The sequence below is a fragment of the Micromonospora reichwaldensis genome (assembly GCF_031845925.1).
GTDB lineage: Bacteria > Actinomycetota > Actinomycetes > Mycobacteriales > Micromonosporaceae > Micromonospora > Micromonospora reichwaldensis.
Map to the genome: position 1 here is coordinate 115,344 of NZ_JAVRFL010000001.1, position 55,580 is coordinate 170,923.

Sequence of the window (55,580 nt, forward strand, 5' to 3'; positions counted from 1 at the left end):
ATCGGGCATGGTGCGTGGTGGTCCCCCACCACGCCGCGGGGGCGCGGGTGGCGCGGCGACGCCTCGCCGAGGAGCTGGCCGACGTCGTACCTCCGCCGCTCCTGGCCGACCTCGTCGCGGTCCTCGCCGAGCTGGTCGGCAACGCGGTCCGGCACGCCGACCCGCTGCCCGGCGGAGTGGTGCGGGTGGCCTGGCGGCTGCGCGACTCGTCCGGCGGCCAGCAGGTGCAGCTCCGGGTGACCGACGGCGGCGCCGCCGCGGGCCCCACGATGCGGATCGCCGACATCGACGCCGTCGACGGCCGAGGGCTGCACATCATCTCGGGGCTGGCCGACCGCTGGGGCGTCGAGCGCGACGGCCTGGGCCAGAGCGTGTGGGCCGAGTTCGACCCTGCCGACGTCACCCGGTCGGACCTTGCGGTGGCCGGCTGACCGACCGCGAGGGCGGGTCCCGCCCCGCCGGGCCGCCGGGGCCTCTAGGCTGTGTCGCCGTGAGCAAGCGTCGAAAGAGCCAGCGGGCCGCCGAAGCCACCCCCAAGCGGGAGAAGGTACGGGACATCTTCGTGCCCCGACCGTTCGAGGGGCTGACCGACGAGCCGGAGTGGATCGCCCTGCGGGAACTGGTGCCCGCCGCCTCCGCGCCGCTGCGGCTGGCCCCCGCCCTGGTCGAGGAGTTCGGCGACCGGGAGGTCACCCTGGCCACCGTGCTGCCGATGGCCACCCCTGCCATGACGAAGCCGGACGGGCGGGTCCTCATCGGGCTCCAGCGTCACCTCCAGTCGGGCGACGTCTCCCGGGACCTGGCCGAGGCGCTGCTCTGCGCGCTGCGGGCCGAGCCGGGCCGTTCGGTGCCCGTGCCGCCGCTGCCCGGCCCCGGCCCCCGGTTGCAGGACGTCCTCGCCGACGGCCCGCTGGAGGTCAGCATGCACGACGGGTTCGAGTTCTGGCTCGACCCGGGGGCCGGCGACGACCCGAACGTGCAGGCGTCCCTGGAGCGGGCGAACGCCGCGATCTACCCCACCGTACGGCTCGCCGCCGCCCGGGCCGCGTACTGGTGCCAGGTGCCCGAGAAGGCGCACGTGCGCTGGGTGCTGCCCGACGACGAGGACGCCGCGCTGGACGCGCTGTCCCGGCTGAGCGTCGCCGGCACGCTGGTGCTCGGCGGGAACACCCGCTTCGCGGGCATGTTCCGGGCCCACGGCCGGCTGGTGCCCGTCTGGGACCTGCCGGAGGACGTCCCGGCCGCCGACTGGGAGCAGCCGGTCGCCGACTTCGCCAAGCGGTACGCGGAGGCGCTCGCCGAGCCCGCACCGCTGGACGCCGCCGGCCGCCGGGCCCGCCACGGCCTGCTCGGCCGCCAACTCACCCTGCGCTGAGCCGGGAGCCCCGCTCACCCTCCGCCCGCAGCCGCCGCGCCCGCCTCGCGCGGCGGCTGCGGTGTAAGGAAGGGACCCTTCCTATACCGAATACGTTAGGAAGGGGCCCTTCCTCACACCGGTGCGCCGAGCGGCTCGCGGACCAGCGGGCAGGACATGCAGCGTGGTCCGCCCCGGCCCGAGCCCAGCTCCGAGCCGGCGATCGGGATCACCTCGATGCCGGCCCGCTCCAGCTGCGCGTTGGTCTCCGTGTTGCGCTCGTAGCCCACGCAGAGCCGGGGCGCGATGGCCAGGGTGTTGTTGCCGTCGTCCCACTGCTCGCGTTCCGCGGTCACCGGGTCCAGGCCGGTGTCGATGACCCGGAGCTGGGGCAGGTCCATCGCGTCGGCGGCGGCCCGCAGGAACGGCGCCGGGCCGTCCACCCGCGGGTCCTCACCGTCCGCCCCGGCGATCACCGTGTACGCCGACAGCGTGTGGGCGATGTTCGGGTACATCAGCACGGCGTCGACGTCCACCATCGTGCAGACGGTGTCGAGGTGCATGGTCGCCCGTTCCTGGGCGATCGGGACGACGAGGATGGTGTGCGCGAGCCCGGCGGCGAAGACCTGCCGGGCGAGGCGTTCCGCGCCGGCGGGCGTGGTCCGCTCGCCCACCCCGACGGCCAGCACCCCCGGCGCGAGCAGCAGCACGTCGCCGCCCTCCAGGTGCTCCAGGCCGGGCTGGTAGACGAGCTCGGTGCCGGCGAAGCGCGGGTGGTGCCGGTAGATGGCGTCGGTGAGCGTGGTCTCCCGTCGCCGCGCCGGCATCGCCAGGCTGGTCACCCCGACCCGGTCGCCGACCCAGAACGAGGAGTCCCGGGTGAACAGCAGGTTGGGCAGCGGGTCGATGACGAAGTCGTGCCGGTCCATCAGGGTGTAGACGAGGCCGCCCGGCCGCTCCCGGCTGACCCGGAGCTCCTCGTGGGCCAGCCCGGCGATGAGCACGTCGGCGAGCGCGACGGGATCGAGGTACGCGAGGTGGTCGGCGACCCGGGCGCGCAGCGAGTCGCCGAGCCTGGGCGAACGGAGCACCTCCCCGGTGAGTTCGGCCCGCGCGTCGGCGACGGCGAGCGTCTCGGCGAGGAGGGTGGCAAGGTAGAGCACCTCGACGCCGCGCTCGCGCAGGGCGGCGGCGAAGGCGTCGTGCTCCTCCTGGGCCCGTCCGACCCATGGGATGGCGTCGAAGAGGAGCGAGTCGTTGTTCCGGGGGGTGAGCCGGGCCAACTCAGGACCGGGGCGGTGCAGCAGCACCGTCCCGAGCCGACCGACTTCGCTGTCCACGTAGTGGGTCACCCTCGCAGCGTAGGGCAGGGTTTGGCGGCATCCGATAAAACAGGGGTGGATGAATATGGCATTCATCCACACTCACTCCGGCGTTCCAACTTGCCGACACAGGGGACTGGCAACGTAGGGTAGTGAGGACATAACTTCGAGGGACCTTTTGCCGGAGGTCGCGATGACTGTCTTTCCCGCTCGTCAAGCCGTACCGTCCGCCCGGGCACTGCCGCCCGCGGCGGTGCCACACCCCCGCGTGGAGTCGCCGGGGGTGCTCGCACCCGTCCGTCCGTCCCCGTTGGAGTGGGCCCGCCGCCGCAGGGCGGAGCGGGGCGCCCGGCGGCTGGAGGCGGCCGGGGCCCGGGCGCTCGGCCGGCTCGACCATCTCGGGCCCGCGTGGCACGTCATCGAGTGGCCCCGCACGGACGCCACCGATCTCCTGCTCGACCACGAGCGCGACGAACGCGCCGGCTTCCTCGCCATCGGGCCGAGCGGGCTCTTCGCGGTCACCATCGCCGACCACGGCCGGGCCCGGGTGCTGGTGGCCGGCGACGTGGTCCAGATCAACGGCAAGCGCCCGCCCTACGTGGCCGAGGCCCGCCGCGACGCCAAGCGGGCCAGCAAGGCCCTCTCCGACGCCGTGGGGCTGCCGATCCCGGTGACGCCGGTGCTGACCTTCGTCGGCTCCGGCGTCATCAGCGTCTACGGCCTGCCGAAGGACTGCCTCATGGCCACCCACCGCGAGCTGGACCGCCTGCTCGTCGCCGGGGGCAGCCGGATCAGTCCGGCCACGGCCGAGAAGCTCTCGCGGGTCGCGCAGCACCCGGAGACCTGGGTGAACGGCTCGTACCGGCCGGCCGCGGACTACCGGTGGTACGAGGGCGGCCGAACGGCCGCTGACAAGCCGGCCAACCGACGGTAACGTCACCGGCGACGCCACGCACCCGGGTGCCGGTCGGCACCCGTCGGTCGCGCCGTCGCCGGCCGCCTGGTCAGGGCACTCCCTCACCCACCGGCGGCCCGGTGACCACGGCGCGGTCGGCGTCACCCGCGACGACCGGCTAGCGTGGACGGACCGTCGGTGTACATAGGAGGCGCGGTGGCCCACGTCGAACTCTCGCTCTCTGACGTGTTCGTGCCGGCGGCGGGAACACCGACAGGGCAGGAGTTCGACAACCTCGGTCGGTGGTCGTCGACCGTCTCCCACGCCGACGAGCCGTGCCTGCTCATCGACGCCGGGACGAGGGTCGTCGCCGTCTCCGTCACCGGCTGCGAACTGCTCTTCCTGGGCGACCCGGAGGACGTGACCGGGCTGCCGCTGCTCGACGGCGGGCTGCGGCTGCTCGACTTCACCGCCAACCGCTGCGAGCTGACCGAGCCCGAGATCGACAAGATCCCGCCGCTGCTCGCGCTCTCCTCCGGGCGCCTGGCCCGAGGGCTGCTCCGGGTCCAGGCCGCGTCGACCGACGCGCCGGACTCGACCGTCGACGCTATCTCCACCCCGGTGTTCACCAGCGGGACGGTCGCCGGTTCGCTCACGTTCTTCTCCCCGGTCTGACCAGCGGCGGGATGTGGCGTTCGCCGCACGCGGCGAATCTGGGGCGGGCCCGCACCGAGGCCGTAAGGTGCCCTCATGCTCGATATCGCTCTGCTGCCGGGGAAGTACGCCGTGTGCCGCCTGGCCGCCGGCTCCGCCCTGCCGCCCGAGTTGTCGGGCGGGCTGAGCAACGGCGACGTCGTCACGGTGAGCTGGACGGCCGACGGGATCTCGCTGATCTGCCCCGCCGACCGGGCGCCCGAGCAGGCCGTCGGCGAGACCGACTGGCGCTGCCTGCGGGTCGCCGAACCGCTCGCCCTTGCGGTCAGCGGCACCCTCGCCGCGCTGGTGGACCCCCTCGCCGCGGCCCGGGTCAGCGTGGTCGCCTTCTCCACCTACGACACCGACTACCTGCTGGTTCCCGCCGTGCGGCTCCGCGAGGCGACCGCCGCGCTGGAGCGTGCCGGCCATCGCGTCCTCGGCTGATCTTCACCCGCCCGCCGGTTCCTCCTAGGATGGGCTCGGCCTCCCGGCCGCAGTGACGCTCCCCGATGTCCCGAGGATCGGCCGTGCCGCCCACCCCCTCGCGCCCCGCCACGCCCGCCCGACGGCCCGGCCCCCCGGCCCGGCCCGGGGCGGATCGCCCGTGCGCCCCGCCGGCTCCGCCCCTGCCGCCCGTACGGGCCTCGTCCCGCCCGGCCCCGCCGGCGTACGCCCGCCACCTCGCAGCCGTCGTGCTGCTGGCCGCGCTGCCCCTCGCCGGCTGCGGCACCCCACCGGAGCTGCGCCGCCCCGCCCCGACCACCGCCCCGACCCGCACCGCGCTCCCCGCCACGCCCAGCGCCGCGCCGACGCCCCCGCCCACCAGCGGCCTGCCCGGCGGCGGAGGGATCACCCCCACGGTCGACCCCGGTCTGGTCGCGGTCCCGTGCCCGGACGGCCCCTCGGGAGCGCGGATCGTCGACCTGGTGCGGGGCCGGGGTGGCGTGCTGCCGAACGGCGTGCGGGTCCGGGTGCGGACCGGGCCGCTCTGCGCCGGCGAGTGGCACTACACGGTGCTCGACGTGACCGGGCACGAGACGCTCCAGGTGATCACCCAGGGCCGGCCGGGTGCCCCGCGACTGGTCACCGCCGGCACCGACGTCTGCACCGCCGAGGTCCGCGCCGCCGGGCCGCCCGGCATCCGGACGCGCGTCTGCGAGGGCGGGTCGCTCGGCGTACCGGGTGCGTAGGCTGTCGCCATGCCGGGAACACCGCCGACGCGCTTCGTCTATCTCGGGCCGGAGGGCACCTTCGCCGAGCAGGCGTTGAAGAGCATCCCCGCCGCCGAGCGGGGCAGCCGCACGCCGGCCCGCAGCGTCCCCGAGGCGCTGGAGGGCGTACGGACCGGGGAGGCGGACTCGGCCCTGGTGCCGCTGGAGAACTCGATCGGCGGCGCCGTCGGGGTGACCCTGGACGAACTCGCCGAGGGCGAACCCCTGGTGATCACCCGCGAGGTGGTCCTGCCGGTCGAGTTCGTGCTCGCCGCGCGGCCCGGCACGACGCTCCCGCACGTGCGCAGCGTCGCCGCCCACCCGCAGGCGTCCACCCAGTGCCGGGGCTGGCTGCGCGCGCACCTGCCCGACGCCGTCGTCGTCGATGTGCTCTCCAACGGCGCGGCCGCCGCCGGAGCAGCCGCCGGCGAGTACGACGCGGCGATCTGCGCCCCGATCGGGGCCGGCCGGCACCGGCTCGACGTGCTCGCCGACAAGATCGCCGACCACCCGGACGCGGTGACCCGCTTCGCGCTGGTGTCCCGCCCCGGGCCGCCCCCGCCGCCGACGGGCGACGACGTGACGTCCCTGGCGGTCTACATCGCGCACGACCGGGTGGGCGCGCTGCTGTCGGTGCTGATGGAGCTGGCTGTCCGCGGGGTCAACATGAGCCGGATCGAGTCCCGCCCGACCGGGGAGGCGCTCGGCCGGTACGTCTTCTTCCTCGACTGCGCCGGGCACGTGGCGGACGTACGCCTGGGCGAGGCGTTGCAGGGGCTGCGCCGGGTCTGCGCCGACGTGCGCTTCCTGGGCTCGTACCCCCGGCACCGGTTCCCCGGGACGGGCGACCGCCCGATCCCGGCCCCCGCCGGCCTCTCGGACGCCGACTACGCCGATGCCGCCGCCTGGCTGGCCCGCCTGCGCGCCGGCGACCTCAGCTGACGGCTGGCCCGGGACCGCCCCGGGGCCGACCGCGGGCCCCGCAACGGCACCGCCCCCGACCGACGTCGGGATCCGGCGGGCCGGTCGACGCGGGCGGGGGCGGTGCGAGGTGGTGCGGGGCGTGCCTCAGCTGAGCAGGCCGCCGAGGAGACCGCCCTGCTGCTCCTGGGAGCCGCTGCCCATGACGGGCGGCTCCTCGGAGGGCTGGACGACGACGAAGCCCTGGCCGGCGAAGCTCATCGTGAACGCCTCGCCGGTGCTCCGGCCCAGCAGCGTGCCGAGGCCGAGCTGCTCGGCGCGGTGGTAGCCGGTCTGGAGGTTGGCCGACCAGCAGACCGCCGCCTGCGGGTCGACGTAGGTGGGGGCGTCGACGCTGAGCACCACCGGGGTGCCCTTGGTGGTGATGGCGATCCGGCCGTAACCGCTGAAGACGCAGTTGAACAGGCCCGACGAGGACGCCATGCCGGCCCCGCCGACCATCCGGATGTCGTACTGGAGGGTGGAGTCGAAGGCCAGCACGCTGGAGCCGTTGATGGAGAGCGCGTCGCCGGGCTCCAGGTCGATGACGTGCACGTCCTTGGCGAAATCGGCGAGGAAGACGTCACCCCGGCCCGAGACCTTCATCAGCGGGACGCCCTCGCCGGTCAGCTTCTGCTTGAGGAACTTGCCGAGCCCGCCGGAGCCGAGCGCCTGGAACTGCACCTGCCCCTGGTAGGCGACCATCGACCCGACCCGGGCCATCACCTCGCCGTTGAGTTCGACCTTCAACATCTTGGAGTTCTGCAGCCGCATGCCGGGCTGCGCGGACTCCTTCTCAAGGTTCTCCGCCGAGAACAGCTCGCTGCGCATTGGAAGTGCCTCCTGAGTTCGCGGTACCTGCACCGACGGTAGGCGACCGGGGCAACCGCCGCCCGCTAGCCCCAGCCCAGCTCGTGCAGGCGGGCGTCGTCGATGCCGAAGTGGTGGGCGATCTCGTGCACCACCGTCACCGCGACCTCGTCGACGACGTCCTCGTCGTCGTCGCAGATGCGCAGGATGGGGTTGCGGTAGATCAGGATGCGGTCCGGCAGCACGCCGGCGTAGTCCCAGCCGCGGTCGGTGAGGGCGTGCCCCTCGTAGAGGCCGAGCAGGTCCTCGCCGGGGGGCGGGTCGTCCTCCACGAGGATCACGACGTTGCTCATCAGGGCGAGGAGTTCCTCGGGCACCTCGTCGAGCGCGTCGCCGACCAGCTCCTCGAAGCGCTCGCGACTCATCTCCACCGGCACCCCGCCCATTCTGCCCGACGACACGGCCCACCCGCGCCGGTCGGGCCCGCCGGCCCGAGCGCCGGCCCGAGCGCCGGCCCGGCTCGGTGCGGCTCAGCCGCCGGGATCGGTCGGAGCCGGCAGCCGGCAGCCCGTCGCGGGCCCGGAGCCCGCCAACCACGCGCGCCGGTCCGGCTCGGCGGGCCGCCACGGGGAGCGTGGTCCCCGTGGCGGTCGACGCCGACGAACGGGGACGGTCAGGAGGCGAGGCGGGCGGTCAGGCTGATCTGGGCGCCCGGGGCGAGCAGGCGGGAGATCGGGCAGTTCTCCTTGGCGGTCTCCGCGAGCTTGGTGAACTGCGCCTCGTCGATGCCCGGTACCTGGCCGACGGTGTCCAGCTCGATCCGGGTCACCGTCATCCCGGCGTCGGTCTTGTCGAGGTGGACCTTGGCGGTGGTCTCCACGGAGGTGGGCGGCGAGCCGGCCTCGGCGAGCGCCTTGGAGAACGCCATCGAGAAGCAGCCGGCGTGGGCCGCCCCGATCAGCTCCTCGGGGTTGGTGCCCTCACCCTCCTCGAAACGGGACTTGAAGGAGTAGTTCCCCTCCAGCCCGCCCTTGCCGGTGCGGATCGTGCCGGACCCCTCGGTGAGGTTGCCCTGCCATTGTGCGGAAGCGGTACGGATAGGCATGCACCCGACGCTAGCCCAACGGGCACCCTCCGGCGACCGTTCACGCTCCGCGTCACCGGGTGCGTACTGTGTCATGATTCGGGGCAGGCCCGCGAACGCGGAAGGGTGGCCGATGTCCCAGAGTTCCCCCATTCCCCGGCAGGAACACCGGTCCGACGGTGCCGCCGTCCTGGAGTGGGGCACCGCCCAGCCGGACGGGCCGGGGCGGTTCGGGCGTGCCTTCTCCGGCCTGGGCCGGGACCCCCGGCTCCCCGTGCTGCTCGCGGCGCTCGGCGCGGTGGCCGCCCTCGCCTCGATGCTCGGCGAGTGGCAGGTGATGACCATCCCCAACGGCGGCCCGCAGGGCAACACGCCGCTGCGGGTGCCGGGCGGGGTGTCCGACGTCGGCGGGTTCGGGGTGGGCTACCTGGTCGGGCTGTTCGCCCTGGTCTGCGCGGTGGTGCTCGCGCTGCGCGGCACTCCCGCGGTGCGTCCGAACGCCCGGCTCGCCGGGCTGGCCGTGGCCGGGGCGCTGCTGGGGCTGCTGGTCGCGGCCACCGCCTCGCTCGACGAGGCCGCCCAACGCGTCTTCTTCTACTCCACGGACGACGGGTTCCAGGTCGAGTACGGCCGGGGCCTGGTGACGGCGTTCCTGGCCTGTGCGCTCTTCGCGGCGGCGCTGAAGCTGGCCCCGGCCGGCGCGGCCCGGATCGCCGGGAAGTCCGACGGCGGGACCGAGGCGGAAGACGGGACCGGGGCAGGGGCCGGGGCGGACGGCGGAGCGGGGGCGGAGCCGGTGGGCTGGCGCCGCCGCAGGTCGCGGGACCTGGCGGACGACGGGCCGCCCGCGCCGGCCGACCTCACCGTCGGGCCGGCCGCTCCCTTCGCCCGCCCCGAACTCGCGGACTGACCGGGGCCGGTTCGCCGCCGACCGGGGTGACGAACGTCAGCCCGCCGGCTCGACGAGGACGACCTCGCCCGTACCCGATCGCCGGGGCTCCCGGCGTCCCTCAGGGGGCCACCCAGCGGAGCTCGCCGTCCACTCGCTCGTCGGTGGCCCGCAGGCCGAGCCGCTCGGCCACCCGGGCGGAGGCCCGGTGGTCGGGGTGCACGTGCGCGACCAGCGCCCGGATGTCGCGCTCCGCCAGCCAGCCGACCAGGCCGGCGGCGGCCTCGCCGGCGTAGCCGCGGCCCTGGTGCGGCGTCAGGACGACCCAGGCCAGCTCGGCGACCGGCCGGTCACCGTCGAGCCGCACGGTGGCCTGCACGGTGCCGACCGCGTCGCCGCTGTCCCGGTGCCGGACGACCCAGTTGAGCCAGCCCTCCCGGCCGTCCGGCGACCGCCCGACCGTCTGCCGGCGGTACCGCTCCCGGAGCTGCTCGGGGGTGGCCGGGCTGCCCCCGATGTACTCGTGCAGGGCCGGGTCGTCCAGGAGGGGGGCGAGTTCCTCGGCGTGGTCGACGCGGAGCGGCTCCAACAGCAGCCGCTCGGTGTCGACGGCCTCCGCCACCGGCCAGTCCCGCTCTCCCATCCGTCCACCGTACGGCCTGCGGCAGGGCCCCGGACGGGGACACCGGCGGGCCGTCGACCGTTGGCACGGCATTCGCCGCAACGCCATGGTGGGGGCCCGTTCCGCGAGGTACGTTTGCTGCCCGCCGTCACTCAGGGTCGAGGCACCGAGGACCGAGACGGCTGGCTGCGACGGCGGCGGGCGAAGGAGGAACGATGACCCGCCCGGGCCTGCCCAAGCTGATCGCCACGGATCTCGACGGGACGCTCGTCCGCAGCGACGACACCGTCTCGGCGTACACCCACGCGGTGCTCGACCGGGTGCGGGCCGCCGGTATCCCGGTGGTCGGCGCCACCGGTCGCGGCCCGAGGCTGGCCGGAATGACCCGCAACGACATCCGGGCCGCGGACTTCCTGGTGATGGCCGGCGGCGGCCGGGTCGTCGACCAGAGCGACCCGGCCGGGCCGGTGGTGCTGCGCGACGAACGCCTCTCCGCCGAGGTGCTGACCGCGCTGCTGGCCGACCTGGAGGCGGCCGTCGGGCCGCTGACCGTGATGGTCGAGGCGTCGGACGAGCACGGCGCCCCGCTCTGGGGCGACTACCACCCGAGCTGGCCCTACCAGCACGAGTTCGAGGCGCGCAGCCGCGCCGAGTGCCTCTCGTGCGACGTGATCAAGGCGTTCGTCCGGACCGCCGACCACCACGTCGACGAACTGCTCGCGGTCGCCCGGCGGATCGTCGCGCCGGAGGTCGCCACGCTCACCCAGGCGGGGCTGGGCTTCGTCGAGATCTGCCCGCCGGGGGTCGACAAGTCCACCGGGCTGACCGTGGTGGCGCAGCGCCTCGGCGTCGACCCGGCCGAGGTACTGGTCTTCGGCGACATGCCCAACGACCTGCCGATGTTCGAGTGGGCCGGCTGGGCCCGGGTCGCGGTCTCCAACGCCCACCCGATGGTCCGCGCCGCCGCGGACGAGGTGACCCTGCGCAACGACGACGACGGGGTGGCGGTGTACCTCGATCGGCTACTGTCCCGCTGATGGGAGAGGCACCACGGCTGATCGCCACCGACATCGACGGCACCCTGCTCCGGGACGACCGCACGCTCAGTCCGCACACCGCCGAGGTGCTGGCCCGGCTGTCCGCGCGGGGCACACCGGTCGTGCTGGTCACCGGCCGTCCCATCCGATGGCTCAAGATGGTGTACGAGCAGCTCGCCGAGCCGCTGCCGGCGATCTGCGCCAACGGCGCGGTGGTCTACGACCCGGTCGCGGACGAGGTGCTGCGGGCCGATCCGCTCGCCCCGCAGCTGCTCGCCGAGGTGGCCCGGCGGCTGCGCGCCGAGGTGCCCGAGGTCAGCTTCGCGGTGGAGATCGTCGACAGCCGGCAGATGCGGCACGAGGCGCACTACCCGCTGCGCTGGGACGCCGACCACGACGCGATCCGGGCGGTCGAGACCCCCGAGGAGCTGCTGGCGGCACCGGCGGTGAAGCTGTTGGCCCGGTCCGCCGAGCAGGATCCGGACGCGTTCGTCGCGCTGGTGGCCGCGGCCCTCGGCGGGCTGGCCGAGGCGACCCACTCGTCGTACTCGGGGCTGGTGGAGATCTCCGCCGCCGGCGTGACCAAGGCGGCCGGGCTGGCGTGGTACTGCGCGCGGCTCGGCATCGACGCCCGCGACGTGCTCGCCTTCGGCGACATGCCGAACGACGTGCCGATGCTGACCTGGGCCGGGCGGGGAGTGGCGGTGGCGAACGCGCACCGCGCCGTCCTGGAGATCGCCGACGAGGTCACGGCGGCGAACTCGGCGGACGGCGTGGCGGCGTACCTGGAGAAGGTCTTCGGGGTGGGGTGAGTGGCCGGCCGGCGTCCCCGGCCGGCCGCGCGGTCAGAGGTACTGGCCGGTGCTGTGTCCCTCGCCGCCCTGCGGCGGCTGGCCCATCCCCGGCATGCCCGGCAGCATGCCGGCGCCGGGGCCGCTGGGCAGCGCCTGCCGGCCGGAACGCATCTGCTCCAGCTGCACCCGGGCGGCCATCTGCTGGGCGACCAGGGCCGCCTGGATGCCGTGGAACAGGCCCTCCAGCCAGCCGACGAGCTGGGCGTGCGCGATGCGCAGCTCGCCCTCGCTGGGCGCCTTCTCCTCGGTGAAGGGCAGCGAGATGCGTTCCAGCTCCTCGCGCAGCTCGGGGGCGAGCCCCTCCTTCAGCTCGACGATCGACCGCTGGTGGATCTCCCGCATCCGGTGCCGGCTGGCGTCGTCGAGCGGGGCGGCCTTGACCTCCTCGAGCAGCTGCTTGATCATGCTGCCGATCCGCATCACCTTGGCCGGCTGCTCGACCAGTCGGGTCGGGTCCTCGCCGTGTGCCTCGTCGGTCTGCACGGTGCCGACGGGCCGCCCGTCCGGGCCGACCACCACCACCGTTCCGGAGTGACCGGTGCCATCCTGGCCCGGCTCGTCGTTCTGTCCAGCGGAGTGCGCTTCGGTCATGGGACCCATCTTTACCCAGCCGCGAGCGCCCATGCGCCCGGGGACCGATCCCGACGGCGGATCCGCGCGTGATCCGCGCTACGGTCGCGCCATGCCCGCCGACCCCCGCGACGTGCTCAGCCGCCCCGCTCCGGCCCCCGACGTCACCGTCTCCTACGGCGACCACCCGGACCAGCTCGCCGACCTGCGCGTCCCGGCCGGGTCGGGCCCGGCCCGGCCGCTGGTCGTCGTGGTGCACGGCGGCTTCTGGCGGGCCGAGTACGACCGGCGGCACACCGACCCGCTGGCCGTCGCGCTGGCCGGGCTGGGCCACCCGGTGGCGCAGGTGGAGTACCGCCGGACGGGGCAGCCGGGTGGTGGCTGGCCCGCGACGCTGACCGACGTGCTGACCGGCGTGACGGAGCTGCCCCGGCTCGCGGCCGGGGCGCTGCCCGGCCGGGTCGCCGCCGGGCCGCCGCTGCTGGTGGGTCACTCGGCGGGGGGACACCTGGCGTTGTACGTGGCGGCGACCGCCCCGGACGCCGTCGGCGGCGTGCTGGCGCTGGCCCCGGTGTCGAACCTCGCGGAGGCGTACCGGCTGGATCTGGACGAGGGGGCGGTGGCCGCGCTGCTGGGCGGCGGCCCGGCGGACCACCCCGAGCGGTACGCCGCGGCGGATCCACGTTCATTGGTGCCCATTCCAACACGGACAGTAGTCGCGCATGGCTCACTCGATGAGCACGTCCCGGTCGGGATGAGTCGGGAGTTCGTCGCCGCCGGCCGGGCGGCGGGCGGCGACGTCCACCTCGTTGAGCTGCCGGAATGCGAGCATTTCGGGCTCATCGATCCGGAGTCCGCCGCATGGCCAGAGATCACGGCTGCTTTCCGATCGCTGCGGAAAGATCGCTAAGCATTGACGCAGCGTCGCTGACCGGGTAGAACGCCGAGGGGGCGTGATCCGCCCTGCAACGCTCCCCGGAAGGAACTCGGTGTCGCAGATGAACCGCAGGCGGGCCCTCCAACTGCTGGCCGCTCTCGGTACGGCCGGACTGGTCGCCGGGTGCGGCACCGACGACGTCGACGGCGAGGCGGGCACGGGAAGCCCGATCAAGATCGGCCTCGTGGCGCCGACCAGCGGCGGCCTCAAGGCGATCGGCGACGAGATCACCAACGGCTTCCAGCTCTTCCTCGAGCTCAACGACAAGCTGCTGGGCGGGCACCCCACCACCCTGCTCACCGCCGACGAGGGCGAGAGCGTCAAGACCGGCAAGGCCGCCGTCGAGGGGCTGCTGAAGCAGGGCGTGCTCGCCCTCACCGGCGTGGTCGACGCGAACGTCATGTCCGGCATCCGGGACACCGTCGAACAGGCGCGGGTGCCCCTGATCGGTTCCAACGCCTCGCCGTCCAGCCTCCAGAGCGTCGTCTACATCTGGCGGACGTCGTACGTGCTCGACGAGGCCGGCCGGGCGCTGGGCCGCTACCTGCGCGAACAGCTGGAGTCGTCGGCGCGGCTGGCGATCATCGCGCCGGACAGCGTCGGCAGCCAGGACGTGGTGCGGGGCTTCCGGCAGGAGTTCGGCGAGTCCGACCCCCGGATCAAGGACGCGGTGGTCTCGACGGAGGTCTTCACCAACCCGTCGAAGTCCGCGTACCGGGCCGACATCCGCAAGGCGCTGGGCCGGAACCCGACGGCGGTGTTCTGCTTCTTCGCCGGGCCGGCCGCCGTCGAGTTCATCAAGCAGCTGCGCATCGAGGGGTTCACCGGCAAGGTCTACGCCCCCGGCTTCCTCACCGAGGGCGCCGTGCTGAGCAGCGTCAAGGCCGAGGACGCGCTGGGCATCCAGACGGCGCTCAACTACTCGTCCGACCTGAACAACACGGCCAACCGCCGGTTCGCCTCGGCGTACCGCAAGAAGCACGGCACCTCGCCGACCACCTACGCGATGGCCTCGTACGACGCCGCGCAGGTGCTCGACCAGGCGATCCGGATCGCCGGCGGGTCACCCACCCCGCAGCAGGTAAACCTGGCCCTCGGCAAGATCGGCCAGATCGACAGCCCGCGCGGGGTGTGGCAGTTCAACCAGCCCCGTACGCCGCAGCAGAGGTGGTACCTGCGCGAGGTCCAGCTCGACGGCCAGGTGCTGTCCAACGTCCTGGTGACCGAGCTGGCCACGCTCGGCTGAACCACCACCCGCCCCACCCCACGCGTCCCGTGCCGGGTGGGGTGGGGCGGGGCGGGGCGGCGGGTCAGTGGCGGAGTTCGGCGATGCAGCACTTCACGCTGCCGCCGCCCTTCTTCAGCTCGGCCAGCTCGACCGGGACCGGGTGGTAGCCGGCCGCCTTCAGCTTCCCGGCCAGGCGGGTCGCCTCGCTGTTCAGCACGACGTTGAGCCCGTCGCTGACCAGGTTGAGGCCGAAGGCCAGGGCGTCCTCGGCGTCGGCGACCACCGCGTCGGGGAAGAGCTGCGTGAGCACCCGCTGGCTGGCGGCCGAGAAGGCGCCCGGGTAGTAGACGACGTTCTCGTCGTCGATCGAGGCGAGCGCGACGTCGAGGTGGTAGAAGCGCGGATCGACCAGGCGCAGCGACACCACGGGCCGGCCGAGCGCCTCCTGCGCCTCGGCGTGCGCCGGCAGCTCGGTGCGGAAGCCGTGCCCGGCGAGGATCAGCCCACCGTGCGCATCCGGCAGGTACGCGAAGTCGCCCTCGCCCTCGTTGGTCTCGATCGGCGCGATGAACCGCCAGCCCTGCGACTCGTAGAACGCCCGGTGCGCGGCGGCCTCGGCGGCCCGCTGCTCGTGCTTGAACTGCGCGCCGTAGACCGTGCCGTCGACCACGAACGCCCCGTTGGCCGCGTAGACCATGTCGGGCAGGCCCTGCTCGGGGGTCAGCAGGTGCACCTCGTGGCCGAGACCGACCAGGCTCTCCCGCAGCCGGTCCCACTGCTTGACCGCAAGCTGCGAGTCGACCGGGGTGGTCACGTCCATCCACGGATTGATCGCGTACTCGACCGCGAAGTGCTCGGGCGAGCACATGAGATATGTCCGCTTTCGCGCGACTCGCTGCTGGTTCACGATGACCAAGGGTAGGTACCCTCGAACTTTGGTAACAGCCACAACCGTTGCTTCCCAGAGGCGGAACGTTGCAGATAGATGACGTGGACCAGCGGATCATTGCGTTGCTCGTCGCGGACGCCCGCGCCTCGTACGCCGACATCGGTCAGCGGGTGTCGCTCTCCGCTCCGGCGGTCAAACGGCGGGTGGACCGGCTGCGGGCGGCCGGCGTGATCCGGGGCTTCACCGCCGTCGTCGACCCCGCCGCCGTCGGCTGGACCACCGAGGCGTTCGTCGAGCTGTTCTGCGCCGGTCGGACCACCCCGGCCCAGATCGGGGTCGCCACCCGCCGGCACCCCGAGGTGGTCGGCGCGTACACCGTCTCGGGCGAGGCCGACGCCCTCGTACACCTGCGGGCCGCCGACATCAGGCACCTGGAGGCGGCGCTGGAACGGCTGCGGGCCGAGTCCTTCGTGACCTCGACCCGGAGCACCATCGTGCTCTCCCGGCTCGTGGACTCCCCCGGCGTCGGCCCCTCGCCCCGCTGACCCGGGCGCGGCGAAACGCGGCGCGAAAGGTCGGCGGAGGGCCGGAACCACCCGCCGGCCGGACGCGTCGAACCGGCCATGACACGGGGAGCCCACATCTTCGCGGTCGGCACGCTGGCCGCGCTCACCCTGCTCGGCGGCAGCGCGATCCCGGCGGCGCCGCCCGACCCACCGCGCCTGAAGCAGCCGACGGCCGCGCCCGTGCTGGTCTCCTACGACTCCTGCGCCCAGGCGCTGGGCGGGCTCCGCGCCGCCGCCGACGCGTCCGTCGGCCCGTGGGGCTTCGGCAACGGCTGGCGCACCGGGGCCGCTTTCGGCGACGTGGCCAAGGACGCGTCCGGGTCCCGGGCGTCAGCACAGTCCGCCCAGCCCGCCCAGGAGCACTCCACGACCAACGTGCACGAGGCCGGTGCCGACGAACCCGACCTGGTCAAGACCGACGGGCGGCGGATCGTGACCGTCACCCGGGGCGTGCTACGGGTGGTGGACCCGGCCGCCCGCCGGGAGACCGGCCGCCTCGACCTCACGCGGACGCTGCCGGAGCTGGCGCGGGGTGAGCAGGCGACCCTGCTGTTGCACGGCGACCGGGCGCTGGTGCTGACCCAGATCGGCGCGGAACTCCAGTCGACGACCCGCGCCGCGCGGGCCCGCACCGCGCCGCGCCTGATCCTGGTCGACCTCGCGGGCACGCCGCGGGTGCTCGGCACCTACCGGATGGACGGCAGCCTCGTCGACGCCCGGCAGACCGGGGCCACCGCGCGGGTCGTGGTCCGCAGCCGCCCCCGACTGGTCTTCCCGTACGCCGAACGGGGCACCGACGCGACGCGGACCGCCGCCAACCGCGCGGTGATCGCCGCCGCCGGGGTGGAGGCGTGGCTGCCGGCGTACGAGTGGACGGCCGGGGCGGAACGGCACACCGGCCGGGTCGGCTGTGACCGGTTGAGCCGGCCGCCCGCCTGGTCCGGCACGTCGATGCTGACCGTGCTCAGCTTCGACCTCGCCGGCGACCGCCTCGGCGACGGCGACCCGGTCAGCGTCGCCGCCGACGCCACCACCGTCTACGGCACCGGGAGCAGCCTCTACCTCGCCGGGGAACGGCCGGTGCCGCCCCGGCCCGGCTCGTTCCGGGGGGACGTCCGGCGGCCGGCCCCGCAGGTCACCGAGATCCACCGGTTCGACACCGGCGCGCCCGGTCGTCCCCGCTACGTGGCCTCCGGTTCGGTGCCCGGGTCGCTCATCAACCAGTACGCCCTCTCGGAGTGGCAGGGGCACCTGCGGGTGGCCACCACCACGGGCGACGCCTGGGGCACCCGGCCGAACTCGGAGTCCGCCGTCCACGTGCTGCGTCCCGACGGGGACACGCTGGTCCGGACGGGCGCGGTCACCGGCCTCGGCCCCGGCGAGCGGATCTACTCCGTGCGCTTCCTCGGCGGCTCCGCGTACGTGGTCACGTTCCGGCTCACCGATCCGCTCTACGCGGTCGACCTGACCGACCCGACCGCGCCCCGGGTCACCGGGGAGTTGAAGATCACCGGCTACTCGGCGTACCTGCATCCGTTGCCGGAGGGCCGGCTGCTCGGGGTGGGCCAGGAGGCCGACCGGCGGGGACGGGCGCAGGGGCTCCAGGTCTCGCTGTTCGACGTACGCGACCCGGCCCGGCCTAGCCGGCTCGACCAGTGGCACGTGCCGAGGGCGTACTCCGCGCTGGAGCACGACACGCACGCCTTCCTGCACCACCCGGAGACGGGCCTGGTCGCCCTGCCGGTCGGCGACGACGTACGCCTGCTGCGGGTGTCCGGGACCGACATCGGCGAGGTCGGCACGGTCTCCCACACCGGCCCGGCGGGCCCGGTCCTGCGGTCGCTGCTGGTCGGGGACGTGCTCTGGACCGTCTCCGCCGCCGGCCTGCGGGCCACCGATCCGACCACCGCCCGGAGCCTCGACTGGCTCCCCGTGACCTGATCCTCCCTCCCCGGCGGGTGGGGCCCGGTTTCTCGGGGTTTCCGGGCTCCACCCGCCACCACCGCTCCGGGCTCCACCCCGTCGCCCACCGGTGGCGGGGCGTGGATCACAGGTACATGCCGGTGCGGTGTTCCTCCTGGTCCCGCTTGACCGGCTTGTCGCCCTCGCCGAAGAACCGCTTCCCGCCGAACTCGCCGTGCAGGCGGTCGTCCAGCTCGTCCGCGAGCCCGGTCATCACCTGGACCGCGAGCATGAGGTGGGTGGCCTGGAAGTTGCGACCGAAGACGGGGATGGACGCCCACACGGTGTCGTCGGCGCAGTAGAGCCGGCCGATCGGCATCCGGTTGGTCAGCTCGGAGAGCTTCACGTAGAGCCGCTCGGTCGGCTCGACCTCGGTCAGCACCGGGGAGAAGACGTCCACCAGCGGCGGGTTGTCGCGGACCCGGACGAAGACCATCGCCGAACCGGCGCGGATGTTGATGTCGCCGTCGGAGTCGACCTGCAACCGGTCCGGCTCCGACTTGAGCATGGTCGAGACGACGGTGCGGACCTGCTCGGCGAGCGCGGCCGCGTCGTGCTCGGGTGCCTGGGCGGCGGCGGCCGCCGCGAGCGCCTCGTCCAGGTCGGCCTCCACGTTGCGGTCGGGGCCGAACTCGCTGCGCGCGGTGCCCAGCGGTTCCACCGGCAGCGCTTCGCCCTCGGCGTCATGGATGAGGTAGACGAGGAAGGCGGGGTGCGGGGCGCCGTAGACGTCGCGCAGCGTCCGGGTGAGCAGGGCGGCCAGCCGGGTGGCCTCGGCGGTGCCGCTGTCCAGCCCGAAGTGCTCGCCGGAGCCCGGCACCACGCCGGGCGGCGACCAGCCGAGCGCGATCATGTCCGCCACGGCGGCCCGGTCCAGCCGGTAGCCGTCCGGCAGGGTGGCGTTGCCGACCGCGCGGGCGGCCAGCCGGCCCTCCTCGCCGACGTCGATGCTGACCGAGTAGACCGCGTCGCCGGTGCCGGAGGCGGTCGGGTCGAGCGTCAGCTCCACGTGCGTGCCCGTGGGCAGCGCCGCCAACCGCCCGGCGAGTGCCCGGGCGAACTCGTGCCAGGCCTGGGTGACCTTGGCCCGCAGGTCGGCCGTGCTGGGTTCGTCGAGCAGGATCGGCTCGTGGTGCGCCGGCAGGGTGCCGGGCGAGTCGCCGCCCGGCGCCGAGGGGTGGTCTGCCGTCATGATCGCCTCCGTCCGTCACGGTCACCCTACCCACGCGACGGGGGAGGCGAATCAGCCCGACCGTGATCGGACAGCGGAGGTCAGGCGGGCGTCCCGCCCGGGCGTTCGGCGCCGAGCCCGACCGGCCAGGCGGCGGCCAGCGCGCTGAGCCGGGCCGCCGCGCCGGCCGGGTCCGCGCCCCGCCCGACCGCCAGCCCCAACAGGTACGCGGTGACGGGCGCGCCCGGCCGCAGCACCTGGTGCGCCACGTCCTTGGCCAGGTCGAGCACGGCCGGCACCGGCACCTGGGCGGGATCCAGGTCCAGCTCGGCACAGGCCGCCGTCACCCAGTCGTCCATGACCGTCATCGCGCCCACTCCTCCGCCCGGCGTACGTCCTCGTCAGTGTCGCAGTCGAACCAGGGCGGCGGACCGGCACCGGCCCACGGCACCTCGCGCACCCGCAGCCCGGCGAGCAGCGCCCTCATCGGTGCCCCCGCCAGCGGCGCGGCGGACCCGTCGGGCTGCCCGCTGGCACGCTCGGCGGTGAGGCGGTCCAGGGCGGCGCGCAGCGGGGCCACCCGCCACACGCCACAGAGGGTCTGCCGCCGCCCGTCGCCGTCGACGTGGCAGGCGCCGTCGTGACCCGCGTCGAGGTGGCCGAGCAACTCCCCGACCGCCGCGCGGGTGAGCAGGGGCAGGTCGGCGGCGAGCAGGGCGACCACTGGCGTACCGGGGTCGAGCAGGGCCAGCCCGGCCTCGACGGCGGCGACGGGGCCGCCGCCCGGCGGCTCCTCCCGGGTCACCAGCACCCCGGCGGGCACCGGTCCGGCCGGCCCGACCAGGATGCGCGGCGCGGCGTCGGCGACCGCGGCGAGTACCCGGTCCCGCATGGGCCGGCCGCCGACCGTGCGGGCGGGCTTGTCGACGCCCCCCATCCGGCGCGCGGCCCCGCCCGCCAGCACCACCGCCGCGTACGCGTCCACCGGCCCACGGTATCCGCCCGACGCCTCGGCAGGGCGGTGTGGCGGCGGGTCGAGACCGCCTGCTCGGAGTCGGACACCGGCGCTCGACGCCACGCAGCGGGTCGACGGACGGGGCCGTCGCCGCGCGGCGCCCAGACCCCGGGGTGCAGGATGGCGGGATGGGACGGGCGACTGACCGGCGCGGCGTGCTCCGCATCGACCTCGACGCGGCGGCGACGGGCCGCGCCTCGGTACGCCGGCAGGACAGCCTCGCCGTGGAGGAACCGCTGGAGATCCGGGTCGGTGCGGCCGGTCCCGGCCGGCGACGGCCGCTCGCGGTGACCATGCGTACGCCGGGCGACGACCTCGACCTGGCGATCGGCTTCCTGCTGACCGAGGGGCTGATCCGCTCCGCCGACGACGTGCGCACCGCGCAGCTCTGCGCCGGCGCGGAGACACCCAACACGTACAACGTGGTGGACGTGGTGCTGTCGCCCGGCGTGCCCGAACCCGCCGTCGATCCGGCCCGGAACTTCTACACCACCAGCTCCTGCGGGGTGTGCGGCAAGGCGAGCATCGACGCCGTGCGTACCCGATCGGTCTTCGCGGTGGGCGACGACCCGCTGACCGTGCCGGCGGCGGTCCTGACCACGCTGCCGGACCGGCTGCGCGCGGCGCAGCGCGGCTTCGACCGCACGGGCGGCCTGCACGCGGCGGGCCTGTTCACCGCCGACGGCGACCTGGTGGTGCTGCGCGAGGACGTGGGCCGACACAACGCCGTGGACAAGGTGGTCGGCTGGGCGGTCCGCGAGCGACGGCTGCCGCTGGCCGGGCACGTCCTGCTGGTCTCCGGGCGGGCGAGCTTCGAGCTGACCCAGAAGGCGTGGATGGCGGGGGTGCCGCTGCTCGCGGCGGTCTCCGCGCCGAGCACCCTGGCGGTGGAGCTGGCCGAGGAGGCCGGGCTGACGCTGGTCGGCTTCCTGCGCGGCGAGGCGATGAACGTCTACACCCGCCCCGACCGGATCACCACCTGATCCGTCCGCTAGCCGAAGAGCCCCAGCCGGAACGCGGCGTCGCGGGCCACCAGGAAGCCGGCGATGCCGAGGATCCAGCCGAGCATGCTGCCCGAGGTTCGCATGATCCAGGCGTTGAGCCGGGCCAGCACCGGCTCGATCAGCCTCGGCAGCGCCATCCGGGCCGCCAGCAGCAGCACCGCCGGCAGGACCATGACCAGGCAGTAGCCGGCGAGCAGCCCCACCATCTCGGCCGCGCCGAGCCCCGAGGTGGTCAGCAGGCCGACCGCGCCGAGGTACGGCAGCATCGTCGCCACCTCCGCGAGCGCGGCGAGCAGCGCCAGCCCCACCAGCCACCGCGCCGAGGAGTCGCCGGCCGTGGCCCGGTCCCGCCAGCGCAGCACCCCGCCGCTGCGCGGACGCCGCTTGCTGTCGTAGCGGAAGCTGAGCGCGAAGAGCCCGACCCCGAGGACGAGCTGCGCCCAGAGCACCGGCCGGTTGTCCATCGCCCCGCCGAGGACGTCGGCCAGCCGGCTGCCGCCGAGGGCGAGCAGCAGCCCGACGCCGAAGTAGAAGACGACGATCGTGCCGAGGTAGACGAGGATCCGTCGGGCGTTGACCGGCCCGGGAGCGAGCAGCAGCCAGACGGGGATGAAGAGCGTGCCGATGCTCGTGCTGTCGACCAGGGCCAGGCCGGCGAGCGACAGCAGCAGTCCGACGCTCATGCGGTGCTTGCGATGGGTTGGGGCACGGACCCATTCTGTGCCGGCGTCGGTCCTGTCGACTCGCCCTACGGAACGAACGTCCACTACATCTTTCGACGGAGAACGCCACACCTTCGCTCCCGGTGGCGCCTTCGGCGGCGGTCAGCGCGGGCGGGCCCAGGCGGCGAAGCGGGCGGTCAGGTCGGCCGGCGTGGTGGCGTGGTCCAGCGCGGCGAGTTCCTCGCCCGCCTCGGCCTGGAGGGTCGCCAGGTGCATCAGCAGGGCCGGCCGGTCCGTCCGGTACTCGGCGAGCAGCCGCAGCTTCGCCGCCGAGCACGGCCAGGCGATCCCGCAGGCCGCGCAGCGCCAGGTAGGCCGGGTGGGCAGGTGGGCGCGGCGCCGGTTCATGCCGGGACCCGCCGGCGGGCCGTCGCCGGCGAGGCCGGAGCTGCGGTACGCCAGCGGACCCCCTCGCACCACACGTAGAGCGAGCGCCGGTCCACGGCGTCGCCGCGCGCGCCCAGCTGGTAGACGTCGATCCAGCACCAACCGTGGTACGTGTGCCAGTCGGTCAGGACGCGGATCACGCGCACGGAGATCGGACGGACGAACTGCGGGCTCGCGGACCGGGTCAGGTACAGCACGTCACCCGACCTGATCTGCCGCAGCACGGGCTTGGGGTCCGGCTTCGGTTCCAGCTTTGGCGGCGGCTGGCGCTCCGGCAAGGTCTTCCCCCTCGTCCGTCGGTGGAGGAGGGGGCCGCCACGGATGCTCGCCCGGCGGCGACCCCCTCGCGGCACGACCGGCGGGCCTCGGGATGCCTCCACCGGCTCGCGCCGTCTACAGAGCACCCTGCCGAGGGTTGCCAGCCGATCACACCGCGTAGCAGTCTGTACCGGGGATATCCAGGACCTTCAGGCGAGGAGCGGGGATGAACCGGGCGGTTCAGGTAGCGATGACGAAGGCCGGCGAGACTGCGGAGAGCCTCGCAGCTCAGATCGGCGTCGACCCGAAGACGGCGGCACGCTGGGTGAGTCAGGGACGAATCCCGCAGACCCGTCACCGTGCCCGGGTCGCCGAGATCCTGAACAAGGACATAGAAGAGCTCTGGCCGGACGCACTGAAGCGAAGAGAGCCAGCGTGGTTCAGACCGTGGACCGAGATTGAGCGTGAGGCGGCCGGGCTGCGGTGCTACGAGTCGACCGTCATTCCCGGACTGCTACAGACCGAGGAGTACGCCCGCGCGGTGCTCGCCAGCGGCCCCCTCATAGCCGACGCAGCCGGCTACGTCGAGACGCGGCTGCGACGGCAGGCTGCGGTCTTCGAGCGGCCCCGCCCGCCCCTCTCAGTCTTCGTGGTCGATGAGGCGGCGTTGCGGCGAGGCGCGCCGGCAGTCTTGGTGCCCCAGCTCGACCACTTGGCTGAGATGGCCGCGCGTCCAAACGTGATGGTGCATGTCTTGCCGCTGAACGCGGGCTTCCACCCGGGACAGGCCGGACCGTTCGTCATCGCTACGACGAGCGACGGGGAGGACGTCGGCTACCTCGACGATCAGGCCACCGGCCGCATCACAAATGACGTTGCTCCACTCTGGGCCGTGTGGGATACCGTGAGGTCGCTCGCGCTTCCGCGAGACCAATCCATCGACTTCCTTGAGGCAAGATCATGGCTGACCTGACCGGCGCGCAGTGGCGCAAGAGCACCCGCAGCAGCTCGAACGGCGGCAACTGCGTCGAGGTCGCCGACAATCTTCCCGGCGTCGTCGGCGTCCGTGACTCGAAGGACCCGGCCGGCCCGGCACTCACCTTCGCACCGGCGGCCTGGCGCGCGTTCGTCGCCGACCTGGCCGAGCGGGCCTGACGTCCGAGACGCAGCCGCAAGGGCCGGCCCGATCCTGGCGGTGGACCGCATCGGCGCGCCGCCAGCTCCCCAACGGGCGAGACGGAGACGCCCGGTCGGTGCTTGACTGCCCGGCATGGAGCTGAGCGTCGGCGAGCAGCAACTCCCCGCCACCCTGACCCTGCCGGCCGGGCCGGCCCGGGGCGCCCTCGCCGTGCTGCACGGCTCCCACGCCGACAACCGGTCGTACTTCCTCTATGAGCACCTGGCCCGGCTGCTGCCGCCTGCCGGCATCGCGGTGCTGCGCTACGACCGGCGCCCCCGGATCGACGGACGCGACGTGCCGATGAACGCCCAGGCCGACGATGCGGCGGCGGCCCTGGACGTGCTGCGCCGGCAGGTCGGTGACGTCCCGGTCGGACTGTGGGGGTTCAGCCAGGGAGCCTGGGCGGCGGCGCTGACCGCCAGCCGCCACCCGGTCGACCTCCTCGTGCTCGTCGGGTGCAGCGGGGTCAGCCCCGCCCGGCAGATGCGGTACGGCACCGCCGAGCAACTTCGCCGCCACGGGTACGGCGACGCCGACCTCGCCGAGCTGGACCGGCTGCGTGGCGTCGCAGAGGCGTACCTTCGCGGCGGGCTGTCCCGGGCGGCCGCCCAGGCGGAGCTGGACGCCGCCGTCGAGCGGCCCTGGTTCCCGCTGGCGTTCCTGCCGCGCGAGGTGCCGGAGCCCGGCGCCTGGCCCGACATGGACTTCGATCCGGAACCGGTATTCGGGGCGCTGACCTGCCCGGTGCTGCTCTGCTACGGCGACACCGACGCCTGGATCCCGATCGAGGAGAGCCTGACGGTGTGGCGCCGGGCGGCCGTTGCGGCAGACCTGACCATCGCCCGGCTGGCCGGCTGCGACCACGCGCCCACCCTGCACGAGGCCGAGAACCTGGCCGGCATCAGCCCGCAGTACGCACAGATCCTGCTCGCCTGGCTGGACCGGCAGGTCTCCTGCCCGACCACATAGCCGAGCCAACACGGGTGTCGCTGGTCCACCGGCAGCTCTCTGCGCCCGTCGCTGCTGCCACGCGGCAGGCTGGCGCGGCGGTAGCACCGGGTGTCCTCGCCCTTGCTGCAGCTTACGGCTGGATTTCGTAAAGAATCGACGAAGCGTCGACGGTGTCGACGCTTCGCGGTGGGGTAGCGTGATCCCGTGCTGATCAGGTTCGAGGCCAGCAACTACCGGTCGATCACCGAGGGTGTCGAGCTTTCGATGGTGGCTGTGGACCGCGATCGCGAAGCAGCTCGGGAGCAGCCCCGTCTCGGCGAGAGCCTCCTGACGCTGGCTGCCGTCTACGGACCTAACGCATCCGGCAAGTCGAACGTCGTCGGCGCTCTCGCCTGGCTGCGCGACGCGGTGGAAGACTCGGTCCGCTTCTGGGAGGACGAAATTCCGCTGGAGCCCTTCGCCTTCGGGAGCGGGCCGGCGAAGTCCAGCGAATTCGTCATCGAGATGACGGTCGACGGCGTGCGCTTCGAGTACGTCCTGGAGATCGACGCCACTCAGGTCCTGTATGAGGGCCTCTTCCACTATCCGGAGAGAAAACGCCGCAGGATCTTCGAGCGTGAGGGCTCCGAGTTGAAGCTTCAGCGCGGCCTCGGAGCATTGTCTGGCACCCGGGAGCTCCTCACCGAGCGGACGCTGGCACTTTCTGTCGCACGACGTTTCGAGGAACCTCTTGTGTCGGGGTTCGCCAATGCTCTGCTGCGCATTCAAGTGCTCGGCCAAGTGCCGCGACGAACCCTTCCTGGAGGGATATTCCCCACTTGGCGATCGATGCAGCGCTTCTTCGGCAGGGCGGACACGACCCACTGGTTCGATGGACAGGACAACGACCAGCCCTCCCTTTCCTCCGTCAACGCGGTGGGAAAATGGCCCACCCTGAGCAGGCGCGAACAGGCGCTGGCGCTGCTACGCCTTGCTGACCTGGGCATCGAAGATGTCGTCATCGACGAACAGGAAGTCGTCTATTCCGGCTCCGGAGAGACCCGGACCCAACGTCGATTACGTCTTGTCCACCGGTCCGGCGACAACTCCGCTCCGCTTGACTTCTCGGCGGAGTCAGAGGGAACGAGGACGTGGTTCGGGCTGATCGGCCCCGTGCTGATGGCACTGCAGTCCGGGTCGATCGTCGTCTTCGACGAGTTGGACGCCAGTCTGCATCCGACCCTGTCCGCAGAGCTGCTTCGAGTCTTCCGGAGCCCGGTCACGAATCCGTACGGAGCGCAGCTCGTCTTCACGTCCCACGACACCAGCCTGCTCAATCATCTCAACCGGGACGAGGTCTGGCTCACCGAGAAACGGCTCGACGGGTCCACCCGGCTCGGCGCGCTCGCCGAGTTCGCCGGCGAGCGGGTACGCAGGTCACAGAACCTGGAGAACGCCTACCTCCATGGGCGGTTCGGCGCCCTTCCCCAGGTCGATCAGGCAGAGTTCCTACGAGCGCTCGGGCTGATCGGCTGACCAACGATGAGACAACGCCGCCGCGAGACGAAGTCCCTCAAGCGCACGATCGCCAGTCGCCGAGAACTACGTACGGTCGTCGTGTTCTGCGAAGGCAAGAACTCCGAGCCCGACTACATCAACGGGTTGAAGAGGTTGCCCGAGATAACGGACAACACCGCTCTGAACCTGGAACTCCACCCTGAGCAAGGGGTGCCCCTCACTCTGGTGCGGATGGCAGCCGACCGACTGGCCGACCCGGAGGTGGACGAGTGCTGGTGCATCTTCGACACGGAGTGGCCGAAGAACCATCCGAACCTGTTCGACGCCAGGCAGCTTGCACAGGCCAAGGGCATCGGTCTGGTCATCTCGAACCCGTGCTTCGAACTCTGGCTCATCCTGCACCATCGCGAGTTCACGAGGTTCGTCAGCACCGCCGAGGCGGAAAGCATGAGTCGCAAGCTCGACGGTCGGGCTGGGAAGAGCATCGACAGCAACGTCTACATGCCGCTACGGAAGCAGGCCGCTCGCCGAGCCGAACGTCTCGATCAGTCCCACTCGCGCAACGGCACCGCCTTCCCTGACGACAATCCGTCCTCGGGGATGCATCGCTTCCTGCGTGCACTCGAACAGCGGTAGGCAGACCGCCAGCGAACCGAGCGCGCTCGCCTTCGCGCCAGCGTGGCACGCGTTCGTCGCCGAGTTGGTCGAGCGGGCCTGACCGTCCGGGGCTCGCTCCGATGCCGGCGGGCCGTGGAGATGGAAGGCTCGGCTGGGCGAGGTACGCCTTCAGCCGGGCGTACCGAACTGGAGCCAGACGCGGACCCGCTCGGTGACCTCGTCGCGTCCGCCGAGGGCGTCGCGCACCTCTGCGGCAAACGTGGCTCGGCCCTGCGCGGAAGGCAGTCGGTCGGTCGACAGGGCGGAGAAGACGCCGCCCACCATGTCATCGACGGTGAGCGGCGCGTCGTACTGCACCGACGACTCCGCGTACCGGTAGCCGGCGCGAACGAGGGCGTCCCGGTTGCGTAGGCGGCCGGCGTCGTCGGTTTGGCAGGCAGCTGTGACGGGGTGCCCGAGCAGCCGTTCCAGGCAGTCGCGCAGTGCCCTGGACCAGTCGGCGTCCTGGAGCCACAGCGGCGCTCCGTTGGTGACGACGGCGAAGCCACCGCCGGGACGCAACAGCGGCCGGGCGGCCCTGAACAGCGCGTCGCGGTCCATGAAGTGGATGGCGACGGCGGCGGTCAGCGCGCCGATCGTCCGTCCGCCGAGTAGCCGACCCAGCGCGGGCAGGTCGTTGTCGGTGCCGAGCATCCACATGGTGTTGACCGTCGCGGCGTCGAGGGCGGCCTGGCGGGCCAGAACCAGCATGTCCGGCTCCGGGTCCACGCCGATGACGGTCCCGACCCGGGCGGCGAGCGGGAGGCTCAACTGGGCGGTGCCGCAGCCGAGGTCGACCACCGTGTCCTCGGCGCTGAGGCCGAACGCTCCGACGAGGGCGTCGAGCACCTCGGGCGGGTAACCACGCCGGTGCCTCGCGTAGTACGTCGCCACCTCACCGCTGAAACTCGCCTTCATCTCGACAGCCTGCCTGCGGCGCAGTTCGGAGAGCGAGCGATTCTGCTCAGGGCATGGCCAAGGTGTCGCTGCTTGCGCCGGGCACGGCGAGTCCCTGTGGCTGTGACGTACTGCCCACAGCGAGGGCCAGCAAATCCGGCAGCCGATACCTACAGTCGGGCCATGAGCACCGGCAGAGGCGTGCGGGCGGTCTACCCCGGCAGCTTCGATCCCTTCACTCCCGGGCATCTGGACGTGGTGGACCGGGCACGCCGCCTCTTCGACGAAGTGGTCGTGCTCGTCGCCATCAACAGCCTCAAGAATCCGGGCACCGACGAAGAGGAGCGAGCGGCCGCTGTCCGGGCCGTTCTGCCGGTCGGGTGGACCTCCGTCAGCGTTGCGGCCTGGAGCGGGTTGACCTCCGCCTACTGCCGTCGCCACGAGGTAGGAGTGATCGTCCGAGGCTTGCGGAACACCACCGACATGCAGAGCGAGTACCGGCTCGCCGCGATGAACGAATCGCTCGGTGTCCCCACGGTGTTCCTGCCTGCGCAACCCGAACTGGCCGCGGTGTCCTCGACCGCGGTACGCACGCTGGGGACGTGACCTCCGTCCAGGCAGCCGTGGACGGCCGGACATCACCCGAGTGGCCGGCGCTGTCGCCCCCGTGTCAGCTCGCCTGGTTCTGCTGCTCGGCCCATTCGGCGACCCGTCGCGCGCTCTCCTCCTCGGAGAGATCCTCCACCCGGGTCATGACCGACCACCGTACGCCGAAGGGGTCCCTGATGCTGGCGAACCGGTCGCCGGACACGAACGTGGACGGCGCCTCACGGACGACGGCGCCGGCCGCCTCGGCCCGGGCGACGACGGCGTCCACGTCGGGGCAGTAGAGGCCCATCGAGTAGCAGTCCTGGTCCCCTTCGGGGGCCGCGACGAGCCCGTAGTCGGGCATCGGCTCGCCGAGTTGCAGCAGCCCGTGGCCGAAGTCGAGGACGGCGTGGGCCACGACCCCGCCCATCTCGGTCACGTCGACCACCCGGGCACCGAAGATCTCCCGGTAGAAGTCGATGGCGCCGCGCGCGTCGGGGATCGCCAGGAAGGGGGTCAGGCTGGTGGCGCCGTGCGGCGTACCGTTCGTGGTGTGCGCACCGTCGGCGGCTCGGATCGTTGCAGTCATGTGACCGATCGTAGGAACGGCGGGCGTGGGCCGGCTTGAAGATTCGCGCCAGGCGCCCGCCCCGGGTGCGGCGAGCCCACGGGGTGTCCTCTACCCGGCGCGGCTGCCCACGTTCGACCGGCTCCCGCCGCCGGACGCGGTGCGGCAGCTGGTGCGGTGGTTCTGGATCCCGGAGTGGCAGATCCAGCCGGGGCGGTCCTCCCGGCAGCAGCTGATCGCCTTCCCCGCCTGCAACCTCGTCGTCGAACCGGACGCGGTCGGCATCTCCGGGCCGACGACCGGCAGTTCGCACCGTGACCTCACCGGAACGGGCTGGGCCGTCGGCGCCCTGCTGCGGCCGGCGGCCGTACCCCATCTCGTCGCGGACCCGGCCGCCCTGCGGGACCGCTACGAGGCCGTGGACCTGCCCGATCTGCACGAGCGGGTGTACCGCGAGATGGCCGGGTCGGGCGACCGGCAGACCCGGCACCGCCGGGCCGTCGACGCCTTCGCGGGGTGGCTCAGCGAGGCGATCCCACCGCCGAACGACGAGGCGCTGCTGGCCAACGCGATGGCCGAGGCCATCGACACGGATCCGGCGATCCGGACGGTCGAGGATGCCGCCGTACGCGTGCGCCTGTCCACCCGCTCGTTGCAGCGGCTCGCGGGACGGTACGTCGGGCTGCCGCCGTCGACGATGATCCGTCGGCGTCGGCTACAGGAGGCGGCCGAACGCGTGCGTACCGACCCGGACACGACCCTGGCCGCTGTCGCCGCCGACCTCGGCTACAGCGACCACGCCCACCTCGCCAACGAGTTCCGGTCGGTGCTCGGCCTCTCCCTGAGCAGCTACCGGCAGCGGGTCACGCGCGAGGACGGCGGGGTCTGACAGGACGGATGACCGGGTTCTCCCCGGTCGTCCGATCCGGGTGCGCCAGGGGAATCTCCCCGATGCCCCGGCCGGCACCGGGAGACAAGGCTCGATGTCATGAAAATCATGAACAGCCGGACCGCCCTCGTGGCGACGGCGCTCGCCACCGTGCTGACCGTCGTGGCCCCCGGCACGGTCAACGCCGCACCCCCGGCCCGCTCCGCCGCCGACTGCCGCCCCGGCACCCTCGACCCCGGCCCACTCCGGCAGGCGATCGCCGGACTACCCAACTCCGACGCCACCAGCGCCCAGGTCCGGATCACCACCCCGGACGGCTGCTGGACCGGCGCCACCGGCGTCCGTGACCTGCGCAGTCAGGCCCCCGTGCCGCCGCACGCACGCTTCCGGATCGGCAGCGTCACCAAGGTCTTCACCGCCGCGCTGGTGCTGCAACTGGTCGCCGAGGGCCGCATCGACCTGGCCGACCCGGTGCAGCGGCACCTGCCCGGGCTGCTGCCCGCCGACTACCCGACCGTCACCGTCCGCCAGCTGCTCGACCACACCAACGGCATCCCCAGCCCGACCATGCCGGACGGCATCGAGTGGCAGCTCGCCCACCGGTACGACCGGTGGACCCCGGAGCAGATCGTGCGACTCGGCCTGCGCAACCCCCGGGAGTTCGAACCCGGGACGAAGCAGCGCTACACCAACATGGGCTACATCGTCGCCGGCCTGCTGGTGGAGAAGGTCACCGGCCACCCGTACGCGCGGGAACTGGACCGGCGGATCGCCCGCCCGCTCCACCTGCGGGACACGTACGCCCCCGGCGACGACCCGCGCATCCTCGGCCCGCACGCACACGGATACCAGGCCGTCGTGCGCGACGGGGCCACCGAACTGGTGGACGCCACGACGTGGAGCCAGACCTTCACCCCGGCCTCCGGCAACGTCATCTCCAGCCTCGCCGACCTGGACACGTTCGTCGCCGCGCTCTTCGCCGGCCGGGTCGTGCCGCCGGCCCAGCTGGCCGAGATGTTCACCCTGCCCGCGGTCCCCGACGTCGCCGGTGGTCCGGCCCGGTACAGCGCCGGGCTCACCGCGTTCCCGCTGCCCGGAGGCGAAGTCCTGTGGATCAAGACGGGCTCCCGCTTCGGCTACCTGACCGGCGTGGCGGCCACCCGTGACGGCCGGTTCCGCACGCAGTACTCGATCACCGGGACCGACGCCAAGGGTGAGGAGCTCAGCCGTACGGCTCAGGCCGTCATCGGCGCCGCGCTCGGGATGCTCTGAGGGGGTCAGCGGGGGCCGCGTCGGCGGCGCCGGCGGCGTAACACTCCGGGGTTTCCCACCGCCGGCCAGCCGTCCAGCTCGGCCGGCGGCACGCCCCGGCGCAGCAGGTCGTCGAGGAGCAGCGCCATCGAGTGGCCGGGGTGCTCAGCCAGAGCCCGTTCCAGGGCCACGGCCGCCAGTGCGCCCTGCCCCGCCCGCCAGGCGGCGAACGCCAGCAGCGCGGCCGGCACGGCGATCAGTTCCGGCTCGGCCCGGCGCAGCACGTCGGTCCAGAGCGCGATGTCCTCGTCGCGCCCGTCGGTGCGCTCCCAGGCGTGGTCGCGGACGGGCACGTGGGTCAGCAGCACGCTCAGCCAGGCGACCTCGTCGTCGGTGAGCCGCTGACCCCGCCGGTGCCGACGCAGCGTGGTGCGTACCGCCGCCGCCCCCGCGGAGCGCAGCGTCCGCTCGCCGCGCGGGTCCGTCGCGGGCGCCCGGTCGAGCAGGTCCGCGAGGCGTCGCTCGGCGCGGGCGGTGGCCCGGCGTACGGCCGAGCGGGCCTGACCGGTCACCGGGGCGACCTGCGCGACCAGGGCGGCCCGGTCGGGCAGGGCGACCTGGCCGGCGAAGACGGCCGCCGCGCTGACCTCGCTGGCGCCGACGTCGTAGGGGGTGCCGTCGGGCGGGCAGCACGCCGGCTCGGTGCAGAGGTACGACCAGTAGCGGCCCTCGGTGACGCGCAGGGCGTCGAGCACGGGGAGCCCGGCGGCGGTGAGCGCGGCGCGCACGGCGTCGACCGCCGGGGTGACCAGCGGCGCCGGGCCGTAGCCGAGGACCGTGGTGGTCTCGGCGTGCTGCCGGGCGATGACGCCGGCGAGGTGCCCGGCGGGGTCGCGCGGGTCGGCGAGGTCGGGCAGGTCCGCGCGGGCGGCGAAGGTGATCCGGCGGTCCCGCATCGCCACCACGACGACGCTGTCGGTCGGGTGGAAGCCGAGCAGGTAGGGCACGGCGGCGATGAGGTCGGCGGGGGAACGGACGGCGAGCCGGGGGCGGTCGGTCGGGGTCATGGCTGGCAGCCTGCGACGGGTGCGTCGCGGTCGCCGGCCCCTGTGGACGACACGCGGGTTATCCACAGTCACGGAACGTATCGTCGCAGCTCAGGGGCTTACGTCCCGACGCGGGTCGAGTGATCGGGCCGGGTCGCCACCAGGGATGCCAGCTCGCTGCGGGAGCCGACGCCCAGCTTGGGATACGCCTTGTAGAGGTGGTAGCCGACCGTCCGGGGGCTCAGGAAGAGCTGCGCGCCGATCTCCCGGTTGCTCAGCCCGCGGGCCGCCAACTGCACCACCTGGTGTTCCTGCGGGGTCAACCGCTGCACGGCGCCCGGGTCGGCGGCCCGCACGCTCTCCCCGGCGGCGCGCAGCTCGGCACGCGCCCGCGCGCTCCAGGGGTGGGCCTGGAGCCGGTCGAAGATCTCCAGCGCCGAGTGCAGCACGATCCGGGCCTCGCTGATCCGGCGTGCCCGGCGCAGCCACTCGCCGTACAGCAGCTCCGTGCGGGCCCGCTCGAACGGGGTGCCGCCCTCCTGGTGCAGCGCCACCGCCTGGGCGTACTGGCCGTCGGCGTTGCCGTCCAGCAGCGCCTGGCAGCGCAGCGCGACCGCCCGCGTCCACGGCTGCCGGACGCGCCCGGCCCATTCGGCGTACTGCCGGGCGGCGGCCAGCCCGTCTTCCCGCCGGTCCACCCGGATCGCGGCCTCCACCAGGTCGGGAAGGCTGGCCATCGCGCCGCCCCGGTGCCGCGCGCCCAGCATGCCGGAGAGTCGGCCGAAGGCTGCCTCGTACCGGCCGAGGCCCAGGTCGAGCAGGCTCAGCGCGCCGGCGGCGTGGACGTTGCCCGGCGTCACGCCCCGCGCGATCGGTGCCGCCGCAAGCTCGATGCACCGCTGTTCCTCACCCCGGATGGCGGCCAGGCCGGCGAGCACGGTGGTCAGGTAGACCGCGTGCCGGCGCTGCCCGGTGTCGGCGGCGATCCGCAGCCCCTCCGTCGCGTTGGCCTCCGCGTCGTCGTGCCGGCCCCGCATGAGCTGGGCGCGGGCGAGCAGCGGCAGCACCGAGGCCAGCAGGCCGGCGGCACCCTGCTGACGGGCCACGGCGGCCAGCCGCGCCGCGACGTCGTCCGCGCTGTCCAGGTCGGCCAGCATGATGTGCCACCACCCGATGTCGAGCAGTTCGAGGTGCCGGTCGCACCTGGCCGTCTCCTCGACCAGCACCCGCAGCGGTGCGATGGCGGCGTCGGTGAGGGCGTTCTGCGCGGCGAACGCACGCGACAGCGCGGTGACCAGGTGGGCGCTGGGCACGCCGAGTTCCTCGGCCCGGGCGGCGGTGCGGTCCAGCGCGTCGAAGTCGCCCGCGTGGGCGGCCGCCCGGCCGGCGCGGAAGAGCAGGTGACCGGCCAGGCTCAGGTCGAGGGCGGCCACCGCCACGGCGGCGTCGGAGAGCAGGCGGTGGGCCTCCCTGGGACGGTCCCGCGAGTCCAGCACGGTGGCGCGGACCAGGGCGATGTCGGCCAGTTGCACGGGATCGGTGACGTGGTCGGCGGCCTGGTCGGCCAGCGTCGCGGCCCGGTCCAGCTGGCCGGTGTCGGCCGCCGCCTCCGCCGCGACGGTCAGCCGCCGCCCGCGCCGGGCCCGGTCCGCCGTGAGCCCGGCGGCCCGTTCGTACATCGCCGAGACCACGGCGCTTCCCCGGGCCGCCCCGCTCCGCGCGGCGGTCTCCAGGGCGGCCGCCGCCTCCTCGTCCGGCCCTGTCGCCATCGCCGACCGGTGCCAGGCGTACGAGCAGACGTCGCCCCGGGCCGCGTAGACCGCCGCGAGCGCCTCGTGCGCCGCCATCCGGCTGCCGGCCTCCACGGTGTCCCGCAGTGCCGAGAACACCAGCGGGTGACGGAACACCAGCCGGCCGTCCACCAGCCGCACGAGCTGTGCCTGCTCGGCGGGGGCCAGGTCGTCCCGGGTGCAGCCGAGGCGCTCGGCGGCCGGGAACACCACGGAGGCGTCGGCGGAGGACGCGTCGGCGACGACGCCGAGCAGCCGCCGGGTCGCCTCGGGCAGCCGCCGCACCCGCTCGGCGAAGACCTCGTGGAGTCGCTGGTAGCGCGAGGACGGCAGCCGGCGCGGCATGCCGTCGACCGGCAACTCCAGCAGGGCGAGCGGATTGCCCTGCGCCTCGGTGAGCAGATCGGGCCGGAGGTGGCCGGGTACCGGCTCCGACCGCTGCGCCAGCACCTCGGCGGCGGCCGACTCGCCCAACGGCCCGACCGGCAGCTCCGGCAGACCGGCCGGGTCGAACGGGGACACCTCGTCGGTGCGGACCGCGACGATCACCGCGACCGGCTCGGCGTCGAGCCGTCGGACGGCGAAGAGCAGCGCCTGCGCCGAGGCCGGGTCGAGCCAGTGCGCGTCGTCGACCAGGCAGAGCAGCGGGCGTTCCTCGGCCAACTCGGCCAGCAGGGTCAGCACGGCCAGCCCGACCAGGTAGCGGTCGACGTCGCCGCCGGCCTCCTGACCGAGCGCCACCCGCAACGCCCGGACCTGCGGGGCGGGCAGGGCGTCGATCCGGTCGATCTCGCGGCCCAGGAGCAGGTGCAGCCCGGCGAACGGGAAGCCCGCCTCCGACTCGATGCCGTCGGTGCGCAGCACCCGCATGTCGTCGGCGCGGGCAGCGGCGTCGCCGAGCAGCGCCGACTTGCCGATGCCGGCCTCACCCCGCAGGACGAGCACACCACTGCGTCCGGCCCGCGCCTGCCGGAGCAGGGCGTCGATCCGGGCGGTCTCCTCGCTTCGGCCGTGCAGCACGGGGATCAAGGCTACGCGGGCACCGGGCCCGTCGACACGTACCGCGCGCTGTTCGGCAGCGCTCTCCCGCGCGGACCTCAGGCCACGTACGGGACGCGCTGGCGGGCCTCCCGCAGTGCCCGCCCCCACCAGCCGAGCTGGTCCAGGACGGTCTTGGCGGCGTTGTCGCAGCCCTGTGGTTCCACCGGCGCCCCCGTCTCGTCGAACCTGTCCCAGCAGCCGTGGAAGCTGACGGTGTCCCGCACCGTCGTCGCGTGTACTTCGGCGAACACCGGGCGCAGGTGCTCCACCGCGCGCAGCCCGCCGGAGACCCCGCCGTAGGAGACGAAACCGACCGGCTTGGCGTGCCACTCGTCGCGGTACCAGTCGATCGCGGTCTTGATCGAGGCCGGGTAGCTGTGGTTGTACTCGGGTGTCACCACCACGAAGGCGTCGGCGGCGGCCAGCCGTGGCGCGAGCGCGTCCACCGCCGCCGGCTGCGGGGCGCCGAACGCGGTGAGCGTCGGCGGCAGGTCGACCTCGGCCAGGTCGACCACGTCGATCTCGAAGCCGTCGTGCCGGCGCGCCCGGTCGACGAACCAGTCGGCCACGACCGGGCCGAACCGGCCCGCCCGGGTGCTGCCGACGATGACGGCGAGCCGCAGCTTCTGCGTGGTCATGGTGCTCTCCCAGTGCGTTCGGGGTGGGTGTGCCGACCACGCTAGGCAGCCGGCGGGGCCCCGCCATCTGTCAACTGACCGGTCGACCGGCCCGGCCCCGCGCCGGCGGCCGGTACGGTCGTTCGACAGATGCCCGACAAGGGTTCGCGTCCCTACCGTCGGTGCCCATGACCACCGCACCCGCACCGCAGTCGTCGGCTCCGGCCGTCCGCACCCGCTGGGCCCCGGTCGTAGCGGTCGCCCTCGCCATGCTCGTGGCGACCTCCGAGATGAGCATGGCCGGCGTCGTACTGCCCTCGATCGGCGCCGACCTGGGCGCCGACCCGGCCGCCACGACGTGGGTGCTGCTCGCGTACGCGCTGCCGATGGCCGCTATCGCCATCCCGGCCGGCCGCTGGGCCGACCGGGCGGATCCCCGGCTGATCCTCGCCGTGTCCATGACCGGTGTCGGGGTCACCAGCGTGCTCGCCGCCCTCGCCCCGGCGCTGTGGGTGCTGCTGGCCGTACGGCTGCTCCAAGGCGTCGCGGGCGGGCTCACCCTGGCGGTCTACCTGCCGGTCATCGCCGCGACCGTGCGGGCGGACCAGCGGGCCCGCGCGATCGGCGCGGTGGTGACGATCATGACCGTCGGCGGGATGGCCGGCACCTCGTTCGGCGGGCTGGTCGCCGGCGCCGTCGGTTGGCGCGCGGTGTTCCTGCTGAAGCTGCCCCTCGTCGCGGTCGCGCTCTTGCTGGGCCTGCGGGCGTTGCCCCGCGACGGCCGAGGGCTGCCCGCCCCGGGCCTGCCGCTGCTGCGCGAGGCGGTGCTGCTGGGCGGCACGGTCGCCGCGGTGCTCGTCGCCGTCGACGAGATCGCGGCCCGGCCGGTGCTGGCCGCCGGGCTCGGCGCGCTGTCCGTGGGACTCGGCCTGACCTGGGCGCGGTTGCCCGCCTCACGGCCGGTCGTCGCGCTGGTCCGCGCCCGCCGTTTCGGGTTCACCACCCTCGGGCTGTTCCTGGTGTGCTTCAACGTCGCGGTGACGGTCTTCCTGCTGCCGTACTTCGTCGCCGACGTGCTGCACGAGGGCCCCGAGGTGGCCGGGATGCTGCTGCTGGTCCAGATCGGCGCCATGACGGTCACCTCGCCTGTCGCCGGCTGGCTCGCCGACCGGGTCGGCGCGCTGCCGACGGCGGCGACGGGCGCCGGGCTGACCGCCGGGGCCACGCTGCTGCCGGTCACCCTCTCCGCCGACGCCGGGCTGGTGCACCTCGGCTGGCAGGTCGCGCTGATCGGCGTCGGATTCGGCCTGTTCAACACCCCGGTCATCGCGGCGGTCATGGCGACGGCGCCCGCCGGCTCGACCGGTGCCGCCGGCGGCGTCGGCGGCACCGTCCGGATGATCGCGACGACGCTCGCGCCAGCGGTCGCCGCGCTGTGCTGGACCGTCGCCGGGGGCGGGCTGGCCGGCTTCCGTACCGCCCTGGTGGTGCTCACGGTGATCCAGGCCGCCGGGATGCTGGCGCTGCTCGCCGCCGGACCGGGTAAGGAAGGGGCCCTTCCTTACATGTCAGAGGCCGTTCACCGAGGCGGCCAACCACGGGCAGCTGCGGATCACGAACAGCACGGCCTATCGCAACGGCAAGGCCGGGTTCGCGTTCGTCGGCTCGCCGTCGGTGCTGCGGCACAACCTGGCCCTGGCCAACCGCGACGAGACGTGGCTCGGCGGGACGGTCGACGACGAGGACAACTCGTGGAACCAGCGGGACTGGGCGACGACGACCCTGCGCAGCGGCGACCCGTCCTCGGCCGAGGGGCCACGGGGTGCCGGGGGCGCGCTGCCGGAGACCACGTTCCTGCTGAACCGCCGCGATCAGGCCATGGGCGCCGACATGCGGTGACGGCGGGGCCACCCGACCAGGCGCAGCCCGGCGGGCCGAGCCGCCGACACCGTGCGGCCGGCACCCGTCGGCCGGCGGGAGGGGTTACCTTGCGCAGATGGATCTGGCGTACCTGCGGGCACACCCGGAGCACCTGCCGACCTTCCTGACCCACCAGCGGATCCGGGAGACGCCGGTCGCCGGCGGCGACATCTGTGCCGCGTCCCGGCTGACGCTGGACGACGGGCACTCGGTGTTCGCCAAGACCTGGCCGGAGGCCGCCGCAAAGCCCGCGCCGGAGGGCTTCTTCGCCGCCGAGGCGGCCGGCCTGCGCTGGCTGCGCGAGGCCGGGACGGTCGCCGTACCGGAGGTGGTGGTGGCGCTGCCCGGGCTGCTGGCGCTGGAGTGGATCGAGCCCGGCGAGCCGACGCCCGAGGTGGCCGAGCGGTTCGGCCGCGAGCTGGCCGGGCTGCACCGGGCCGGGGCGTCGGACTTCGGGGCCGGGTGGAACGGCTTCATCGGGGCGCTGCCGGCGGACAACACGCCCGACGACGGCCCCTGGTCGGGCTGGTTCGCGCGGGCCCGGCTCGTCCCGTACCTCCGGATGTCGGTCGACGGCGGCGGGCTCACCGGCGCCGAGGCCGGCCTGGTCGAGCAGGTCGTCGAGCGGATCGGCGAGTTCGGCGGTGACGAGCCGCCGGCCCGGATCCACGGTGACCTCTGGCCGGGCAACGCGCTCTGGGGCGCGGACGACCGGGTCTGGCTGGTCGACCCGGCGGCGCACGGCGGTCACCGCGAGACCGACCTGGCGCAGTTGGCCCTCTTCGGCGGCACGCCGCACCTCGACCGGATCCTTTCCGCGTACGCGGAGGAGTGGCCGTTGGCCGACGGCTGGCGGGATCGGGTGCCGCTGCACCAGCTCCACCTGATGCTGGTGCACACCGCACTGTTCGGCGCGGCGTACCGGGATGCGGTCGCCCGTACCGCCCGGTCGGCCCTGGCCGGGCGCGGGCGCGCTACCGTCGACGGGTGACCGCCGCCCCGCCGACCGACGGCGTCCTCGCCGACCGGTACGGCCGCGTCGCCCGGGACCTGCGGGTCTCCCTCACCGACAAGTGCAACCTGCGCTGCACCTACTGCATGCCGGCCGAAGGGCTGGCCTGGCTGCCCAACCCGCAACTGCTCGACGACGACGAGATCGTCCGGCTGGTCGGGGTCGCGGTGCGCCTGCTCGGCGTGACCGAGGTCCGGTTCACCGGCGGGGAGCCGCTGATCCGGCCCGGCCTGGCCGGCATCGTGGCCGCCGTGGCGGCGCTGGAGCCACGCCCCCGCATCTCGCTGACCACCAACGGGATCGGGCTGGACCGGCTCGCCCCCGGGCTGCGCGCCGCCGGGCTGGACCGGGTGAACGTGTCGTTGGACACGCTGGATCCGGAGCGGTTCGCCCGGCTGACCCGGCGCCCGCGCCTGGCGGACGTGCTGGCCGGGCTGGCCGGCGCCGCCGACGCCGGGCTCACCCCCGTGAAGATCAATTCGGTGCTGATGCGGGGCGTCAACGACGACGAGGCGCCCCGACTGCTCCGCTTCGCCCTCGACCACGGCTACGAGCTGCGGTTCATCGAGCAGATGCCGCTCGACGCCCAGCACGGCTGGGACCGGCGGACCATGGTCACCGCCGACGGGATCCTGGCCGCCCTGCGCGGGGAGTTCGACCTGGTCCCCGACCCGGCGGAGCGCGGCGCGGCACCGGCCGAGACCTGGCTGGTCGACGGCGGCCCCGCCCGGGTCGGCGTGATCGCCAGCGTCACCCGGCCGTTCTGCGGCGACTGCGACCGCACCCGGCTCACCGCCGACGGGCAGGTGCGCGCCTGCCTCTTCGCCACCGAGGAGTCCGACCTGCGCGGGGCCCTGCGGGCCGGGGCGGACGACGACGAGCTGGCCCGGCGCTGGCGGGCCGCGATGTGGGGCAAGCGGGCCGGGCACGGCATCGACGACCCGGCCTTCCTCCAGCCCGCCCGGCCGATGTCCGCGATCGGAGGCTGACCGTGGCAGAACCGACGCGCCCGGCTGACACCGGGCCACCCGCCCAGGCACGCCCCGCTGACACCGGGCCACCCGCCCAGGACGCCGGTGCCGGGGCGCCGGTGACCGTCCGCTACTTCGCCGGGGCGCGGGCCGCCGCCGGCCGGACCGAGGAGACCGCATCCGCCGGGCGGTCCCTGGACGAACTCGTCGTGGAGCTGACCGCCCGGCACGGCGAGCGGCTCGCCGTCGTCCTGAAGGTGGCGAGTTTCCTGGTCGACGGCGTGACCTGTCATGATCGTCGGGCACCGCTACCGGCCGGAGTCACGATCGACGTCCTGCCGCCCTTCGCGGGCGGCTGAGGGAGGCGCACACATGCTGGCGGCACTGGCGTTCGTCGCCACCATCGCGCTCATCACCGGCCTGATCCACCTCTACCTGTGGAAGCGCCTGGTGCGGGACACCACCGCCCCGGGCCGGTGGCGGCGGATCGGCGGGATCACCGTACTGGTGCTCGCGCTGCTCGTACCGGCGACCATGGCCGGCACCCAGGCGGGCCTCTACTGGCTCGCGTGGCCGGGCTACCTCTGGCTCGCGGTCATGTTCTACCTGCTGGTCCTGCTCGTGGCGCTGGAAGTGCCGATGGCGGTGGCGAAGCTGGTGCTGCGCCGCCGGGTCGTCGCCGCGGAGCCCACGGCCGCCGCGCCCGAGCCCGCCATGGTCGGCGCCGCCGGGCCGGCCGACCCGCCGGCCGCCGACGCCGTCGCGCAGCCCGACCACGACCCTTCCCGCCGGTTGCTGCTCGCCCGCGGGACCGCGATCTTCGCCGGGCTCACCGCCACCGGCCTCACCGGGTACGGCATCCGCACCGCCCTCGGCCCGCCGCAGCTCGACCGGGTGCAGATCCCGCTGGCCAAGCTCCCCCGCAGCATGGACGGCCTGCGGATCGCCACGGTCTCCGACATCCACCTCGGTCCGCTGCGCGGACGGGCGCACACCGAGCGGATCGTCGCCGCGATCAACCGCCTGGACGCCGACATCGTCGCCGTCGTCGGCGACCTCGTCGACGGCTCGGTGGCCGAGCTGGGCGAGGCGGCCGAGCCGCTGCGCGGGCTGCGCTCCCGGCACGGCAGCTACTTCGTCACCGGCAACCACGAGTACTACTCCGGTGTCGAGGAGTGGGTGCAGGAACTGGACCGGCTCGGCCTGCGGGTCATGCAGAACGAGCGGACGGAGATCCAGGCCCGCGGCGGCGTACTCGACCTGGCCGGGGTGAACGACGTCACCGCCGCCGGCACCGGTCTGGCGGCCCCGGCTGACTACGCGGCGGCGCTCGGCGACCGCGACCCGAACCGCCCGGTGGTGCTGCTCGCCCACCAGCCGGTCGCGGCGACGGAGGCGGCGAAGTTCGGTGTCGACCTCCAACTGTCCGGGCACACCCACGGCGGCCAGATGGTCCCGTTCAACCTGCTGGTGAAGCTCCAGCAGCCGGTGGTCTCCGGCCTCGGCGAGGTCGACGGCACCAAGGTCTACGTCACCAACGGCGCAGGCTTCTGGGGCCCGCCGGTCCGCGTCGGCGCCGAGCCGCAGATCACCCTGGTGGAGCTGCGCTCCCGCTGACCCATAGCGCGGGCGGCCGGCGTTGTCCAGCACCGGATGCTCAGGTCACGGGTGTGCGTGGCGACGGGTGGGTAATGGCGCGGGCGTGACAGGATGCGGCGTGCCTCCGTTCAGTCCCGCACCCCCCGGCGGCGTCCCGCCGTTCGTCGCGGATCTGCACATCCACTCGAAGTACTCGCGCGCGTGCAGCCGCGACCTCACCCTGCCCAACCTCGGCTGGTGGGCGCGGCGCAAGGGCGTCGGGGTGCTCGGCACCGGCGACTTCACCCACCCCGCCTGGTACGACCACCTCCGCGAGACGCTGCACCCGGCCGAGCCCGGCCTGCACCGGCTCAGCCCGGAGGCGGAGCGGGACATCGCCCGCCGGCTGCCGCCCCGGCTGGCCAGCGAGGCGGAGGCGGACCCGGTCCGGTTCATGCTCAGCGTGGAGATCTCCACGATCTACAAGCGGGACGACCGCACCCGCAAGGTGCACCACCTGATCTACCTGCCCGACCTGGACGCGGTGGCCCGGTTCAACGCGGCGCTCGGGCGGATCGGCAACCTCGGCTCGGACGGCCGGCCGATCCTCGGCCTGGACTCCCGGGACCTGCTGGAGATCACCCTGGAGGCCAGCCCCGACGGCTACCTCGTGCCGGCGCACATCTGGACCCCGTGGTTCTCCGCGCTGGGCTCCAAGTCGGGCTTCGACGCGATCGCCGACTGCTACGCCGACCTGGCCGAGCACATCTTCGCCGTGGAGACCGGCCTCTCCTCGGACCCGGAGATGAACTGGCGCGTCGGCAGCCTGGACGGCTACCGGCTGGTGTCGAACTCGGACGCGCACTCGCCACCGGCGCTGGCCCGGGAGGCGACCGTCTTCGCCACCGCCCGCGACTACTTCGGGATCCGGGACGCCCTGCGTACCGGTGACGGACTCGCCGGGACCATCGAGTTCTTCCCCGAGGAGGGCAAGTACCACGCGGACGGGCACCGGCTCTGCGGCGTCAACTGGCCGCCCGAGCGGACCCGGGCCGCCGGTGGCCGCTGCCCGGAGTGCGGCAAGCCGCTCACCGTGGGCGTACTCAGCCGGATCGAGGAGCTGGCCGACCGGCCGTCGGGGCACCGGCCCGCGCACGCCCCCGACGTCACCCACCTGGTGCCGCTGGCCGAGATCCTCGGCGAGATCAACAAGGTGGGCGCCCGGTCCAAGCGGGTCGAGGGGAAGCTCCACGAGCTGATCGCGGCGCTCGGCCCGGAGCTGGAGATCCTCACCAGCACGCCGCTCGACGAGATCGGCCGGGTCGGCGGGGAACTGCTCGCCGAGGGCATCGGCCGGCTGCGCCGGGGCGACGTCCGCCGGGTCCCCGGCTACGACGGCGAGTACGGCGTCATCACCCTCTTCGACCCGGCCGAGCTGGGCGGCAACGCCGGCGGGGCCCAGGAGACGCTCTTCGACGTACCCGTGCCGGCGCAGCGCACCCCGACGGAGCCGGCGCCGAAGCCCCGGGCCAGGCGCCCGGCGGCGGCCAAGCCCGAACCGAAGCGCAAGGCCGCGCCGGCCGCGCCCCCGCCCCCGCCCCCGATCGCGCCGACGCCCTCGCCGCACGAGCCGTTCGAGCCGATGCTCGCCGGCATGGAGGAGGTCGGCACCGGCCTGCTGGACCGCCTGGACGCCATGCAGCGGGTGGCCGCCTCCGCGCCGGGCGGGCCGCTGCTCATCGTCGCCGGGCCGGGCACCGGCAAGACCCGGACGCTGACCCACCGGATCGCCTACCTCTGCGCGGAACTGAACGTCTTCCCGGAGCAGTGCCTGGCGATCACGTTCACCCGGCGGGCCGCCGAGGAGCTGCGGCACCGCCTCGACGGGCTGCTCGGGCCGGTCGCCGAGGACGTCACCGTCGGCACCTTCCACTCGCTGGGCCTGACGATCCTGCGGGAGAACGCCGACGCCGCCGGCCTGCCGACGGACTTCCGGATCGCCGACGACGCCCAGCGGGCGGAGGCCCGCGCCGAGGCCGGCGACGACGAGGCCGGCTACGCGGCGCTGCTGCGCAAGCAGGACCTGGTGGACCTGGACGAGCTGCTGACCCTGCCGGTCGCGCTGCTGAGGGCCGACAAGAAGCTGGTACGGCACTACCGGGAGCGCTGGCGCTGGATCTTCGTCGACGAGTACCAGGACGTCGACGAGGTGCAGTACGAGCTGCTGCGCCTGCTCAGCCCCGCCGACGGCAACCTCTGCGCGATCGGCGACCCGGACCAGGCGATCTACTCCTTCCGGGGCGCCGACGTCGGCTACTTCCTGCGCTTCTCGCAGGACTTCACCGACGCCCGGCTGGTCCGGCTGAACCGCAACTACCGCTCCTCCGCGCCCATCCTGGCCGCCGCCGTGCAGGCCATCGCGCCGTCGTCGCTGGTCCGGGGCCGCCGGCTCGACCCGGCCCGGCTCGACCCGGAGGCACCGCTGGTGGGTCGCTACCCGGCGGCCTCCGTCGCCGACGAGGCCGACTTCGTCGTACGCACCATCGACGAGCTGGTCGGCGGCCTCTCCCACCGCTCCCTGGACTCGGGGCGGATCGACGGCCGGTCCACCTCGCTGTCTTTCTCCGACATCGCGGTGCTCTACCGCACCGACGCGCAGGCCGCACCGATCGTGGACGCCCTGGCGCGGGCGAACATCCCGGTGCAGAAGCGCTCGCACGACCGGCTGCGGGACCGGCCCGGGGTGGCCGCCATCGCCCGCGAGCTGCGCCACGCCGACGGGCTCGACGGTTCGCTGGCCGCCCGGGTCCGGCTGGCCGGGCAGGTGCTGGCGGAGCGCTTCGCGGTGCCGACGCTGGACGGCGCCAACACGGTCCGCCCGGAGGACGTCCGGTCGGCCGTCGACCTGCTCACCCCGCTGGCCCGCCGCTGCGGCGACGACCTGCCGCTGTTCCTGTCCCAGCTCGCCACCGGGGCGGAGGTGGACGCGCTCGACCCCCGCGCCGAGGCGGTCACCCTGCTCACCCTGCACGCCGCCAAGGGGCTGGAGTTCCCGGTGGTCTTCCTGGTCGGCGCCGAGGACGGGCTGCTCCCGCTGCGCTGGCCCGGCAGCACCCCCGACGACGACGCGATCGCCGAGGAGCGGCGGCTCTTCTTCGTCGGGCTGACCCGCGCCCAGGACCGGCTGTACGTGACCCACGCGGCCCGCCGCAGCCGGCACGGCACGGAACGCGAGTGCGCCCCGTCGCCGTTCCTCGACGTCATCGACCCGGGCCTCTTCGAACGCTTCGGCGAGGCCGAACCCCGCCGCCCCCGCGACCGCCAGCTCCGCCTGATCTGAGCCACCCGTCGGGCTGTGGGTCCTTCCGGCCGCGGGTGACCGCTCAGGCGGTCAGAGCGGCCCGGTGTGCCTGTCCGTGCGGGGCGCGTCAGGCCGTCAGGCACCGGTGCGCCGGTCGGTGCGGCGGCCTCAGGCGGCCAGGGCGGCCAGCCAGGCGCCGGTGAGCAGGGCCGGGCCCAGCGGGAGCGGGGTGTCGCGACGCACCCTGCCGGTCACCAGCAGGACGAGTACCAGCACACCGTGCAGCAGGTGCGGCAGGAGCAGCCCGAGCGCCAGGGACGACCCGCCGAGCCAGCCGAGCGGCAGGCCCAGGACGGCGGCGAGCTTCACGTCGCCGAAGCCCAGCCGGGAGCCCGGCAGCACCGCCAGCACCACGTGGCAGGCGAAGCAGAGCGCCGCCCCCGCCACCGCGCCGAGCAGGCGCCCGGGGCTACCGGCCGCCGCCGCCACACCGGTCAGCCCGACGGCGGCGACCAGCGCGGCGGCCCCGACCAGCGGGTCGGGCAGGCGCAGGCAGGCCAGGTCGACCAGGGCGAGCACCAGCCCGACGGCGGCCAGCACGAGGAGGACCGGCAGGACCGGATCCGCCCCCAGGGCCGCCGCGAGCCCGGCGAAGGCGACCGCACCCGCCGTCGCGCCCCACCCGGCGGACGGCACCGCCCCGGCGACGCGCACCGCGCCCGGCGCGGCCTCGACGACGCGCGGCGTGCACCCGGCGTCCCGCACCGCGTTCGACGCGGCGCCGACGACGCGCGGTGCGTTCGCCGCGGCGCCGGCGACGCGCGGTGCGTTCGGCGCGGCGCCGACGACGCGCGGTGCGTTCGACGCGGCGCCGACGACGCGCGGTGCGTTCGACGCGGCGCCGACGACGCGCGGTGCGTTCGACGCGGTGAAGTGGCGGGCGACCCGGGGTGCGGCGAGGCCGGCCAGGGCCCCGAGCAGCGCCACGCATGCCAGCAGCCCGGTCGACACGGGCGGACGCTACCGGCGCGACGGCTCCGGCGTGGTCCCCCGGACGGGACGTCGCGGTCTCTCGGTGCTCACCACGAGGGCCACCCCGGCGACGATGACCGCGCCGCCGAGCACCACCCGCGCGGTGACCGGCTCGGCGGCGAACAACGCGCCGAGCGCCACCGCGACCACCGGGTTGACGTAGGCGTACGTGGAGGCCAGCGAGATCGGGGCGTGGTGCAGCAGCCAGACGTACGCGGTGAAGGCGACCAGCGAGCCGGCCACCATCAGGTACGCGAGCGCGAGCCACGACCGGGTGGTCACCGCGCCCGGGTCGAAGCCGCGCAGCTCGCCCCGGCCCACCGAGAGGAGGGCCAGCGCCGCCGCCCCGGCGAACATCTCGTAGACGGTGGCGACGAACGGATCGGCGGGCATCCGCATCCGCCCGGAGAGGAAGGAGCCGATCGACCAGCAGCTGGCCGCCGCGACCACGGTCAGCGCCCCGGTGAGCGGCACGGCATCCGTCCCGCCGGTCGGCAGCACCAGCAGCACCAGGCCGACGAAGCCCAGCGTCACCCCCGCCAGCGTCCACGACCGGGGCCGGTCGCCGGTGACCGTACGCAGCAGCACCACCAGCAGCGGAACGGTCGCCACCAGCAGGGCGGCGACCCCGGACGGCACCGCCACCCCCACCGGACCGGACTCGGCGAGCACCACCAGCCCGTTGCCGCAGGCCAGCAGGAGGACCCCGACCAGCGCGGCCGAGGCGAGCTGTCGCCGGTCCACCCGCAGCGCGCCCCGCCCCCGCCGCGCCCGCAGCACGATCGCCAGCACCAGACCGGCGGCGGCGAACCGGGCGGCCGCCGAGCCGAGCGGCGGCATGGACTCCACCACGATCTTGATGCCCAGGTAGGTGGAGCCCCACAGGACGTAGACCAGCAGCAGCGCGGTCCAGAGCAGGGCCGGAGTGGCCGCAGCCGTACGACCCGCCCCGACGGCCGGGCCGGACCGGGTACCTGCGTCGACGGGCGGCTGCGCACTCGGTGGAGGTGGGCTCATCGGTGGACACGCTACGGTGACGTCGGCGTCGGCGTCCCTGGTTGGTGGCCGGCCTCTCACCACTCGCACGGGAGGCGTGCATGGCGAACTACGGACCACCGGGGCGCGGGAACCCGGACCCGTGGCACGGGCGGCACCCCGACGAGTCGTACGGTCCGTCGGCCGGGTCTGCGGGGCAGGAGCCCTGGGCGGACGCGTACGCCCCGACCCCGCCGGGGCAGGGCCCGGTGCCGTACGCCGCCCGGAGCGACGGCACCGCCGTCCCCTCCCCGTACGCGGAAGGTCCCGCCCCGCCACCGCGACGGCGGCGCGGGCGGACGGCCCCGGTCGTCGCGGTGCTGGCCACGGTGACGTTGCTGGTGCTGGTCGGCGGGGCCGCGGTGCTCTACCTGCGCGACCAGGACGACAGGACGCCCGTCGCCACGCCGAGCGGGCCCGCGCCCGCGGCCCGGACCGACCCGCCGGAATCCCCGGCGGGCGCGACAGCCGCCACGCCGAGCACACCCGCCCCCGAGTCCTCCACCGATCCGCGCTTCGTCAAGGCCGGCCAGTGCGTCCGCAACGACGGGCCGGCCGGCGGCAAGCCCAAGCTGCTGATCAGCGACTGCGCGCCGCAGACGTACGAGGTGCTGCGCCGGATCGACGGGGCGACCAGCGGCGAGAAGGACGCCGCGGCGAAGTGCGCCAAGGTTGACGGCTACACCAACTGGTACTTCTTCGACAGCGAGCTGGACACCCTCGACTTCGTGCTCTGCCTGAAGCAGCGCTGAGCCACCGCACCCCTGAGGAAGAGATGACGACCTACGGATCACCCGCACAGCCGGACGACCCCTACCAGCGCCCGCCCGGCACCCCGGGCGGCCCGCCCCCCATCGACCCGACCCTGCCGGAGTGGGGGCAGCCGCCGGCCGCCGCGCAGTGGGGCCAGCCGCAGCCCGGCGGCGAACCGCAGTGGGGCCAACCGCCGTACGGGGGTGAAGCGCCGGCCACCCCGCAGTGGGGCCAGCAGGACCCGGCGTGGAACCAGCCCGCGCAGCCGCCGGCGCCGGAACCGGGCTACCCCCCGCCGCCCTCCTCCGGGGCCGGCTATCCGCCACCAACCTCCGGGGCCGGATACCCGCCGCCCTCCTCCGGAGCCGGCTATCCGCCGCCGCCCGGGGTGCAGCCGCCGGCGGGCCAGGGGGGCTACCCGCAGGCGGGACCGTATCCGCCGGCCGGGCCGGCACCCACGCCGGGCAACCAGTGGGGCACCCCGCCGCCGGGGCCCGGCGGGTACGCGATGCCGCCGGCCGCTCCGCCCGCGAACAAGAGCGGTGGCAAGGTCGCGCTGATCATCGGCCTGGTGGCGGTGCTCCTGCTCTGCCCGTGCCTCGGCCTCGCCGGCTGGGGATTCTGGCAGGCCGGCGACGACGACCCGGTCACGGCCCCGACGGTGAACGCCACCGCCGGCCCGACGGGCCAGCCGACGAGCCAGCCGACGAGCCGGCCGACGAGCGAGCCCACGGACGAGCCCAGCGTGGAGCCGACCACCGCCGCACCGAGCCCCAGCAGGAAGGTGTTCGCCAAGGGCGACTGCGTGGTCAACGACGGCACGGCCAGCAAGGCCGAGCTGCGTAAGGTGCCCTGCGGCCCCAACACGTACGAGGTGCTCCTGCGGATCCCGGGTACGGCGGACGGTGACCGGTGCAAGACCCGGGCCCCGGAGGCGACCGCGAACTACGTGCACGACAACTCGATCGACTTCCTCGACTACGTGCTCTGCCTGAAGAAGCGCTGATTGCCAAAACTAGGGCTGTCTAGCATGGACGCTAGACAGCCCTAGTTTTGTGTCGAGACCGATCCCGGTGACCCGACACGCCGGTTGCCCCATCTACGGATGTCTAGTCCCCCAGCTAGACGGCCCGATACTGTGCGATGCGTGGATCCGGTCCGCAACCCGTACGCCCCGGGCGCCGGCCAGCGTCCCCCCGAACTCGCCGGGCGGGGGCGCGAGCTGGACGTCTTCGACGTCGTGCTGGAGCGCATCGCCCGGGGCCGCCCGGAACGCAGCCTGATGCTCACCGGCCTGCGCGGGGTCGGCAAGACGGTGCTGCTCAACACCCTCCGCTCCCAGGCGATCAACCACCTCTGGGGCAGCGGCAAGATCGAGGCCCGACCGGACCAGTCGCTACGCCGACCGATCGCCGCCGCGCTGCACATGGCCGTCCGGGAACTGGCGCCCCGGCACCGCGCGCCCGACCGGATCGACGCCTTCCTCGGCGTGCTCAAGGCGTTCGCCCAGCGGACCGCGCCGACCGGTCGCGGCACCGCCGCCCCGAAGCTGCGCGACCGGTGGCAGCCGGGCATCGACGTGCCCGCCGCCACCGGCCGCGCCGACTCCGGTGACATCGAGATCGACCTGGTCGAGCTGCTCACCGACGCCGCGGCGGTGGCCGCCGACGTCGGCACCGGCATCGCGATCTTCATCGACGAGATGCAGGACCTCGGCCCGGAGGACGTCTCCGCGCTCTGCGCCGCCTGCCACGAGCTGTCCCAGCTCGGCGCGCCGCTGATCGTGGTCGGCGCCGGGCTGCCGCACCTGCCGGCCGTGCTCAGTGCGGCCAAGTCGTACTCGGAACGGCTCTTCCGCTACCAGCGCATCGACCGGCTCGACCGGATCGCCGCCGACCAGGCGCTCTGCGCGCCGGCCGAGCGCGAGGAGGTCGAGTACGAGCAGAAGGCGCTCGACCTGCTCTACGAGAAGTCCGGCGGCTATCCCTACTTCGTCCAGGCGTACGGGAAGGCGACCTGGGACCACGCGCCCCGCTCGCCGATCACCGCCGCCGACGTACGGGTCGCCGCGCCCGAGGCCGAGGCCGAGCTGGCCGTGGGCTTCTTCGGCTCCCGCTTCGAACGGGCCACCCCGGCCGAACGCGAGTACATGCGGGCCATGGCCACGCTGTCCCTGGTGGAGGGCGAGGTCGACGGCGGGGGACGCGACGACATGGACGCCGCCGTGCCGACGGCGGAGATCGCCCGGGCCCTGGGGCGCAAGCCGGCCAGCCTCTCCCCGGCCCGGGACGCGCTGATCAAGAAGGGCCTCATCTACTCCGGTGAACGCGGCACGGTCGCCTTCACCGTCCCGCACTTCGGCCGCTACCTGCGTACCCAACCGGCCTGACCGGCCACCACGAGCCGCGACGGGCGTCAGACCTTGGACCAGGGCGGCGGGAAGAGCACCTCGCCGCGCGGCGGCGGACCCTCGCCGCTCGTGGCCGGCGGCAGCACCAGCGCCTGCCACGGATCGCCGAGACCCGACCAGGGGCTGGTCAGGCCCATCCGGTCGGCCCGGCCGAAGCCGAACCGGTGGTAGTAGCCCGGGTCGCCGAGCACCACCACCAGCCGCTCGCCCAGCTCCGTGGCCGCCTCGATGGCGGCCTGCACCACCGCCGTGCCGAGCCCGATCCGCCGCCGGTGCGGCGCGACCGCCACGGGGCCGAGCGCCAGCGCCGGCGCGGTGTGGTCGTCGGACTTGACCCGGACCCGGGTGAGCAGGGCGTAGCCGACGACCTCGCCGCCGTACTCGGCGACCATCGCCAGCTCCGGCAGCCAGGCGTCGCTGTCCCGCAGCTCCGCGACTAGCCCCACCTCGGGTGGCGTGGTCACGTCGGGGCGGGCGAACGCGCCGGCCAGCACCCGCCGGACCGCGCCGGTGTCGGCCGGGTCCTCAGGTCGCAGCCGCAGCGTCGTCACGCGGGGCACGTTACCCCTCACGGGCCGTCCATCAGCGACGGTCGCTCGAATCGGCGTGGCGCGAGGTGCACGCCCACCGATCCGGATCGGCGGTTGCGGGGGTAGCCGGGCCGACGACAGGGTATGACTGACCCATGAAACCGGTACGTTCCCTCGCCCGCGCCATGCTGAGCGGCATCTTCGTGGTCAGCGGGTTCACCAACCTCCGGAACCCCGGGCGGCTGGTCCCGGCCGCGAAGCCCGTGACGGACCGGGTGACTCCGCTGCTGGAGAAGGCCGACCCCCGCATCCCCACCGACACCGAGACGCTGATCCGCGTCAACTCGGCGGTGCAGGTCGGCGCCGGGCTGATGCTCGCCACCGGCCGGTTCGCCCGGCCGGCGGCGCTGGTCCTGGCCGGCACGCTGGTCCCGGTGACCCTCGCCGGGCATCCCTTCTGGAACAACGACGACCCGGCGGCGCGGCGCAACAACCAGATCCACTTCCTGAAGAACCTCGGCCTCTTCGGCGGGCTGCTGCTCGCCGCCGCCGACACCGGCGGCAAGCCGGGGCTGCGGTGGCGGACCGGTCACCGGATCGGCCACTCCCGACGTTCCGTGCAGCGAGCCGTCCGTACCGCCCGCAGGGAGGCCCGAATCGCCGTACGATCGGCAGCGACGGCCCGTCGACTGCCTGGCTGACCTGCGTCGATACCTCCCCCCGCCCGGGCCTTCACGTGTCAACGCCGCGAATCACCTGAACCACCCGACAGGCGTTAACGCGGTGGAAATGTCAAAAACATGTGTGGGATCGGACACGGTCGCATAACGCGGGAGGCATTAACGTGAGGCGCCGTTCTAGGCTCCGTGCAGGACCTGGACGGGTAGGACGACCTTGGTACGGGGGTGGCCACGCCATGCCGGCGACCGTCGGAAGACGGGTGGACCGCCTCGCCCCAGTCCGTCGCGTAACGCGTGGGATCGATCGTAGGACAGTCGTACGGGCTGGCATCGTGGCCGCCGTCGCCTATGCCGCATGGCTCGCCATCGGTGCTTTCGGGCGGCCGTACAACTTCTTCGACATGAAGATCTACCACGGCGCGGTGGTGTGGTGGGCGAGCGGTCACGAGCTCTACGAGTTCATCGCACCCGGCACCACCCTGGGTTTCACCTACCCACCGTTCGGCGGTCTGGTGATGCTGCCGATGGCGCACCTGCCGGTCGAGCTGGCCGGGACGGTCAACGTGCTCGCCAGCATCGCCGCCCTGGCCGTCGTGCTGGCCGGGCTGCTCCGCCCGATCGTCGACCGGCTCGGCTGGCCCCTCTGGTTCACCGTGGGGATCGCCACGCCGCTGGCGGTCGCGATCGAGCCGGCCCGGGAGACCCTCGGCTACGGCCAGGTGAACCTGCTCCTCTTCGCACTGATCATGGCCGACCTGATCGGCCTGCGCTGGCGGGCCCGCCGGGGCACCCACATCCCCCCGACCGACGGGCCGCTGCTGCGCTTCGTCTACAGCGGGGCGTGGGCCGGCGTGGGCATCGGCCTGGCCACCGCCGTCAAGCTGACCCCGGCGCTGTTCATCGCCTACCTGATGATCACGCGGCAGTGGCGTGCCGCGACCACCGCGATCGGCACGGTGATCGCGGTGACCGTCGGTTCCTTCGCGGTCGTCGGCACCGAGTCGCGGGCCTACTTCGGCGGCGTGCTCTGGCAGACCGAGCGCGTCGGGGCCGCCGACATGACGCCCAACCAGTCGCTGGCGGGGCTGCTGGCCCGGCTGTACGACTCGATCGAGACGCCCGGCCTGCTCTGGCTGGCGTTCTCGGTGCTGATGCTGGCGGTCGGCCTCTCCCGCGCCGTCAACGCCCGCGCCGACGGCGACGAGCTGACCGCGTTCACGCTGGTCGGCCTCACCGCCAACGTGATCAGCCCGATCTCCTGGACGCACCACCTGGTCTGGGTGATCCCGGCGATCATCGTGCTGGCCGACGCCGCCGTACGCCGGCGCGAGGCCAGCCGCGGGTTGGCGCAGCGGGCCGGTCAGGGCGGGTACGGCGGGCCGCCGGGGGTGACGGGGCTGCGCCCGCCGATCTGGTACCCGACGCTGACCGGGCTCCGGCACGGCGTCGCCGCCGTCGGGCTCTACCTGCTCTTCCTGGTCTCTCCGATCTGGCCGTACGAGCACCAGCTCCCCGAGGTGTCGCACTACCAGGACGGCCTCTTCGGCGCCCTGATGGAGAACTCGCTGGCGCTGGCCCTGATCCTGCTGGTCGCCGCCCTGCCGTGGCGCCCCGGTGCCGAGCCGGCCTTCTACGCCGACCGGTTCGGCCGGCAGGCCGCGCCGAGCCTGCGCCGCTGACCGGGTGGGCCGCCCCTCAGGGGCAGTTCACCCACTCCTCGGTGCCGTCGGCGAAGACCTGCCGCTTCCAGATCGGCAGCCGCGCCTTGACCTCGTCGACCAGTCGGGCGCAGGCCGCGAACGCGGCGGCCCGGTGGGCGGTGCTGACGGCCGCCACCAGTGCCGCGTCGCCGATGGCGAGCGGGCCGACCCGGTGCGACACCGCGACCGCGTACACGTCAGGGTCGGCAGCTATCTCGGCCGCGACCTCGCGCAGGATCCGCCCGGCGCTCGGGTGGCCCTCGTACTCCAGGCTGGTCACCACGCGGCCGTGGTCGTGGTCGCGGACCACCCCCTGGAACGAGACCACCGCGCCGGCCCGGCGGTCGGCGACCGCCGCCTCGTGCGCGGCGAGGTCGAGCGGCCGGTCGGTGACCTCGCCGAACGTCGTGGACCGGCCCGACGCGTCGGCCGTCGGCGTGGTCACCACGCACGCTCCCCGGGCAGCAGCGGCAGCGGTACGACCGGCACCCGGTCCCCCGGCTCGCCGGAGGTGCCGGGGCGGATGACGGCGAACCCGTCGGCACCCGCCAGCCCGCGCAGCATCGCCGAGCCGACGTGCCGGACCGGGTGCGCGGTGCCGGCGGTCCGGTCCAACCGGACCAGCGCCAGGTGGGTGTACCCGCCCCGGCCACGCACCGGCTCGGCGAGCGTGGCGTGCGGCAGCACCGGCATCGGGCGGCCCGCCAGGCCGGCCAGCAGCGGGGCGACCAGCGAGACCAGGGCGACGATGGCGGACTGCGGGTTGCCGGGCAGTCCGGCGACGAACCGGACCCGGCCGTCGGCGTCGACCAGCCGCGCCAGCAGCATCGGGAAACCGGGCCGCACCGCCACCGTGTTGACCACGTAGTCGGCGCCCAGCGCCTCCAGCGTGGGATGCAGGTGGTCGACCGGCCCGTGCATCGTGCCGCCGGTGGTGCACACGAGGTCGGCGGTGCTCAACGCCGCGCGCAGGGCGGCCACGTGCGCGGGAAGCGTGTCCGCCACCGGTCCGACCACGTCCGACGGGCGGACCAGGCAGCCGTACCGGCGCAGCCAGGCCGGCACCGCCGGCCCGAGCGCGTCGCGTACCCGACCGGCGCCGGGCGGGCCGGCGGTCAGCAGCTCGTCGCCGAAGACCAGCAGCGCGGCGCGGGGCTGCCGCCGCACCAGCAGGCTGTCGTGCCCGCAGGAGGCGGCCAGGCCGATCAGCGCCGGGTCCACCGGCGTGCCGGCGGGGACCAGTTCCTCCCCGGCGTACGCCTCCTCGCCCGGCTCGCGCCACTCCGGCGCCGGCCGCGGCGTGCCGTCGACGAGGCCCTCGGGTGTACGACGGGACTCCTCCACCCGCAGCACGGCCGTGGTGCCCTCCGGCACCATCGCGCCGGTGGCGATCTCGACGGTCGTCCCGTCGTCGGCCAGCGGGGCCGGGGTGCCACCCGCCAGCACCCGCCCGACCGGCCGCCACGGCCCGGTGCCGCGCACGGCCCAGCCGTCGACGCTGGAGGTGGGGAAGGCGGGCAGGTCCGTACGGGTGGCCAGCGGCTCGGCGAGGGTGTGCCCGTCGATCTCGGCGAGCGGCCGGCTGACGGCGGGGAGCGCGGCGGCCAGGCCGACCGCGTACACCCGGGAGCGGGCCTCCTCCCAGCCGGCGGGCGGGGGCGCGGTGGCCGGCTCGGCGGCCGGGGCGGTTTCCGTGCTCACCGGCCGAGCCTAACGGTGTGGCATGCCGGCCGCGCCGTCAGCGGCGCCGCGCCCACCGGTTGGTCGCGGCCCTCCCGCGTCGTCAGTGGTCGCCGCCGCGGAGCTGGTCGACGGCGTGGCGGAGGATCGGCCCGAGCACGGCGAGGCCGTCCCTGGCCCCGCCGGTCGACCCGGGCAGGTTGACCACCAGCATCCGGCCGACGACGCCGGCGAGCCCCCGGGAGAGCGCGGCGGCGGGAACCTTGTCGCGGCTGTGCGCCCGGATCGCCTCGGCGATGCCGGGGATCTCGTGATCGAGCAGCGCCCGGGTCACCTCGGGGGTGCGGTCGGAGGGGTTGATCCCCGTACCGCCGCTGGTCAGCACCACGTCGATCCGGTCGGCCAGGGCGGCGCGCAGCGCCTCGCCCACGGGCTCGCCGTCGGGCACCACCACCGGCCCGTCCACCTCGCAGCCGAGGTCGCGCAGGCCCGCGACGAGCAGGGGGCCGCTGGTGTCCGCGTACACCCCCGCCGCGGCCCGGTTGGACGCCACGACGACCCGGGCCCGGATCACGGCCGCTCCTGCGGGCGGACCCACAGGCCGGTCTTGCCGCCCTCCTTGCGCAGCACCCGGACCGCGTCGACGCTGGCCGCCGGGTCCACCGCCTTGACCATGTCGACGAGCGCCAGCCCGGCGACGGCCACCGCGGTCAGCGCCTCCATCTCCACGCCGGTGCGGTCCGCCGTCCGCGCGGTGGCGGTGATCTCGACGGTGTCGCCGGTGAGCGTCAGGTCGACCGTGACGCCGTGCAGGGCGATGGGATGGCAGAGCGGGATCAGGTCGGGGGTGCGCTTCGCGCCCATGATGCCGGCGAGGCGGCCGACCGCCAACGCGTCGCCCTTGGGCAGCCCGTCGCGGCGCAGCAGCTCGACGACCTCGGGCGTGGTGCGGAGCCGGCCGGCGGCGACGGCCAGGCGGCCGGTGACCGCCTTCGCGGAGACGTCGACCATGCGGGCCGCGCCCGCCGGATCGACGTGGGTGAGCTGCGCGGGATCGGTCACGCTCGCGAGCCTATCTTTCCGGTACGGGTGCACGGGGGTCACCGGCGCGGGCACGCCTCGCCGGGCGACGAAGGGCCCGCGCCGGCTGAACCGACGTCCCTTTCGATCGCGCGACAGCCGCGACTCCAGGCGAGTGGGCCACCCCTGCCGCGAATTCGGAACGCGTTTCCGGTCCGTTGTCCCACGGCCGTTTCCCTCCCACTTCATGGACCGGACCGATAGCCCTCCCTTCCCGGTGGACGGTGGCCCGGGATGCCGTCCTGGAACGACGGGACGTCATTGACTCCGCAACACCACGGAAGCGATCATCACCATCGGGAGAATCTTCCGGCCACATCGATCGGGGCGGCGACGGGCAACGTACGGAGTGCATCTTGCTGCGGTCGTTCCGTGACCTTGTCGGGAGCGGCAGCAGGCGGTGATCGCTGACGGAACCACCCGGGCGGACGGGCGTACCGGCACGGAAGCGGTGGCCTCGACCACGCGATGTGCCCGGGAGAC

General features: G+C 74.2%; 59 protein-coding genes. 34 read left to right on the plus strand and 25 right to left on the minus strand.

Translation table 11 applies throughout. The features are described from left to right. Nucleotides 1-14: 14 nt before the first annotated feature. Both RM555_RS00545 and RM555_RS00550 read left to right on the plus strand, forming a co-directional pair. Nucleotides 15-431: an ATP-binding protein gene (locus RM555_RS00545; RefSeq protein ID WP_311409894.1), complete on the plus strand. Its 417-nt coding sequence runs from the start codon at nt 15-17 to the stop codon at nt 429-431. Between the two features lie 59 nt (nt 432-490). Then, nucleotides 491-1,375, plus strand: a complete 885-nt coding sequence (locus RM555_RS00550; RefSeq protein ID WP_311409895.1) for a DUF5926 family protein — start codon at nt 491-493, stop codon at nt 1,373-1,375. Nucleotides 1,376-1,488: 113 nt separating this feature from the next. Here RM555_RS00550 and RM555_RS00555 read toward each other — a convergent pair whose 3' ends face one another. Next, nucleotides 1,489-2,706, minus strand: a complete 1,218-nt coding sequence (locus RM555_RS00555; protein WP_311409896.1) for an arginine deiminase — start codon at nt 2,704-2,706, stop codon at nt 1,489-1,491. Nucleotides 2,707-2,869: 163 nt separating this feature from the next. Here RM555_RS00555 and RM555_RS00560 point away from each other — a divergent pair, with 163 nt between their 5' ends. The 5 genes from RM555_RS00560 (at nt 2,870) to pheA (ending at nt 6,420) form a co-directional block, all read left to right on the plus strand. Next, nucleotides 2,870-3,610, plus strand: a complete 741-nt coding sequence (locus RM555_RS00560; protein ID WP_311409897.1) for a hypothetical protein — start codon at nt 2,870-2,872, stop codon at nt 3,608-3,610. Between the two features lie 177 nt (nt 3,611-3,787). Further along, a complete protein-coding gene (locus RM555_RS00565) occupies nt 3,788-4,246 on the plus strand; it encodes a hypothetical protein (protein ID WP_311409898.1) in 459 nt (152 codons plus the stop codon). Between the two features lie 75 nt (nt 4,247-4,321). Then, a complete protein-coding gene (locus RM555_RS00570; protein ID WP_311409899.1) occupies nt 4,322-4,711 on the plus strand; it encodes an ACT domain-containing protein in 390 nt (129 codons plus the stop codon). A 248-nt stretch (nt 4,712-4,959) separates the two neighbouring features. After that, nucleotides 4,960-5,457, plus strand: a complete 498-nt coding sequence (locus RM555_RS00575; RefSeq protein WP_311410097.1) for a hypothetical protein — start codon at nt 4,960-4,962, stop codon at nt 5,455-5,457. Between the two features lie 9 nt (nt 5,458-5,466). Then, nucleotides 5,467-6,420: a prephenate dehydratase gene (gene pheA, locus RM555_RS00580; RefSeq protein ID WP_311409900.1), complete on the plus strand. Its 954-nt coding sequence runs from the start codon at nt 5,467-5,469 to the stop codon at nt 6,418-6,420. 126 nt (nt 6,421-6,546) lie between these two features. Here the strand turns inward: pheA and RM555_RS00585 are convergent, their stop codons facing one another. The 3 genes from RM555_RS00585 to RM555_RS00595 form a co-directional block, all read right to left on the minus strand. Next, nucleotides 6,547-7,269, minus strand: coding sequence for an AIM24 family protein (locus RM555_RS00585; protein ID WP_311409901.1), 723 nt, complete (start codon nt 7,267-7,269; stop codon nt 6,547-6,549). A gap of 65 nt (nt 7,270-7,334) precedes the next feature. Further along, entirely contained in the window at nt 7,335-7,679 is a 345-nt protein-coding gene (locus RM555_RS00590) for a metallopeptidase family protein (RefSeq protein WP_192581591.1), read from the minus strand. A gap of 242 nt (nt 7,680-7,921) precedes the next feature. Beyond that, nucleotides 7,922-8,353, minus strand: a complete 432-nt coding sequence (locus RM555_RS00595) for an OsmC family protein (protein WP_121397474.1) — start codon at nt 8,351-8,353, stop codon at nt 7,922-7,924. A 112-nt stretch (nt 8,354-8,465) separates the two neighbouring features. On the opposite strand from RM555_RS00595, the gene RM555_RS00600 reads away from it, so the two are divergent. Then, entirely contained in the window at nt 8,466-9,242 is a 777-nt protein-coding gene (locus RM555_RS00600; RefSeq protein WP_311409902.1) for a hypothetical protein, read from the plus strand. 100 nt (nt 9,243-9,342) lie between these two features. Here the strand turns inward: RM555_RS00600 and RM555_RS00605 are convergent, their stop codons facing one another. Then, nucleotides 9,343-9,864 (minus strand): GNAT family N-acetyltransferase, encoded by a 522-nt coding sequence (locus tag RM555_RS00605; RefSeq protein ID WP_311409903.1) that lies wholly within the window; start codon nt 9,862-9,864, stop codon nt 9,343-9,345. A gap of 194 nt (nt 9,865-10,058) precedes the next feature. On the opposite strand from RM555_RS00605, the gene RM555_RS00610 reads away from it, so the two are divergent. Both RM555_RS00610 and RM555_RS00615 read left to right on the plus strand, forming a co-directional pair. Further along, nucleotides 10,059-10,880 carry an HAD family hydrolase gene (locus RM555_RS00610; protein ID WP_311409904.1) on the plus strand — a complete coding sequence of 274 codons (822 nt, stop codon included), beginning with the start codon at nt 10,059-10,061 and terminating at the stop codon, nt 10,878-10,880. Next, nucleotides 10,880-11,692 (plus strand): HAD family hydrolase, encoded by an 813-nt coding sequence (locus RM555_RS00615; RefSeq protein WP_311409905.1) that lies wholly within the window; start codon nt 10,880-10,882, stop codon nt 11,690-11,692. Before RM555_RS00610 ends, RM555_RS00615 begins: the two co-directional genes overlap by 1 nt. A 33-nt stretch (nt 11,693-11,725) precedes the next feature. Here the strand turns inward: RM555_RS00615 and RM555_RS00620 are convergent, their stop codons facing one another. After that, a complete protein-coding gene (locus RM555_RS00620; RefSeq protein ID WP_132240499.1) occupies nt 11,726-12,334 on the minus strand; it encodes a bacterial proteasome activator family protein in 609 nt (202 codons plus the stop codon). 82 nt (nt 12,335-12,416) lie between these two features. Between RM555_RS00620 and RM555_RS00625 the strand changes: the two genes are divergently transcribed. Then, on the plus strand, nt 12,417-13,214 hold the full coding sequence (locus RM555_RS00625) for an alpha/beta hydrolase family protein (RefSeq protein WP_311409906.1): 798 nt from the start codon (nt 12,417-12,419) through the stop codon (nt 13,212-13,214). 79 nt (nt 13,215-13,293) lie between these two features. After that, nucleotides 13,294-14,487, plus strand: coding sequence for an ABC transporter substrate-binding protein (locus RM555_RS00630; RefSeq protein WP_311409907.1), 1,194 nt, complete (start codon nt 13,294-13,296; stop codon nt 14,485-14,487). Nucleotides 14,488-14,551: 64 nt separating this feature from the next. Here RM555_RS00630 and ddaH read toward each other — a convergent pair whose 3' ends face one another. Then, nucleotides 14,552-15,385: a dimethylargininase gene (gene ddaH, locus RM555_RS00635; RefSeq protein WP_396888646.1), complete on the minus strand. Its 834-nt coding sequence runs from the start codon at nt 15,383-15,385 to the stop codon at nt 14,552-14,554. Between the two features lie 59 nt (nt 15,386-15,444). On the opposite strand from ddaH, the gene RM555_RS00640 reads away from it, so the two are divergent. Next, nucleotides 15,445-15,903 (plus strand): Lrp/AsnC family transcriptional regulator, encoded by a 459-nt coding sequence (locus RM555_RS00640; RefSeq protein ID WP_311409908.1) that lies wholly within the window; start codon nt 15,445-15,447, stop codon nt 15,901-15,903. A 78-nt stretch (nt 15,904-15,981) separates the two neighbouring features. Further along, nucleotides 15,982-17,865 (plus strand): beta-propeller domain-containing protein, encoded by a 1,884-nt coding sequence (locus tag RM555_RS00645; RefSeq protein WP_311409909.1) that lies wholly within the window; start codon nt 15,982-15,984, stop codon nt 17,863-17,865. Nucleotides 17,866-17,971: 106 nt separating this feature from the next. Here the strand turns inward: RM555_RS00645 and RM555_RS00650 are convergent, their stop codons facing one another. The 3 genes from RM555_RS00650 to mobA form a co-directional block, all read right to left on the minus strand. Beyond that, the gene (locus RM555_RS00650; RefSeq protein ID WP_311409910.1) at nt 17,972-19,078 is read right to left on the minus strand and encodes a T3SS (YopN, CesT) and YbjN peptide-binding chaperone 1; all 1,107 of its coding nucleotides are present in this window, start codon (nt 19,076-19,078) and stop codon (nt 17,972-17,974) included. Nucleotides 19,079-19,158: 80 nt separating this feature from the next. Next, a complete protein-coding gene (locus RM555_RS00655) occupies nt 19,159-19,425 on the minus strand; it encodes a DUF6457 domain-containing protein (protein WP_132240493.1) in 267 nt (88 codons plus the stop codon). After that, nucleotides 19,422-20,042, minus strand: coding sequence for a molybdenum cofactor guanylyltransferase (gene mobA, locus RM555_RS00660; RefSeq protein WP_311409911.1), 621 nt, complete (start codon nt 20,040-20,042; stop codon nt 19,422-19,424). The genes RM555_RS00655 and mobA overlap by 4 nt, the downstream gene beginning before the upstream one ends. Before the next feature lie 158 nt (nt 20,043-20,200). On the opposite strand from mobA, the gene fdhD reads away from it, so the two are divergent. Then, complete coding sequence (gene fdhD / locus RM555_RS00665) at nt 20,201-21,055, plus strand: formate dehydrogenase accessory sulfurtransferase FdhD (RefSeq protein ID WP_311409912.1); 855 nt, start codon at nt 20,201-20,203, stop codon at nt 21,053-21,055. Nucleotides 21,056-21,063: 8 nt separating this feature from the next. Here fdhD and RM555_RS00670 read toward each other — a convergent pair whose 3' ends face one another. From RM555_RS00670 to RM555_RS00680, 3 genes are all read right to left on the minus strand, one after another. Next, nucleotides 21,064-21,759, minus strand: coding sequence for a GAP family protein (locus RM555_RS00670; protein ID WP_311409913.1), 696 nt, complete (start codon nt 21,757-21,759; stop codon nt 21,064-21,066). A 141-nt stretch (nt 21,760-21,900) separates the two neighbouring features. Continuing rightward, complete coding sequence (locus RM555_RS00675) at nt 21,901-22,146, minus strand: flavin reductase (RefSeq protein WP_311409914.1); 246 nt, start codon at nt 22,144-22,146, stop codon at nt 21,901-21,903. Continuing rightward, nucleotides 22,143-22,463, minus strand: a complete 321-nt coding sequence (locus RM555_RS00680) for a hypothetical protein (RefSeq protein WP_396888647.1) — start codon at nt 22,461-22,463, stop codon at nt 22,143-22,145. The genes RM555_RS00675 and RM555_RS00680 overlap by 4 nt, the downstream gene beginning before the upstream one ends. 206 nt (nt 22,464-22,669) lie before the next feature. Here RM555_RS00680 and RM555_RS00685 point away from each other — a divergent pair, with 206 nt between their 5' ends. From RM555_RS00685 to RM555_RS00705, 5 genes are all read left to right on the plus strand, one after another. After that, nucleotides 22,670-23,416, plus strand: coding sequence for a helix-turn-helix transcriptional regulator (locus RM555_RS00685; RefSeq protein WP_311409915.1), 747 nt, complete (start codon nt 22,670-22,672; stop codon nt 23,414-23,416). After that, nucleotides 23,404-23,598: a DUF397 domain-containing protein gene (locus tag RM555_RS00690; RefSeq protein WP_311409916.1), complete on the plus strand. Its 195-nt coding sequence runs from the start codon at nt 23,404-23,406 to the stop codon at nt 23,596-23,598. Before RM555_RS00685 ends, RM555_RS00690 begins: the two co-directional genes overlap by 13 nt. 115 nt (nt 23,599-23,713) lie before the next feature. Beyond that, a complete protein-coding gene (locus RM555_RS00695; RefSeq protein WP_311409917.1) occupies nt 23,714-24,592 on the plus strand; it encodes an alpha/beta hydrolase family protein in 879 nt (292 codons plus the stop codon). Nucleotides 24,593-24,778: 186 nt separating this feature from the next. Then, complete coding sequence (locus RM555_RS00700) at nt 24,779-26,089, plus strand: AAA family ATPase (protein WP_311409918.1); 1,311 nt, start codon at nt 24,779-24,781, stop codon at nt 26,087-26,089. A 6-nt stretch (nt 26,090-26,095) separates the two neighbouring features. Continuing rightward, nucleotides 26,096-26,707, plus strand: a complete 612-nt coding sequence (locus RM555_RS00705) for an RloB family protein (protein ID WP_311409919.1) — start codon at nt 26,096-26,098, stop codon at nt 26,705-26,707. Between the two features lie 150 nt (nt 26,708-26,857). On the opposite strand, the gene RM555_RS00710 is transcribed toward RM555_RS00705, so the two are convergent. After that, nucleotides 26,858-27,646, minus strand: coding sequence for a class I SAM-dependent methyltransferase (locus RM555_RS00710; protein WP_311409920.1), 789 nt, complete (start codon nt 27,644-27,646; stop codon nt 26,858-26,860). 162 nt (nt 27,647-27,808) lie between these two features. On the opposite strand from RM555_RS00710, the gene coaD reads away from it, so the two are divergent. After that, nucleotides 27,809-28,231: a pantetheine-phosphate adenylyltransferase gene (gene coaD, locus RM555_RS00715; protein WP_311409921.1), complete on the plus strand. Its 423-nt coding sequence runs from the start codon at nt 27,809-27,811 to the stop codon at nt 28,229-28,231. A gap of 64 nt (nt 28,232-28,295) precedes the next feature. Here coaD and RM555_RS00720 read toward each other — a convergent pair whose 3' ends face one another. After that, nucleotides 28,296-28,802: a VOC family protein gene (locus RM555_RS00720; RefSeq protein ID WP_311409922.1), complete on the minus strand. Its 507-nt coding sequence runs from the start codon at nt 28,800-28,802 to the stop codon at nt 28,296-28,298. A gap of 25 nt (nt 28,803-28,827) precedes the next feature. Between RM555_RS00720 and RM555_RS00725 the strand changes: the two genes are divergently transcribed. Beyond that, the gene (locus RM555_RS00725) at nt 28,828-29,670 is read left to right on the plus strand and encodes an AraC family transcriptional regulator (protein WP_311409923.1); all 843 of its coding nucleotides are present in this window, start codon (nt 28,828-28,830) and stop codon (nt 29,668-29,670) included. A 108-nt stretch (nt 29,671-29,778) separates the two neighbouring features. After that, nucleotides 29,779-30,942, plus strand: a complete 1,164-nt coding sequence (locus RM555_RS00730) for a serine hydrolase domain-containing protein (RefSeq protein WP_311409924.1) — start codon at nt 29,779-29,781, stop codon at nt 30,940-30,942. 5 nt (nt 30,943-30,947) lie between these two features. Here RM555_RS00730 and RM555_RS00735 read toward each other — a convergent pair whose 3' ends face one another. The 3 genes from RM555_RS00735 to RM555_RS00745 form a co-directional block, all read right to left on the minus strand. Further along, nucleotides 30,948-31,988: a DUF4192 domain-containing protein gene (locus RM555_RS00735; protein ID WP_311409925.1), complete on the minus strand. Its 1,041-nt coding sequence runs from the start codon at nt 31,986-31,988 to the stop codon at nt 30,948-30,950. A gap of 98 nt (nt 31,989-32,086) precedes the next feature. Continuing rightward, nucleotides 32,087-34,777, minus strand: a complete 2,691-nt coding sequence (locus RM555_RS00740) for an ATP-binding protein (protein WP_311409926.1) — start codon at nt 34,775-34,777, stop codon at nt 32,087-32,089. A gap of 77 nt (nt 34,778-34,854) precedes the next feature. After that, nucleotides 34,855-35,436, minus strand: coding sequence for an NADPH-dependent FMN reductase (locus tag RM555_RS00745; protein ID WP_311409927.1), 582 nt, complete (start codon nt 35,434-35,436; stop codon nt 34,855-34,857). A gap of 167 nt (nt 35,437-35,603) precedes the next feature. On the opposite strand from RM555_RS00745, the gene RM555_RS00750 reads away from it, so the two are divergent. The 6 genes from RM555_RS00750 (at nt 35,604) to RM555_RS00775 (ending at nt 44,236) form a co-directional block, all read left to right on the plus strand. Further along, complete coding sequence (locus tag RM555_RS00750; RefSeq protein WP_311409928.1) at nt 35,604-37,463, plus strand: MFS transporter; 1,860 nt, start codon at nt 35,604-35,606, stop codon at nt 37,461-37,463. Continuing rightward, a complete protein-coding gene (locus RM555_RS00755; protein WP_311409929.1) occupies nt 37,412-38,326 on the plus strand; it encodes a fructosamine kinase family protein in 915 nt (304 codons plus the stop codon). The genes RM555_RS00750 and RM555_RS00755 overlap by 52 nt, the downstream gene beginning before the upstream one ends. Then, a complete protein-coding gene (gene moaA / locus RM555_RS00760; RefSeq protein WP_311409930.1) occupies nt 38,323-39,336 on the plus strand; it encodes a GTP 3',8-cyclase MoaA in 1,014 nt (337 codons plus the stop codon). Before RM555_RS00755 ends, moaA begins: the two co-directional genes overlap by 4 nt. Nucleotides 39,337-39,437: 101 nt before the next feature. Further along, nucleotides 39,438-39,677 carry a MoaD/ThiS family protein gene (locus RM555_RS00765; RefSeq protein ID WP_311410100.1) on the plus strand — a complete coding sequence of 80 codons (240 nt, stop codon included), beginning with the start codon at nt 39,438-39,440 and terminating at the stop codon, nt 39,675-39,677. Nucleotides 39,678-39,690: 13 nt separating this feature from the next. After that, complete coding sequence (locus RM555_RS00770) at nt 39,691-40,935, plus strand: metallophosphoesterase (RefSeq protein WP_311409931.1); 1,245 nt, start codon at nt 39,691-39,693, stop codon at nt 40,933-40,935. 100 nt (nt 40,936-41,035) lie between these two features. Continuing rightward, a complete protein-coding gene (locus tag RM555_RS00775) occupies nt 41,036-44,236 on the plus strand; it encodes a UvrD-helicase domain-containing protein (RefSeq protein WP_311409932.1) in 3,201 nt (1,066 codons plus the stop codon). Between the two features lie 129 nt (nt 44,237-44,365). Here RM555_RS00775 and RM555_RS00780 read toward each other — a convergent pair whose 3' ends face one another. Together RM555_RS00780 and RM555_RS00785 are read right to left on the minus strand one after the other, a co-directional pair. Beyond that, nucleotides 44,366-45,208 (minus strand): prepilin peptidase, encoded by an 843-nt coding sequence (locus tag RM555_RS00780; protein WP_311409933.1) that lies wholly within the window; start codon nt 45,206-45,208, stop codon nt 44,366-44,368. 9 nt (nt 45,209-45,217) lie between these two features. Further along, nucleotides 45,218-46,246 (minus strand): EamA family transporter, encoded by a 1,029-nt coding sequence (locus RM555_RS00785; RefSeq protein ID WP_311409934.1) that lies wholly within the window; start codon nt 46,244-46,246, stop codon nt 45,218-45,220. Between the two features lie 227 nt (nt 46,247-46,473). Here RM555_RS00785 and RM555_RS00790 point away from each other — a divergent pair, with 227 nt between their 5' ends. From RM555_RS00790 to RM555_RS00800, 3 genes are all read left to right on the plus strand, one after another. After that, the gene (locus tag RM555_RS00790) at nt 46,474-47,016 is read left to right on the plus strand and encodes an LppU/SCO3897 family protein (RefSeq protein ID WP_311410101.1); all 543 of its coding nucleotides are present in this window, start codon (nt 46,474-46,476) and stop codon (nt 47,014-47,016) included. Between the two features lie 509 nt (nt 47,017-47,525). Then, nucleotides 47,526-48,023: an LppU/SCO3897 family protein gene (locus RM555_RS30925; protein WP_396888656.1), complete on the plus strand. Its 498-nt coding sequence runs from the start codon at nt 47,526-47,528 to the stop codon at nt 48,021-48,023. Nucleotides 48,024-48,164: 141 nt separating this feature from the next. Beyond that, complete coding sequence (locus RM555_RS00800) at nt 48,165-49,406, plus strand: ATP-binding protein (protein WP_311409936.1); 1,242 nt, start codon at nt 48,165-48,167, stop codon at nt 49,404-49,406. A 26-nt stretch (nt 49,407-49,432) separates the two neighbouring features. Here RM555_RS00800 and RM555_RS00805 read toward each other — a convergent pair whose 3' ends face one another. Next, on the minus strand, nt 49,433-49,987 hold the full coding sequence (locus RM555_RS00805; RefSeq protein ID WP_311410102.1) for a GNAT family N-acetyltransferase: 555 nt from the start codon (nt 49,985-49,987) through the stop codon (nt 49,433-49,435). Between the two features lie 125 nt (nt 49,988-50,112). Between RM555_RS00805 and RM555_RS00810 the strand changes: the two genes are divergently transcribed. Both RM555_RS00810 and RM555_RS00815 read left to right on the plus strand, forming a co-directional pair. Next, nucleotides 50,113-50,658, plus strand: a complete 546-nt coding sequence (locus RM555_RS00810; protein WP_311409937.1) for a DoxX family protein — start codon at nt 50,113-50,115, stop codon at nt 50,656-50,658. Nucleotides 50,659-50,873: 215 nt separating this feature from the next. Continuing rightward, entirely contained in the window at nt 50,874-52,316 is a 1,443-nt protein-coding gene (locus RM555_RS00815) for a glycosyltransferase 87 family protein (protein ID WP_311409938.1), read from the plus strand. A gap of 16 nt (nt 52,317-52,332) precedes the next feature. On the opposite strand, the gene RM555_RS00820 is transcribed toward RM555_RS00815, so the two are convergent. The 4 genes from RM555_RS00820 to moaC form a co-directional block, all read right to left on the minus strand. Beyond that, nucleotides 52,333-52,782 carry a molybdenum cofactor biosynthesis protein MoaE gene (locus RM555_RS00820; RefSeq protein ID WP_311409939.1) on the minus strand — a complete coding sequence of 150 codons (450 nt, stop codon included), beginning with the start codon at nt 52,780-52,782 and terminating at the stop codon, nt 52,333-52,335. Further along, nucleotides 52,779-54,038, minus strand: a complete 1,260-nt coding sequence (locus tag RM555_RS00825; protein WP_311409940.1) for a molybdopterin molybdotransferase MoeA — start codon at nt 54,036-54,038, stop codon at nt 52,779-52,781. Before RM555_RS00825 ends, RM555_RS00820 begins: the two co-directional genes overlap by 4 nt. A gap of 82 nt (nt 54,039-54,120) precedes the next feature. Then, on the minus strand, nt 54,121-54,591 hold the full coding sequence (locus RM555_RS00830) for a MogA/MoaB family molybdenum cofactor biosynthesis protein (protein ID WP_311409941.1): 471 nt from the start codon (nt 54,589-54,591) through the stop codon (nt 54,121-54,123). Further along, nucleotides 54,588-55,079 (minus strand): cyclic pyranopterin monophosphate synthase MoaC, encoded by a 492-nt coding sequence (moaC, locus tag RM555_RS00835; RefSeq protein WP_311409942.1) that lies wholly within the window; start codon nt 55,077-55,079, stop codon nt 54,588-54,590. The genes RM555_RS00830 and moaC overlap by 4 nt, the downstream gene beginning before the upstream one ends. Nucleotides 55,080-55,580: the final 501 nt, after the last annotated feature.

Excerpts from the sequence above, each read along its gene's own strand:
- RM555_RS00560 (WP_311409897.1), top strand. The coding sequence starts at position 2,870 with ATGACTGTCTTTCCCGCTCGTCAAGCCGTACCGTCCGCCCGGGCACTG.
- RM555_RS00570 (WP_311409899.1), top strand. The coding sequence starts at position 4,322 with ATGCTCGATATCGCTCTGCTGCCGGGGAAGTACGCCGTGTGCCGCCTG.
- pheA (WP_311409900.1), top strand. The coding sequence starts at position 5,467 with ATGCCGGGAACACCGCCGACGCGCTTCGTCTATCTCGGGCCGGAGGGC.
- RM555_RS00585 (WP_311409901.1), bottom strand. The coding sequence starts at position 7,269 with ATGCGCAGCGAGCTGTTCTCGGCGGAGAACCTTGAGAAGGAGTCCGCG.
- RM555_RS00595 (WP_121397474.1), bottom strand. The coding sequence starts at position 8,353 with ATGCCTATCCGTACCGCTTCCGCACAATGGCAGGGCAACCTCACCGAG.
- RM555_RS00600 (WP_311409902.1), top strand. The coding sequence starts at position 8,466 with ATGTCCCAGAGTTCCCCCATTCCCCGGCAGGAACACCGGTCCGACGGT.
- RM555_RS00605 (WP_311409903.1), bottom strand. The coding sequence starts at position 9,864 with ATGGGAGAGCGGGACTGGCCGGTGGCGGAGGCCGTCGACACCGAGCGG.
- RM555_RS00610 (WP_311409904.1), top strand. The coding sequence starts at position 10,059 with ATGACCCGCCCGGGCCTGCCCAAGCTGATCGCCACGGATCTCGACGGG.
- RM555_RS00615 (WP_311409905.1), top strand. The coding sequence starts at position 10,880 with ATGGGAGAGGCACCACGGCTGATCGCCACCGACATCGACGGCACCCTG.
- RM555_RS00620 (WP_132240499.1), bottom strand. The coding sequence starts at position 12,334 with ATGGGTCCCATGACCGAAGCGCACTCCGCTGGACAGAACGACGAGCCG.
- RM555_RS00625 (WP_311409906.1), top strand. The coding sequence starts at position 12,417 with ATGCCCGCCGACCCCCGCGACGTGCTCAGCCGCCCCGCTCCGGCCCCC.
- RM555_RS00645 (WP_311409909.1), top strand. The coding sequence starts at position 15,982 with ATGACACGGGGAGCCCACATCTTCGCGGTCGGCACGCTGGCCGCGCTC.
- RM555_RS00650 (WP_311409910.1), bottom strand. The coding sequence starts at position 19,078 with ATGACGGCAGACCACCCCTCGGCGCCGGGCGGCGACTCGCCCGGCACC.
- RM555_RS00655 (WP_132240493.1), bottom strand. The coding sequence starts at position 19,425 with ATGACGGTCATGGACGACTGGGTGACGGCGGCCTGTGCCGAGCTGGAC.
- fdhD (WP_311409912.1), top strand. The coding sequence starts at position 20,201 with ATGGGACGGGCGACTGACCGGCGCGGCGTGCTCCGCATCGACCTCGAC.
- RM555_RS00670 (WP_311409913.1), bottom strand. The coding sequence starts at position 21,759 with ATGAGCGTCGGACTGCTGCTGTCGCTCGCCGGCCTGGCCCTGGTCGAC.
- RM555_RS00675 (WP_311409914.1), bottom strand. The coding sequence starts at position 22,146 with ATGAACCGGCGCCGCGCCCACCTGCCCACCCGGCCTACCTGGCGCTGC.
- RM555_RS00685 (WP_311409915.1), top strand. The coding sequence starts at position 22,670 with ATGAACCGGGCGGTTCAGGTAGCGATGACGAAGGCCGGCGAGACTGCG.
- RM555_RS00690 (WP_311409916.1), top strand. The coding sequence starts at position 23,404 with ATGGCTGACCTGACCGGCGCGCAGTGGCGCAAGAGCACCCGCAGCAGC.
- RM555_RS00695 (WP_311409917.1), top strand. The coding sequence starts at position 23,714 with ATGGAGCTGAGCGTCGGCGAGCAGCAACTCCCCGCCACCCTGACCCTG.
- RM555_RS00705 (WP_311409919.1), top strand. The coding sequence starts at position 26,096 with ATGAGACAACGCCGCCGCGAGACGAAGTCCCTCAAGCGCACGATCGCC.
- RM555_RS00710 (WP_311409920.1), bottom strand. The coding sequence starts at position 27,646 with ATGAAGGCGAGTTTCAGCGGTGAGGTGGCGACGTACTACGCGAGGCAC.
- coaD (WP_311409921.1), top strand. The coding sequence starts at position 27,809 with ATGAGCACCGGCAGAGGCGTGCGGGCGGTCTACCCCGGCAGCTTCGAT.
- RM555_RS00720 (WP_311409922.1), bottom strand. The coding sequence starts at position 28,802 with ATGACTGCAACGATCCGAGCCGCCGACGGTGCGCACACCACGAACGGT.
- RM555_RS00730 (WP_311409924.1), top strand. The coding sequence starts at position 29,779 with ATGAACAGCCGGACCGCCCTCGTGGCGACGGCGCTCGCCACCGTGCTG.
- RM555_RS00735 (WP_311409925.1), bottom strand. The coding sequence starts at position 31,988 with ATGACCCCGACCGACCGCCCCCGGCTCGCCGTCCGTTCCCCCGCCGAC.
- RM555_RS00745 (WP_311409927.1), bottom strand. The coding sequence starts at position 35,436 with ATGACCACGCAGAAGCTGCGGCTCGCCGTCATCGTCGGCAGCACCCGG.
- RM555_RS00750 (WP_311409928.1), top strand. The coding sequence starts at position 35,604 with ATGACCACCGCACCCGCACCGCAGTCGTCGGCTCCGGCCGTCCGCACC.
- RM555_RS00755 (WP_311409929.1), top strand. The coding sequence starts at position 37,412 with ATGGATCTGGCGTACCTGCGGGCACACCCGGAGCACCTGCCGACCTTC.
- RM555_RS00770 (WP_311409931.1), top strand. The coding sequence starts at position 39,691 with ATGCTGGCGGCACTGGCGTTCGTCGCCACCATCGCGCTCATCACCGGC.
- RM555_RS00785 (WP_311409934.1), bottom strand. The coding sequence starts at position 46,246 with ATGAGCCCACCTCCACCGAGTGCGCAGCCGCCCGTCGACGCAGGTACC.
- RM555_RS30925 (WP_396888656.1), top strand. The coding sequence starts at position 47,526 with ATGCCGCCGGCCGCTCCGCCCGCGAACAAGAGCGGTGGCAAGGTCGCG.
- RM555_RS00810 (WP_311409937.1), top strand. The coding sequence starts at position 50,113 with ATGAAACCGGTACGTTCCCTCGCCCGCGCCATGCTGAGCGGCATCTTC.
- RM555_RS00815 (WP_311409938.1), top strand. The coding sequence starts at position 50,874 with ATGCCGGCGACCGTCGGAAGACGGGTGGACCGCCTCGCCCCAGTCCGT.